The sequence below is a fragment of the Meridianimaribacter sp. CL38 genome, from assembly GCF_004328055.1.
Classification (GTDB): Bacteria; Bacteroidota; Bacteroidia; order Flavobacteriales; family Flavobacteriaceae; genus Gaetbulibacter_B; species Gaetbulibacter_B jejuensis.
Genome location: NZ_QKWS01000002.1, coordinates 115,344 through 173,014, shown reverse-complemented (window position 1 = coordinate 173,014; position 57,671 = coordinate 115,344). Strand labels below are relative to the sequence as shown.

The window sequence follows — 57,671 nt, the reverse complement described above, 5'->3', positions numbered from 1 at the left end:
GGTTGTGTTATAGGAATAATGGCTTCTCCAGGCATAAAAGTGTATAAAGTATATGTTCCGTTTGCATCAGTTTTTACCCAACCTCTATGTTCAATATACTTTTTACCATGTTCTTTTTTAATGTCATACTCTCCTGCTTCATCAGCATGTTCAATATACAACACAACATCTTTTGCAGGTGTAACACCATCACTTAAATAAATGGTTCCTGTAAGTTTAAGTTTGTTGGTTGTAGCGTCAAACCCTGGAATTGTGTCAACATTGTTTAAGTTAACTTCAGTGTAATCGTAAACAGGACTACGCTTTTTATAGTTGGTTGGAATTTCATCTGCAATACTTGCGGTTAACATTGTGTTTTGTGCAAAAGCAGTACTTGCAAATAACGTTAAAAACAAAAGTGTAAATACATTTTTCATGGGACATCATACTTTTAATCCTTTCAAAATTAACGCACTAACACGCTTTAAACATAAAAATCTTATGAACGTAATAATTTTACGATAAAAGGACACCAAAAACCATTAAAGGAAAAAATCACCGCTATAATGCATTGCCGAATTATTGATAATTGCCCTCTCCATCTACTTTTTGAAACTATTTGCACTTCTTTTACACTTTTTTGACATTTAAAAACACTGCTCCTGCTAGTTTTACTGATGAATTTTAAATCACATCATCATGAAACGAATTGTTATTGCATTATTACTAGTGTCATTAAGTATTTCAACCCTTAACGCACAAAACAACTTTACTATAGATACTGAACAGAGTGTCATAAACTGGAATAGTTCTATGTTGTTTAGTTTTGGAGGGCACTACGGAACAGTTAAATTTAAAGAAGGTTATCTAGAAAGTGATAAAGGCTATATTACTGGTGGACGCTTTACAGTTGATATGAATACCATTATCAATACCGATGGAGAGTTTAGTCAAAACTTAGTTGACCATCTAAAGAATGACGATTTTTTTGATGTTGAAGTGTACCCTACTTCTACTCTAGTAATTACCAAAGCAAAGTATATGGACAATGGCAAAATACATATGGATGGAGATCTCACTATCAAAGGAATTACTGAATCCATACGCTTTGAAGCTTTAGTGGAGAACGAGTTTAGCATGATGGGAAATGACAGAAAGCTGGTTACTAAGTTTAAGATTGATCGTACAAAATGGAATATTATGTATGGTGCCAAAAGCATTATAGATATTAAGGATTATGCTATTTCTGATGCTATTGAGTTTGAAGTTGAACTATTTTACTAAATAATTATGCTAAAATCATTTATCCCTATTTTATTTGGTGTTGCTACTACTCTACTAAGTTGTGGTAATACCAATAAGACTGCAACACCTACGGTTACAGTTGAAGCTTCAACTAATGCTGATACTGAAAAGCGTTCTATTTCTGCGGAATTAAAAGCTAATGGTCATTTGCCAATTGAAGAACAAGTAGCGCTTTACCTAAAGCTAAAAGAGGAAAATCCAACAGCTTATAATTTTGATAATGAAGATGAACTAACCATGTATGGTTATGGGTTCTTATGGAATAATCAAACAAATGCAGCTTTAGAGATATTTAAGTTGATTGCATATCAGTTTCCTAATTCGTCCAATGCGTATGATAGTTTAGGAGAAGCTTATATGAAAAAGGGAAATATGGAGTTGTCACTAAAAAATTACGAGAGGTCTTTAGCTATGAATCCTGATAATTTTAATGCTGAAGACCAGATTGAACGCATTAAGTTTCCAAACAAGACACCGATTACGCCACAAGAAAAGTTTGTTAAGGTGTATTCTGTTGAAGATTATAAAGCGGATTTAGACCAACTAGGACACAAACTAATAGAGATTAATCCTAATGCGCTTAAGTTTATTTCTAAAGAAGACTTTTGGGCAACTATCAATCAAAAAAAGGCACTGATAACACCACAAACTACTTATGGTCAGTTTATATGGCATTGTAGTGAAATTATTGCAAGTATCAATTGTTCACATACTACATTGGGAGGATTTTGGCAAGAGAGTGAAATGCTAAAGGATGTTAGCCTTATTTTTCCATTGCAAACACGTTGGGTAAATGATAAGCTCTATGTGGTAGATGCAATGAGCAATTCTGATGTGGTAAAACCAAAAGACGAACTACTGAGTATTAATGGTATAACAGTTTCAAAACTTATTAACGACATCTATAAACACATTGAATCGCAAGGATATACAGAGACTACCAAGAAGCATTTCTTTAATAGTTGGTCTACTGAACTTATTCCGTATGCACTTAGTTTTCCTAAAACGTATACGATTACTATTAAAGGCAATGAGAATCCAATTATACTAAACAAAGCAAAAGATTTTAAGGCACCTTACAGAGATAATTCAATTACACCATGTGAAACTAATTTGTGTTTAGAGTTTTATGATGATACAGCTACTGCACTTATGACCATTAGTTCGTTTAACTATTACCCATGGAATAACCTTCAGGAGTTTAAGGATCTTATAGATTCTAGTTTTAAAAGGATTCAAAGCAGAAACATTGAAAATCTAATTATTGACTTACGTTTAAATGGAGGTGGTTCTGCGGAGTCTAGTATTTACTTATTGAAGCATTTAGTGAAGGCTCCTTTTAAATACTTTGTAAACTCTGTGCATTCCTCAGAACATGAAATTCACCAACCAGTTTCCAATACCTTTAAAGGTAACTTGTATGTTATGATTGACGGAAACGGAAAATCAACAACTGGTCATTTTATGGCTTTAGCAAAAGAATTGAGCTTAGGAACTATAGTAGGAGAAGAATTAGGCTCTAATCAGCTTTGTACAGCAGGACAAACAGTATGTCGATTGAAGAACACAAAACTACAATACTATGTCGCTAATACAGCAAGTAGAGTTGCTGTTAAAACACTACCTGACACAACTGGAGTATTGCCAGATATTACAGTAACACAACCTATTGAAGACTATTTGAATAATATAGATACCGTTAAAAATCATACTCTAAAACTCACCGAAACAAAATGAAACATTTACTAATATGTTTTGTAATTTTGATAACTACACTAGTTAGCGCTCAAGATGAAACGCATCAAAATCTTTTGGTAACAGATAGCACTTGGGCAAAGGAAGTATTTAAGTTTCCTATTGGTTTTGCTCAGGATATTCCATATTCAGGTTTTGAAGAAGCTCAATTTCCAAAAGGATGGGGAACTAAAGATAGTCCTAGATTTTGGTCATATGCTTTTGTTTGGCATATAGAAGGTGAAATTGACATTAATGAGCATACTTTGGAAAATGATTTACAGCTTTATTTTGATGGTTTAATGGCTATGAACATTAATGGAAATATTGAAAATGGTATATTAAAAACTAATGTATTATTGGTTAAAACCAAGACAAGCTATAAAGGGAAACTAAAAACTTTTGACCGTTTAAAAACTAAAGAAATAATAACATTAAATGTCACTGTAGAAGAGCATTACTGTAAAGAAAAGAATACTACTCTACTGCTTTTTAAGTTTTCACCAAAATCGTTTGATGATAGCATCTGGAATGAACTGAATACCATAATTCTTAAAAACAATGTGTGCTATTAATTACACTTGCTTTCTATTGAATCTAGAAAATAGAACAAGTTTCTTTTTGGTATTTATAAAGTACACTCCTGTAAGTAATATTACAGCTGCTAATACTGATTGAACTGTGATCGCTTCATCTAAAAAATACCATCCTAAAAACAACGCAACTATTGGGTTGACATAAGTAGATGTCGCTACTTTTTCAGGAGATACTGCTTTTAGTAAATAATTAAATGAGGTAAACGCAACAATACTTCCAAATAGAATAAGCAATACCATAGATATTTGAACATCAATACTCCAAACATCTGGTGTGGACCACCTTTCCCCAAAAGCTAAACTAGCAATGAAAAGCATAATGCCTCCTGTAAACATTTGATAACCTGTATTGATAAAATAATTGTTTGGTAAATCGGCTTTACCAACAAACAAACTGCCATACGCCCAACTTAGCATACAAGCAAAAATCATAATCATACCTAATATGGAGTTTTCTTGAGCTATAATTTGTTTTTGACTTACTAAAAGGTAAATACCAACAATACCAAGAGCAACACCTATTAATGACATAGGTTGTATTTTTTTGCCTTGTAAAATTCTCATTAGAATAAGAATAACCAAAGGTTGTGCTGATATTTCTAAAGCTGCAAAACCACTATCTACATATTTTAAAGCCCAAACCACTACTCCATTTCCAAAAGTTAGAAACAAAAAGCCAGCTACCATTGTGTTAAGCAGTTGTTTTTTTGTTATTTTTATAGAAATACCCATAGTTTTTGCAATCCCAAAAATTAAGATGCCAGCAACTGTAAATCTAATTGACGCTAGCATAAATGGAGGTAACTCCATTACTGCAATTTTGTTAAGTAAATAGGTAGATCCCCAAATGACGTATATAGAAAAGAACGCCAATACAATGAGTAATTTGCTTTTAGGTTGGCTCATTTAATGTGTTAGGTAACTTTATTTAGTTAAATAGTTATATAATGATTCTTTAATAATGTGTTTCCAGCCTCCAGTAAAATTAGATTTGTCAAAATCTGGATGATCAGGAAACGTTTCAATACCTTCATGCGTTACAGTAATGGTAGTAGATTTTGCATTACCATCTAAATAAAACGTTACAAAGGACTTTCCTACGTAACCTTTATATTCCCAACTATACTGTAGCTTTTTTAGAGGAATAACTTCGGTAATTTCACACAGGTGATTAAATTGCTCACCTGTGTGTCCATAACCTATAAATTCAAATTTAAACCCTTTTTCAGGTAAAAATTCTTCAAGTTCAAAATACCAGTTTTTCATCTGGTCTTTATGTGTTATTGCTTTCCAAACACGTTCAATTGAAGTGTTTACTTTTTGCGAAACAGTAACGATTTTATCTGACATTGAAATTTAAGTTTTAGTCTTCGTTTTCGTAACCACGACCAGGAGTATATGGTGCTCCTGATTTTATGAGTTGCTCTTCAAGTTTTTTAATATCAACATTGTAAATCACTTCTAACTGTTTCTTTATAGCATCAATTTGCTTTTTTGCAATTGCATAGCTTGTTTTGTGAGTTTCAGTAGGTGTTGATGTTGAATACTTTTGCTCGTAACTTATGGTTCCTAATCGGTTTGCAGGACTTAATAACTGGTCAATATCTAACTTAGATTTTACACTGTCTCCATAAAGGTTAGTGCTAATCGCTTCTAAATTCTTTTCTATAGCATTAATTGAAGCGGTTAATTGTGCAAATGGTAATTCTGAACGTTTAACAGCTTTCTTCATGTATCTTATTTTGTTATTCATTTCACTCATCATACTTTGGCAAGTTCCTAAGTCTGATTCCAATTGAGAAATCTGCTTTTGAAAAGCAACTTTAGACGCTCGGTCTTCTGCAGGTAAAATAGTATTATTTAAAGGCTTAACCTTAAAAGTTATAGGGTTAACTAAGCTAGTCATTTCTCCATCTTTATACAGTTGCATGTCAACAGTATAATTACCAGGTTGTACTAAAGTACCTTCGTCTTTATTTGCCCAAGGATTGTAAAAATCGGAACTATTAAAATTAATAGGATCTTGTAGTGTGTATCTCAAATCCCAGTGAAAACGTTGCAATCCTTTGCTTGGAGCTACAAACTCTTTCTTAACTACATTACCCATTTCATCTTTAATAGTGAATACAAGCTGTACTTCCATTTCATCACGTTCAGCTTTTAACTCGCTGTATGTAGGATAAGGTGTGTTGCTTTTTGACTCAATAAGTTTCTTCTCCTTCGCTTTTCTTTGGTCTTCTAAAGATTTGTAATCGTCATTATAATAATAGGTTATCATAACTTCAGGACCTAAGTTTGGAGCGCTAAAAAAGTTATCTCCTTGAAATGCTTTTCCTGGTAAGCCTAAAGGTAAACTCTTTTCCCACATATAAGCATCGCGTATTGGGTAAATGGTAGCAGTTTCAGTTGGTGTGCTATTTTTTACTTCTCTAAGTGACGAATAATCATCTAACACATAAAATCCACGACCAAAAGTACCAAGTACCAAATCGTTTTCACGCTCTTGAATTGCTATATCTCTAACAGCAATAGTAGGTAGTCCGTTAGCTAGTTTTTTCCAACGTTTACCACCATCTGGAGAGAAATATGCTGAAAACTCCGTACCACAAAAAATTAAATTGCTGTTAACATGATCTTCTTCAATAGCATACACGCTACCACGTTCTGGTAAGTTATTGCTTATGCTAAACCATGTTTTTCCTTTGTCATTTGATCTAAATATATAAGGTTTAAAATCGCCATATTTATGATGATTGAATGCTGCATATATAACATTTGCATCATGTCTTGATAAATACACATTGTTAACATAAGACTGTTTTGGCGCTCCAGAGATGTTAGATACTTTTCGCCATGTGCGACCACCATCTTCAGTGATTTGGATTAAACCATCGTCAGTACCAATAGCAATAAGGTTTTCATCAATTGGAGATTCTGAGAAGGCAACAATAGTTCCGTAAGGTGATGTTGAACCATTTTTAGCAACTGCATCTATACTCACCACTCTATCATACACTTTTAATGTATTTCTGTCAATTTGTTGTGTTAAATCATCTCCTAAAACTTCCCAGCTATTTCCGTAATCGTTAGATCTAAACACTTTATTAGCTGCAAAATATACACGACCTTTAGCATGTTTGCTTACTGCTAATGGAGCATCCCAATTCCAACGGTATGCATTTTCGTTTTCACGCTCTTTAGGTTGAATACCAACAATTTCACCACTCTTTTTATCGTATCGTACTAAAAACCCATATTGTGATTGTGCATATACCAAATCAGGATTGTAAGGGTCTATTTGAGATTCAAAACCATCTCCTCCATTAGTGATAAACCAATCAAAGTTTGTAATACCATGATCTGTAACTACTCTTGATGGTCCTCCAAGACTAAAGTTATCTTGGGTTCCACCATACACATTATAAAAAGGTTCAGCATTATCAACTGCTACTTTGTAAAACTGTGTTACAGGAAGATTTTCTTTAAAATCCCAGTTGTTGGCAGCATCAAAGGTTTCGTAAATTCCGCCATCACAACCTACAAGCCAGTGCTTGTTATCGTTAGGGTCAATCCAAATACTATGGTTGTCAACGTGCTTAGTCACTTCACCAACCATATTAAAGGTTTTACCTCCATCTCTTGTTGCACTCATCCAAGTATCCATAGAGTACACTGTGTTCTCATCTATTGGGTCAGCTATAATTTCTTGATAATAGTTTCCGCTTGTTACGTGGTTGGATTGCTTTTCCCAGCTTGCACCTCGATTTGTAGATTTAAAGAATCCGCTTTTACCTTCAGCAGCTTCAACAATAGCATAAATAATTTCAGGGTTTGCAGGAGAAATAGCTAAACCAATACGTCCTAATTCAGTTTTAGGTAATCCGTTTTCAACTTTTTGCCATGTTTTTCCACCATCAGTAGTTTTGTGTAATCCAGATCCTGGGCCACCACCAACATAGGTATAAACATGTCTTCTTCTTTGAAGTGTTGCTGCATAAAGCACATCAGGATCTCTTGGGTCCATTACTAAATCGGTAACACCTGTATGTTCGTCAATAGTAAGCACAGCTTCCCAGTTTTCACCACCATCGGTAGACTTGTATAAACCTCTGTCTCCTCCTTTACTCCAAAGCGGACCAATTGCAGCCACGTAAATAATGTTAGAATCGTCTGGATGCACAATAATTTTACCAATGTGTTCAGAGTTTTTTAATCCCATGTGTTTCCAGCTTTGACCTCCATCAATAGACTTGTAAACACCATCACCATAAGATACAGATCTTTGGTTGTTATTTTCTCCAGTACCAACCCAAATCACATTAGTATTGTTAGGATCAATAGTAACGCAACCTATAGAATAAGACCCTTGACCATCAAAAATTGGTGTGTAATGGTTACCAGCATTAGTAGTTTTCCATACACCACCAGAAGATGAAGCTACGTAGTATTCAAAAGGATTATTAGGATTTACAGCAATATCTGATATTCTACCAGAAGTTAATGAAGGTCCTATATTCCTCCATTTTAATCCACTTATAGTAATTTCGTCAAGTGGCTGTTTGTCTTCTTTTTTGTTTTTTTGGGCATGCGTAAATTGTAAGCCTAAACTCAAGCCTACAATCATTAAAACGGTTGATTTTTTCATGAAGAAAATAACTTTAAATTTTTGGTTAGTGAATTTATAAAAAATAAAAGCGAATACCTGTTTTAATCTTATAAATTTATTAATAGATTTCAGCAATAAGTTTTTAAAAAAATATCAGATGTCTTCGGATACAGTTAAACATTTTCATTATAAGTTATTTAAACCGTATGGTTACCTTAGTCAGTTTATGAGTAATGCAAAACATGAACAGAAGAAAAAGTTTTTAGGAGAACTGTATGATTTTCCTAAAGGTACTATGGCTGTTGGTAGGTTAGATAAAGATTCAGAAGGGTTGTTACTCTTAACTACTGATGGACAAATTAGCTATACAATAACTAGTACAGCTGTTGAAAAAGAATATTACGTACAAGTTGATGGAGATATTACTAACGACGCGCTAGAACAACTTAAAAAGGGTGTCGACTTGAGTCACAAAAAAGACACTTATACTACCAAAACCTGTAAGGCTTATAAACTAATTGAAGTGCCTGATTTTCCTGAAAGAGGTAAAAATATACGTGATGACAGACATGGTAAAACCTCATGGATTTCAATAACTATAACAGAAGGTAAATTTAGACAAGTAAGAAAGATGACTGCTGCAGTTGGTTTTCCTACGCTACGATTAGTTAGAGTTAGAATTGGAGCTATAACGCTTGAAGGACTTAACTATGGAGAAGTTAAGGAAATGAATAGTTTGGTATAAGTTTACTCTTCAGCTTCTTTAGTAACAATAATTGTAGCTTTAACACCTGTAAGTAAGTTCCATTGTTTTGAAGATACTAAATTACCTTTATCATCATAAACCTGAAATTCTGCAGTATTTGGACCAGATTCTCCTTGGTTTAGCGCTAAGAACACGACTTTGTTAAACCCTTCAACAAGAGGAATATTGAAAGATTTATAATTAGAAGTCAATACTAAACTTGGAATAATAATGTCGTCATTAACATAAACTCTTACTCTGTCTCCATCAGGAAACTGGTGGTCTCTACAAATGATGTTTACAAATTTTCCGTTCACCCTAAAATCACCTAAAAAAACATCATCCATTGAAGCAGGTTTTATCGCTTGGTCAACTGCTGTTTTGTTCCAGCGTTTTTCAAAAATGGTTCCAGGATTTAAAAGTTTATTGTCGTCAATCATTGAAAACTCATTTTTCAACTCTTTAACTTCAACTTTACTTTTATACGGAATTCCACTAATGTGATTTTCGCCTTTGGTAATAGATGCTTTCTCGTTTGGTTTTATCTTTAAATCAGGTGGTAATGAATCTTTTTTCTTAGTTTCTTCAGCAGGAATAGGTATTGATTTCTTCTCGTTATCAACTTGTGCATTAAGCTGAAACGAGAACAACATACATAAAGCTATTACTAATTTAAGATTCACTTTGGGCATATGATAAATGGGTTTATCTCTAAAAATCAAAAACTATACCTATTTTCGAAAATAACGACTTTTAATAAGATAAATTTTAAAAAAGAGTTAAAACTTACCATTAAAACTTAAGCGTAGCTTACGGTTGTACTCTTCCATTAGCCAATCTTTATAGTTTTGCGTGCTGTTCATTATACAATATGAGTATTGTTTTATACGGTAAGCAATATCATCTTGAAGTAGCTTGGTTAGTGCTCTAGCTTCAAAAACATCCTCACTGCTTTCAATACACATTTGCGAATGTTGCTCAATAGAACGCTCAATAGCAACAATAGATTTTTGACCTTCCTGAATAACTTCTTTATACACTTGTTTAATGTCAAAGTCAGTCATTTTAGCGCCTTTAAAACGAGCTTTTACTACATCTGGCATGACGTAAACAAAATCTCGCTCGATATCTTCGTCGTTTCTAATATTTTCTAAATATAGGTCTGGATATTTAAAAATGTGTTGCCAATCAACAGGTTGATTCCATGGTCCAAACCTAATGGCATTGTTCCCTAAATCTAAAACCATGAATGTTTTTTTATCTCCAAAAATACGAGAACCACGACCAATCATTTGAAAATAAAGCGTCAACGAACGTGTTGCTCTATTTAAAATTACTGTTTCAACTGAAGGTTCATCAAACCCTGTGGTTAAGATACTTACTGAAGTTAAAATTCCGTCAGGTGTGTTTTTAAACCACTTTAAAATCTCTTTACGTTCTTGCTTAGTATTTGTATTATCTAGGTGTCGAACATTGTAACCAGCTCTTTTAAATACATAATACACTTCTTTAGAAGTATTAATTCCGTTATTAAAGATTAATGTCTTTTTGCCTTTAGACATTTCTTCGTACGCATGCAGCAATTTACTCTGCATGATGGAATTAGTATATAGTGCTTCTGATGATTTTACAGTGTAATCACCATTAATACCAATTTTTAAAGTATTTAAGGCAACATCATAATTATATACTTCAGCATCTGCTAAAAATCCGTTTTTAATAAGTGTCGCAATATCATCACCAACAATAAGTTCTTGATAATTGTCCTTCATTGGCAATTTAATATTAGAACTTAAAGGTGTTGCTGTTACTCCAAGAATAAAGCACTTATCAAAAAACTTAAATAACTTTCTAAAGGAATTGTAATGTGCCTCGTCAATAACTACTAAGCCTATATCTTCAAGCTTTAGCTTGTCATCATTAAGTCTATTGTTTAAAGTTTCTACCATTGCAACAAAACACTTGTACTGGTCTTGGTCTGGTAAATCTTTTACTTTACTGTTAATGATTTTGTTTTTAACATTAAATCCAGAAAGCATTTTAGAGGTTTGCTTACAAAGCTCAATTCGATGTGTAAGTATTACTACTTTTTTGTTGTGATTTTTAATGTAGCGACGCACAATTTCAGAAAACACTACTGTTTTTCCTCCACCAGTTGGCAATTGATACAATAAATTATAGTTATTTGGCGACTTATCCATCACATCAAAAATGCGATTTAAGTCATTTAACTGATAATCGTATAACCGTTTTTTACTCTCTTGTTCTTTTGCTGCTTGTAGCGTCTCAGACATAAATAAATCTCCCTCTTAAAAAATTCGTACAAAACTAAGGCTTTATAAGGTTATAACGCAGTAATCTTTCAACATTTATTAAAAAGATTTTCACAAAATTGGTTTGTATTAAGCTAAGCACCTCTACTCTATTCGTTTGATAGTTATTAGTTTAAACGTTAAAATTTGTTAATTTATTACTTTGTTATACATAGTACTGTAACAAAAATCAAAAATGATCGTCTATTAGGTATAAACATCAATCATTTAAAACAAAATATTATGAGAACTTTAAACACAAATCAATTAAGCGGAACTTTAGAGAACACAAGAAGTAATTCTTGGAACAGTAAAAGACGTTTTAGAAGCTAATTCAAACAGTCTTAATTTCATCAATCAAAACCATCAATCAATCATGAAAACTTTATCAAAAATTATCGACACAACACACAGTAGCGACGACGACTTGGAGACGTTACGATAAAAGAAATCATCAATCAATTAGCGAGTTAGAAAACCAGTATGAATCTTGATCATGCTGGTTTTTCTTTTTAACAAAACTTTATGGTATTGTTTTTGAGAGGACTAGTAAAACTTCTAATCCTTTTATTATGAGAACTTCAAGACACAATTCGCCACAAGTAAATGCTGGTTCTATGGCAGACATCGCATTTTTATTATTAATTTTCTTTTTGGTAACCACAACCATATCAATGGATAAAGGTATTAACCGAAAATTGCCCAAGCCTTGTCCGCCAAACACTGAATGCAGCGAACCCATTAACGAACGAAACATTTTAAGGATTGTTTTAAACAGTAAAGATGAAATATTTATTGAAGATGAGTTGGTTACCTTACCAGAACTAAAAGATATTGCTAAATCATTTTTAGATAATAATGGAGATGATAGTTGTACGTATTGCAACGGAAAAGGACTATCGTTTTTATCTGACAACCCTAAAAAAGCTGTGATTTCTTTGCAGAATGATAAGCTTACCTCTTATAATTTTTACATTTCAGTACAAGATGAACTTACTAAAGCTTATTATGAATTAAGAGAATTGTATACAAAAGATGTATTAGGTAAAACTGCAATAACAGTAACTGATGAAGATATTGCAGCAGTGAAAAAAGCATATCCTTTTATTCTTTCAGAGGCTGTGACGAAATAGAATCTTTTTCTATTTCAACCTGATAGCTAATAGTTACTTTTTTTCGTCCCCATTCTTTGGCAGCTTTTACATCTGTTCCCATGTAAATGTCAATCCTGTTGCGCCAACGACGGTTCATTTTGTCTTTAACAAGATACAATCCGTCAAGACCTTCGATGGTAACAGGTGTATTGTGCTCCAACCCTAAAGCTAACAAATCTCTTGAAACAGCAATGTATTTATAACCTGGTTTTAGGCTATCTCCAAAAGCAGTAATATGTGGATTGGTATTGGTTTGATACTCAAAAGAATTATAAGCTGTAGCTGTTACTTTGAGTGTTTTCCATTCGTGAGTAGCAACTTCTTTTTCGTTGCAAGACAAACAGAAAATCATACAAAAAACACAGAATAACTTAAAAGTATTTTGTTGCATCATAATGACTAAGATACAACAAAAAGGATGTTAATACTCAAGCAACTCTTTTAAAACCGTTTCAAATCTACCTTTAGCTAAGTACTGATCTTCCAATTGCTTTACAAAAGGTATTGGCGTTTCTAAGCTCGCAACTCGTTTAACAGGAGCATCTAAAGCCTCAAAACACTCTTCCATTATCAGCGCTGAAATATCACTTGCTATTCCACCAAATAGCGAATCTTCTTGTAAGATAATGGCTTTTCCTGTTTTTCTAACTGAATTAAATATTGCTTCAGTATCCAATGGTTGTAAAGTTCTTAAATCTAATAAATCTGCTTGTATATCAGGATTTTTATCTAGAGTTTCTAAAGCCCAATGTACTCCTGCGCCATAAGTAATTATGGTTACTGTATTTCCTTCTTTTAGCAATGACGCTTTACCAAATGGTAGTGTGTAATAATCCTTTGGCACATCTTGTTTTATACTTCTGTATAAAGCTTTATGCTCAAAATACAATACAGGATTAGGGTCATTAATTGCTGTAGCTAATAAACCTTTGGCATCATAAGGAAACGCTGGATATACTACTTTTAAACCTGGTGTTTTTGTAAACCAAGCTTCATTGGTTTGCGAGTGGAAAGGACCAGCGGCAACACCAGCGCCACAAGGCATTCTTACAACAACATCGGCATTTTGGTTCCAACGGTAATATGATTTAGCCAAATAATTAACTATTGGGTTAAATCCAGAACTAACAAAATCAGCAAACTACATCTCTACAACTGCTTTCATTCCTGCAATAGACAGTCCCATTCCTGCTTCAACAATTGCCGATTCACAAATAGGCGTATTTCTTACTCTGTCGTTTCCAAACTCTTCTACGAAGCCTTCAGTAATTTTAAAAACACCACCATATTCAGCAATGTCCTGACCCATAATTACTAAATCTTTATGGCGTTGCATAGACTGTTTTAAACCTTCAGAAATAGCATCAATAAATCGCAACTCATTAGTTTTGCTGCTTGGATTAACTTCTTGATAATTAAAAGGTTTAAATAAATCATTTAACTCATTAGTTACGCTTGGAGTAATCTCTTCTTCATCGTAAGCTAACTGTAAGTTTTCGTTTATTTCGTTAAGGATATTATCACGTAAAATAGTATCCTCTTTTTCAGTAAGTATTTTTTGTTCCTTTAAGTAAACTTCAAAATTTCGTACAGGATCTTTTTTAGCCCATTCAGTCATTAATTGCTCAGGAACATACTTTGTACCACTTGCTTCTTCATGACCACGCATTCTAAAGGTTTTAAATTCCACTAAAATTGGTCTTGGTCGTTTTCTTATGCTTTCAGCTAGCTTTGAAATTTTACTATAAACATCAACAACATTATTTCCATCTATAATAAACGACTCCATTCCGTAGCCTTTACCTCTATCTGCTAAATCTTTACAGTTGTATTGCTCGTCTGTTGGAGTTGAAAGTCCGTAGCCATTATTTTCGATACAAAAAATAACAGGCAAGTGCCACACAGAGGCCACGTTTAAAGCTTCGTGGAAATCACCTTCGCTAGTTCCGCCTTCACCAGTAAATACTGCTGTTACTTGGTTTTTGTGTTTCAGTACGCTTGCAAGTGCAATACCATCTGCAACTCCTAGTTGAGGTCCTAAATGCGAAATCATCCCTACAATATTATACTCTTGCGTTCCAAAATGAAACGACCTATCTCTTCCTTTAGTAAAACCATTGGCTTTACCTTGCCATTGGCTAAACAATCTGTTTAAAGGTACTTTTCGGGTTGTAAATACACCTAAATTTCTATGCATTGGTAAAATATACTCTTCTTTGTTAAGAGCCATTGTAACACCAACAGAAATAGCTTCTTGTCCAATTCCTGAAAACCACTTTGAAATTTTACCTTGTCGTAAAAGGATAAGCATTTTTTCTTCTACCATGCGTGGTTTTAGCATGTTAGCGTAAAGTTGTAAAAGTATTTTAGAGTCTAAATTCTTTTTGTCGTAAGTAATATTGCTTTTTGATGAAGTTAGCATTTTGTCATTTTTCATTCGTATTTCAAAAGTAACTAAAAATTGAAAGATTTATATCTAAGCAGGATTTTTTTTAACAACCAATCAAAGAAGTGAAATTTTAGCGATGTTTTCGTTATTTTTGTATTATTACTACTTAAAAATACAAACAATGAATTCAATACCTAGTGTAAATCTCGAAGATTTTATTTCTGGAGATCCTGATAGAAAACAAAAATTTATTAAAGAAATTGGTAAGGCTTATGAAGAAATAGGCTTTGTAGCATTGAAAGGTCATTTTTTAGATGATAAACTAGTTGACAACCTATATAAAGAAGTAAAAAACTTTTTTGACTTACCAGTTGACACTAAACAGAAATATGAAATTCCTGGAATTGGAGGTCAAAGAGGTTACGTATCTTTTGGTAAAGAAAGTGCTAAAGGAAAAAAAGAAGGTGACTTAAAAGAGTTTTGGCATTTTGGACAATATGTTGAAGACAATCCGAAACTTGAAGAAGAATATCCAAGCAATGTGACTGTAGAAGAATTACCTAAATTCAATGAAATAGGTAAAGAAACCTATAGAATGCTTGAAAAAACAGCTAGATATGTTTTAAGAGCGCTTGCACTTCATTTAGATTTAGAAGAAACCTATTTTGACCAATACATTCACAACGGAAATTCTATTTTAAGACCTATCCACTATCCTCCTATTAAAGAAGAGCCAAAAGAAGCTGTTAGAGCTGCTGCTCATGGTGATATTAACCTTATTACGTTATTAATGGGAGCTCAAGGACGAGGACTACAAGTACAAAATCATAAAGGTGAATGGATTGACGCCATTGCAGAACCTGATGAATTAATGATTAATGTTGGAGATATGTTGTCGCGTCACACTAACAACAAATTAAAATCTACTATCCATAGAGTTATCAATCCACCAAAAGAACTTTGGGGAACATCACGTTATTCTATTCCATTTTTTATGCATCCTGTAAGTGAAATGAGATTAGACGTATTGGAGAGTTGTATTGACGAAGACCATCCAAAACTGTATGATGATATCTCAGCAGGTGAATTCCTTCATGAGCGTTTAGTTGAACTAGGTTTAATTAAAAAATAACCAACAACTGCGTACTGAAAATTAATAAATGGATTTACAAGACCAGCTTAAAAACCTTTTTCCAGACCATGTCCCAGAAGCGTCTGATGACACCAATGACGACGCTGATGAACTATGGATGCAGGACGATCCTATAATTTGTAAATACGAAAAGCGAAAAGGTAAACCTATTACTATCTTAGAAGGTTATACAGGAGCTACCGAAGATTTTAAAGCACTTGCAAAAGAACTTAAAACCAAATTGAGTGTTGGTGGAAGTTTTAAAGATGATAAAATCATTATTCAAGGCGACTATAGAGATAAAATAATGCAAATACTTAAAGACAAGGGATTTGCTGTAAAACGTGTAGGCGGATAATTATGGAAACATTGCATATTACAAATGGAGATAGCCTAACCGAAAGGTTATTAGAACTCTCAATACAAGGTGATATTTTAACTTGGGATGAAATGCTTTGCGAAGGTCCAACTACTGAGCGTATTGATGCTAAAGAGTATTTAAAAATCAGAAAAGACTTTTTTAACGATGTGTATAATCTAGATTTTCATGATGAAAAATTCTTTGAAGACATCAACAAGCTTAATAATGCTGATACCTACAAAGAAATTGTCCTTTGGTTTGAATACGATTTATTCTGCCATATCAACCTTGTTGCTGTAATAAGCTTAATCAAACAAAAACAAATTAATCTTCCTGTGTATTTAGTGTGTTCTGGTAGAATTGAAGGCGAAAAAAGCCTTAAAGGATTACCAGAGCTTACACAAAGCCAGCTTTTAAACCACTATAAAAATAAAATAAAGCTTTCTGAAGAGGATTTAGATTTGGCTACAACAGTATGGAAAACCTATTGTGGTAAAGACCATAACCTATTAAAGCCTTATATCACCAAAAAATCATCGTTTAAATATTTAAGCAATTGCTTAAAAGCGCATTTAGAGCGTTTTCCTGATTCAAAAAGTGGCCTAAGTGTTTTAGAGCATAATATTTTAGCTATTGTGAGAGATAACGATATAAAATCGAGACATCATCTTTTAGGTTATACCCTAAATTATCAAGGCTATTTTGGGTTTGGAGATATTCAAATTAACCGATTAATTGATAAACTTTCCATATTCTTCAACGAAGAAGAGCAACATATTTCTTTAAACAGAAAAGGTCATGAAGCCTTATTAAATACTACTAATTATTCATCTGAAATAAACAATAATATTTACTATGGTGGAGTAAATAGATTGGATTTTCAGTTTAGTAAACAACAAAACAAACTTATTAAAACACCAATAAATGCCTATTAAAGCGTCTGAACTTATCTTAAATCCTGATGGTAGTATTTACCATTTAAATTTACGACCAGAACATATTTCTGATACTATTATTACTGTTGGTGATCCTGATAGAGTTGATAGTGTTACCAAACATTTTGACACTATTGAATTTCAAACTAAAAAACGAGAGTTTCACACCCAAACAGGAACTTATAAAAACAAACGTATTACAGTAATTTCAACAGGAATTGGTACTGATAATATTGATATTGTATTTAACGAGCTAGATGCTTTGGTAAATATCGATTTTGATAAACGCGAAGTAAAACAAAAACTTACTTCGTTAAATATTGTTAGAATAGGAACTTCTGGTTCTATCCAAAAAGAAATTCCTACCGATTCGTTTTTAATAAGCGAATATGCAGCAGGTTTTGACAGTTTATTACATTTTTACGAAAGCGAGCATGTACAATATCCTGAAATTTCTGAAGCATTAATACAACATTTAGATTGGTTTAAACATAAATCAAGACCTTACATTGTGTCTTGTGACCAAGCACTTTACAACAAACTAAGCTCATCACAAACAGCACAAGGGTTTACAGCAACCAATGTTGGATTTTATGGACCACAAGGACGTGTGTTAAGGTTGCCTGTTCAAGACCCAAAATTAAATGATAAATTAGCATCGTTTAATTATCAAGGAAAAGCCATTACTAACCTTGAAATGGAAACCGCAGGAATTTACGGTTTAGCAAAATTATTAGGTCATAAAGCATTATCCATGAATGCTATAATAGCAAACAGAGCATCAGGAACGTTTAGTGAAGACCCAAAAGCAATTGTAGACGATTTAATTCTTTACACGCTTAACAAACTTACAGATTGAATATGAAGAACGTAAAAATTGGAGGTGTACCAGAGCATTTTAATCTTGCTTGGTATTTAACTTTAAAAAATGGTGAATACAAAGATGAAGGGATTAACCTACGTTGGAAAGACTATTATGGTGGTACAGGTTCAATGTGTAAAGCACTTCGTAATGGTGATATTGACATGGCAGTTATTTTAACTGAAGGTATTGTTAAAGATATTGTTGAAGGCAATCCAAGTAAAATAGTTCAGGTGTTTGTGCAATCTCCTTTAATTTGGGGAATCCACGTAGCTAATGATTCTAAATACACATCTATTAACGATTTAAAAGGCACAAAAGCAGCAATTAGCAGATATGGTTCTGGGTCGCACTTAATGGCTTATATCAATGCGCAAAATAACGATTGGAATTTAGAAGAAGATCTAAATTTCGAGGTCGTTAAAAATCTTGATGGTGCTGTTGAAGGTTTGGTTGACGGTAAAGCAGATTACTTTATGTGGGAAAAATTTACCACTAAACCCATAGTTGATAAAGGTGTGTTTAGACGTGTAGATAATTGCCCAACACCTTGGCCTTGTTTTGTAATAGCAGTAAGAGATGAATTTATTGAGAATAATCTAGAAGAGTTAAATACCATCTTGGACATTATAAACAACACAACTTCTGATTTTAAGAGCATACCTAGTATTGATAAAACCATTTCTAACAGATACGACCAAAAACTTGAAGACGTACAAGAATGGTTAAATTTAACCGAATGGTCTCAAGAAAACATAGACAAATCAACAATAACTAATGTTCAAAACAAGCTGTTTGAATTGAATATTATCGATAAAAAACTTCAATATCCCGAAATAGTTTACAAATTGTAGTAGGGAAATCGCTACTAAACTTGTTATATAGTTAAAGGTTAAACTTATATTACTTAAGTGTTATTTTTTGGCATTTTTTGTACGTAACTTTCTATATATTAAAATTTTACTTACATTTGCCCATACCCAATCCAAGTTAAATGCTTGACTAAACCGTTGATTCTATGATTATGAAAATTACTTTATTGCTATTTTTTCTAGTTGCTGTTAACTTCTTATTGCTATTCTTTAGCTGCAACAAAACGACTAAAAAAGCACAATCCAAAAGAAAAATTGTTAGAGACTTTAGAGAGCCAAAAGTGGTTACCAAACAATTGGAACAAACCCAACTTGCTCCAACAGGGAGTTAGTTTTACTAAAGTGTTTGTTACCAAACCAATACCCTCTATTTGCGCTTAATGGCGAAGGGTGTCCCGATGTAAGTATATGATGCTTGGTCTTATCAATTAGCGACGCTTTCTTTTTAGCAAATCCTCCCCAAAGTAAAAAAACCACATTCTCTTTTTCTTTACTTATGCTTTGTATTACAGCATCAGTAAATGTTTCCCAACCTTTTTTTTGATGACTTCCTGCTGTATGTGCTTTAACTGTTAAAGTCGCATTTAAAAGCAGCACACCTTGTTTTGCCCAACGTTCAAGATTACCACTTTTAGGATAAGGCGTATTGACATCAGTTTCAATTTCTTTAAAAATATTAACTAATGATGGTGGATGCGGAATACCATCGTTAACCGAAAAACACAATCCGTTAGCTTGTCCTGGACCATGATAAGGGTCTTGACCTATAATAACTACTTTCACTTCGTTAAAAGTACAATGCTCAAATGCAGAAAATATTTGCTTAGCAGGAGGATAACACGTACTTGTAGCGTAAGCATCTTTTACAAAACTAACCAACTCAGTAAAATATGGTTTGTTAAATTCTTCTTGTAAATAAGGTTTCCAGCTTGGGTGTATATTAACGTCCATAATGTATTGCGTGTACCGCAAAAATAAAGCTATCCTACTACTCTACTAAATTTATTTACAGGAAATATAACTACGTTCAGAAACCAAACCGAAAGAATTTAAGATATTTTGAAGCAACCTTTTAAGGTTTATAGAGACTATTAAGAAAACACATTAACTAAAAAATGAAATATTATGAATAAACAAACTATCTATTCAGTATTACTTGTTCTTGTCGTAATTGTAACATCTTGTTCAAATGATGATGATATCGAACCTACAATTGGAAACTTAAAAGATGTAACCGATTGTGAAATAACAATAGAAACAAACACATTAGCATCAATATGTGTAGATGGAACTGATTTTGCTCTACCTAATGAAATCATAAAATTTGTAACAACTTTTTACTCAAAAAATGACAACCCTATTGATACCGAATTTATATGGACAATAGAATCTGGTAATATGGAAATTTTGAACATTGAAAATTCGACTAGCGGCTTAATTGCCAAATCGATTGCTATAATTAAATTTAATACTGACTTTTCAGGAAATGGTGTAATAAAAGGAATGGCTGAAAATAATACTGGAAGCGGATTTGCCACACATAGTATTGAACTGGAGTCTAATTAAAAATAAAGCTATTCTACTACTCTATTAAAAAAACAACTATTAGTTACTAACAGTTTGTGCATTAAATAGCTTCATAAACATATATAATACTTTGATTACTAATATTTAAAACACTAACTTCGTTTAACAATCCATATCTTATAAAGTTAGCACCAATTATGAAAAAAATTCTGCTTACCATAATATTCATTACTATTTCAAGCAAACTTTTGGCTTGTTCTTGTAGAATAGTTCCATTAATGGATAGAATTCCAATGTCTGACTTTATTGCAACTGCAAAAATCCTTAAAATTTCACCTGACAAAGAAAATTCGAACTTACACGATATTCAAATAGAAATAATTGACCTGTATAAAGGACAACAAACGAGCAATTTAAAAATCTATAGTGCTTTAAATAGTAGTTGTGCATTTTATACACCTGAAAATAGTGAATGGTTAATTTTTGCGAGTAAAAATAAAAACGGAAATTTGAGTTTTGGGTATTGTTCTGGCGCAAAACAAATAGATAGAAAATTCAACTCTGAAAAATATCCATACGCGGAAAAGAACTATAAAAAATCAATTGAACTCAAACTTCAAGTACTTGAATATTTAAAAAAGTCTGAACTTCAAACTTCAAACGAATTTGGATTAAGAACATCATTTTCTAACGGTTGCTTAAAGGAATTCAAAGGTTATGAAGTCAAAACGGATAGATTTGCACTTTATGAATTGACTGTTGAGAGTGATTTGTCGATTAGTGAAGTTAAAGCATTAAAAGAATTTGACAATGAAAACCTTAAAAATGACTTGTTGAACTGTGTTAAAGAAAGTGTCAAGATTTATACTCGGAAAAAAGAAACTGATATATCAAATAAAACAAAAATTATAATTGGACTTTACTATTATGCTTCCGAAAGAGGTAACGAAAGTTTTATAGGACAATTTGATTTATAAAATAACTGTTGCTAACAATGGCTATAAGTAATGGCGCTGTCCTCGCCTACTTCTGAAAACACAACTATTAGTTACTAACAATTTGTGCATTAAATAATTTTACAAACTCAGGTAATGTATTGATTACTAACATTTAAAGCTTTAACTTCGCTTAACGGTAGATATAGATTATTAAAATAATCCATTTCTTATAAAGTTGGCAATAATTAGAAAGTAACCGTAAATCCAAAATAAAATGAAAAATTTAACACTTCTTTTAGTGACAATATTTCTTATTTCTTGTAACGAAAAAAACAAGCAAACGGAAATAAAATCGATGGATGAAACCAAAATAGATATTCAAGCCGAATTAGCATCGATTGAGGAAACTCGCGCAGGCTTTCAATTGGCAATTAAAGAAAAACGCTATGCTGATTTAAGGAATTATGGTACTAAAGATATCATATCATTAACACCTATTTGTGGGACTTGGGAAGAATATAAACGTCTACGAAATGAACCTGTGGGCTCTTTTAGTTACGACAGTTTGATTATGAAACCCAAAGAAACAATTATTGTAAGTGATAGTATAGCGTATGACTTTGGAACAAGCTCTGTTTATTACACCAATGAACAAGGTGAACCGATAGAAATTGAGGATACTTTCTTGGCCATACTAAAAAAGGACAAGAGCGATGGAAAATGGAAATTACACAGAGAAGTAGCCACAACTAATAAATTGGAAAAATAACTATTGCCAACAATGTATAACTGCAATTACGGCGGATTCGACTACTTCTGAAAAACACAACTATTAGTTACTAACAATTTGTGCATTAATTAATTTCACAAACGCAGGTAACACCTTGATTACTAAAATTGAAAACTTTAACTTCACTTAACGATAGGTATAGATAATTAAAACAATCCATATCTTATAAAGTTGTGTACAATTAAAACTGCTTATATTTTGATTACTTGGAGGAAATATTTTGAATAAACCTTAAACAATTGCTATTATTGTAAGACAAATCTTAAATTGCCGTATAATGAAAAATCTTTTCCCACTGCTTTTATTTATTTCTTTAATGAGTTATAGTCAAACTCAAATCGGTGAGAATATTGAAGGCGTAGAACCTTCAGAGGGTTTTGGATGGTCCGTTAGTTTGTCTACAGATGGAACTATTGTTGCAATTGGAGCACATAACTATGACGGTAATGGTTTTAATCTAGGTATTACAAGAGTATTTCGCAATGTAAATGGAACTTGGACACAAATTGGGTCGGATATGGAAGGTGAAAACGACGGTGACAGGTCAGGACATTCTGTATATTTATCAGGTAATGGCAATGTCGTAGCCATTGGAGCCAAACTAAATGATGATAATGGAAATTCATCTGGTCATGTTCGAGTTTATGAAAACCAATCAGATAATTGGGTTCAAATTGGACAAGATATTGCTGGTGAGACAGAATGGGATCAATCAGGCCATTCGGTGAGTTTGTCTGATGATGGTTCAATAGTAGCTGTTGGAGCAATTCTTAATGAAGATAATGGTTTTGCCTCTGGCCATGTAAGAGTTTATGAGAATCAATCTGGAAATTGGGTCCAAATTGGACAAGATATTGATGGTGATGATTCTGAGGATGAATTTGGTTGGTCAGTGAGTTTATCGTCCGACGGATCTATTTTAGCCGCAGGAGCACGATCTAATGATGGTAATGGTCTTAATTCAGGACAAGTGCGAATTTATGAATTCCAATCTGGAAATTGGGTGCAAATTGGACAGGATATTTATGGTGATGGTTATTCTAAGGGTACTGGTTATTCATTAAGTCTATCTGCAGACGGCTCTATTATCGCAATAGGAGGCAATGGCAGTTCAGTAACAGAATCTCAAGTACGTGTATTTGAGAATCAATCTGGAAATTGGGTTCAAATTGGACAAAATATTGATAATGGCAGCAACGACAACACCTACACTTGGTCGGGATATTCAGTGAGTATTTCCACTGATGGAACCATTCTGACTATCGGAGCGCCTCTAAACTCAAATGAAAATTTTCAATCAGGACAGGTCAGAGTATATCAATTAGAACAAGGTAATTGGGTCTTAGTTGGACAAGAGATTTATGGAGAATCAGCAGGAGATTTATCGGGAAATGCTGTTAGTTCATCCGCAAATGGTTCAATTATTGCCATAGGATCTTCAGCTTCAAACAATGGTGGTACTGGCAACGACACAGGTCATGTCCGATTGTTTGATATGTCGTCAGGTTTGGCATTGCGAGCAGTAATTGATGATATTCTTGGTAATCTGAATGGAATCGAAGTTTCGGCAGAACAGCTGAATAGCATCGAAGGTGTATCTGGAGCAATAGAAGGAATAAGTTATTCTACTGCTCTTGCCAATGGAACTTATGTTGACCCAACAAATCCAACAGCACAAGAAATACAGGCAGTTATTGATCTTGTTAATGCTGGACTGAGTATCAATGATGATGAATGGTTAGAATTATTGATATATCCAAACCCAGCGAATAAACAGATTAAGTTAGATTTACCTGATAGGTCCCAATTAAAAAAGATTAGTATTTATAACAATAAAGGACAGTTTTTATTCTTTTCAAGAGAAACAACCATCGATGTATCGAATCTTTCAACAGGTATGTATATATTGAAAATTGAATCCCTAAAAGGGACTATAACTAGGAAATTTTTGATAGATTAAGTTATTGTATTGATAAAAGTAATCAAAGTTTAACAGTACACAACAATGGCTATAAGTAATTGCTTGTTCTCGCCTACTTCTGAAAATCGTCAAGGATTTTCAGTTTGGTGTGTACTTGCAAAGTTTAGTGCTAAACCACGCAACTACTCATAGCCGAGACCGTTAAGCGCAACTCCAAAAAATTCCATAGTTCAATTGTATTATGTAAGTTTGTACTCCTTTTAAAAAATTAGGTTTCACTACATATAAATAAGCTTCTTGCTATCGCAGCAAATAGTATGGTTAATATTCATAAAAAGACATTACAAGATTTAGAGTTTCATGTTGTGCTGCAACAGGTTTCAGAGTATTGTATAACCAACTTGGGTAAAACCCAATGTCTTGCAATTACTCCTGTTAGTAATCGTAACACATTAATGCAAGAGCTACACATGACCAATGAATATCTGGCGTCTTTTGAAAACGAAAACAGAATTCCTAATCATGGATTTGAACCCATCACCAGAGAATTACAATTCTTAAACATTGAAGGTTCGGTTTTGGAAACTCTTAGCTTTAAAAAAATTGTATCCATTTCAACCGTTTGTAATGAGATTATCACGTTTTTAAAGAAATTTGAAGAGTATTATCCTACTTTATCCGCTTATGCGTCCCACATTGAAGTTACTAAGGAGCTAATCAATCAAATTAATGTAATTGTTGATCGATTTGGTGATGTAAAAGATAAAGCATCACAAGAGCTCTACACCATTAGGCAATCTATAAACAATGTAAGAGGAAAAATAAACCAAAGTTTTACTAGTGCGCTTAACAGTTACAGTGCTTTGGATTATCTAGATGATATCAGGGAAACCGTTATTGAAAACAAGCGTGTGCTTGCTGTTAAAGCCATGTACCGACGCAAAGTAAAAGGTAGTATTCTTGGTAATAGCAAAACAGGAAGCATTATTTACATGCAACCTGAATCGACGTTTCAACATACCAGAGAGCTCAACAACCTTGAGTTTGAAGAACAAGAAGAAGTTGAAAAAATACTAAAAGCACTTACCGAAGCTACACGACCTTACGTTCAGCTTTTGGAGCAATACCAAACCTTTTTAACTAAAATTGATGTGGTTGCTGCTAAAGCAAAATATGCACAAAGTACCAATGCGTTGTTGCCAAATATCAATACCAATAAAACCTATATTGCTAAAAATGCTTACCATCCACTACTCTATTTATCTAATAAAAAGGAAGGTTTAAAGACTTTTCCGCAATCTATAGAACTGCAACCTGAAAACAGGATTATTGTTATTTCAGGACCAAATGCTGGTGGAAAAAGTATTACTTTAAAAACCATAGGATTGCTTCAGGTTATGCTGCAAAGTGGTATGCTTATTCCTGTTCACGAAAAAAGTGATGTGTGTTTGTTTGATAGAATTCTTACTGATATTGGTGACAATCAATCTATTGAAAACCATTTGAGTACCTATAGCTATCGCTTAAAACAAATGAATTACTTTTTAAGAAAGTGCAATAAAAACACCTTGTTTTTAATTGATGAGTTTGGTACAGGAAGTGATCCTGAGCTTGGTGGAGCTTTAGCTGAAACTTTTTTGGAAGAGTTTTACCATAGAGAAGCCTACGGAATTATTACAACGCACTACTCTAACCTAAAAATTTTGGCAAACGAATTACCGTTTATGCAAAATGCCAATATGCTGTTTGATGAAAAAACTTTGGAACCGATGTTTAAACTGGTTTTAGGTCAAGCAGGAAGTAGTTTTACGTTTGAAGTAGCGCAAAAAAACGGAATTCCGTATAGTTTAATCAACAGAGCAAAAAAGAAAATTGAACGTGGTAAAGTTCGTTTTGACCGAACTATTGCTAAGCTTCAAAAAGAACGTAGTAAGCTTGAAAAGACAGAGCGTTCATTAAAAGAGAACGAACAGAAAAAGCAAAATGAAGCTGATAAGCTAGAAGAAATCAATGCTAGAGTTCAGAAGAAACTAGAGAACTATCAAGAGTTATATGATAGTAACCAACGCTTGATTTATTTAGGTCAAAAGGTAAACGAACTTGCCGAAGGTTATTTTGAAAACAAGCGTAAACGTCAACTTATGGACGAACTTTTTAAGCTTGTACAGATAGAAAATTCTAAGCGCAAGAAGATTTCAGCAAAACAAAAACGTGCTGAAAAGAACAAAGAACAGCAAGTTAAAAAGGAAGTTGAAAAGAAAGTAAATGTTATACGACAAAAGAAAAAAGCAGCTAAGAAAAAGGAAGTTGTAGTTGAAAAACCAAAACCTGTTTTAAAAGTTGGCGATAGAGTTCGTATGGAAGATGGTCGTGCTATTGGTAGTATTGATACTATTGAAAAAGGAAAAGCAACCGTTAACTATGGCATGTTTACAACCAATGTGAGTTTGGACTTATTGGAGTTGGTTGAAGCTAAGAAATAATACTTTCAAATGATTTTGAGTTCAAACGGTTTTAACTCAATTTTTTAAATTCGCTACTGTAAGATATTGTACTTTTGTATTGTGAAATACAACTTACCAAAACATAAACAATTAATTCTTTTTGATGGTGTTTGCAACCTTTGCAATAGTTCCGTTCAATATGTTATTAAACATGATAAACACAATTCGTTTATGTTTACTGCATTGCAAAACAATACAGGACAAGAAATCATAAAGGATTTTAATATAGATACCTCTAAAATAGATTCTATTTTATTGTTTTCACACGAAAAAGGACTGCATTACAAATCTACAGCTGCTTTAAAAATAGCATCTCAATTGGGTTTTCCTAGAAACTTGATGGCTGTGTTTTTAATCGTTCCTGCGTTTATTCGTAATTGGGTTTACGATTTTATTGCCAAAAACCGTTACAAATGGTATGGCAAACAAGAGGCTTGCATGATACCTACTCCAGAGTTACAATCTAAATTTTTAAAATAAAAAAAAGCCCACTTGATTAAGTGGGCTTTTTCTAACAATTAACAACTAATTAAAAACTAATTTAACTCTAAAAATTACTTTAATAATTAAAGGGAATCAATTATAAAAGTTTGATTTATAGCACATTATTTTAATATTGTAAATGTATACGTTACGTGTTAGTGAGCACAAAAATATCGATATAAAGCCTAAAAAAATTGTTCAAAAAAGCATAATTGTAAATAATGTCTATGAACTGCATAACTTTAATTATCTGTTTGTTAACTAACTCAAAATAGGATTATACTCAAAGAAAGAAGCCTTAAACTCAATAGAGGTTTTAATTTTCGTGGTGTGGTAATAGTTTTACTAAACAAAACTAAATCATCTACAATCATGAAAAACATTCTACTATTATTTTTTATAGTTTCAACTCTTGGCTTTGCTAACAAGAAAAATACGTCTTCCACTATTAAAGAAGTCACAGTGTACTTAAATGGAGCACAAATAACACGAACAACTACTGTTAGTGTTCCTGTTGGCACAACCGAATTTGTTTTGGATAATCTCTCTCCTAATATTCAAGAGAGTAGCATTCAAGTTTCTGGACTAAAGCAAGCCTCTGTACTTTCTATCAACTATGGCATCAATTATTTAACCAAAAAAAATTATACCAAAACAATAGATTCATTACAAACCCAAAAAGATGTATTGTACGATAAAATTCAAATAGAAGACCAATTGATTTCTGGGTATAACGAAGAACTTTTTATAATTCAAAATAACCGAAAATTAAGTAGTGATACTGAAACAGTAAGTTTAGAAAAAGTTAAGGCTTTTGCTAATTACTACCGAACTCGTATTACAGAGATTAATGCGCTTGTTTACAAATCTGAAAAACAAAAAAAAGAATACAATGCGTCAATTTTATTAATTCAAAAGCAATTACAAGAGCTTAATGTAGATGATAAAGTGCAAACAGGTGAAATTAGTTTAAAGCTTAACTCAGCAGTAACAGAAAAACTAAATTTGATAATCAAATACAATGTAACAAACGCAGGATGGTTCCCTATTTACGATTTAAAAGCTGAGAAAATTGATGCGCCAATTAACCTGCAATATAAGGCTCATGTGTACCAAGCAACTGGTATTAATTGGGATGATGTAAAACTTACGCTTTCTACCAGTGACCCAACAACAAACAATTTAAAACCAGATGTAAACACTAAATTTTTAAATTTTATAAGTCCTTATAGTAATTATCAAAATCAACGTGCCACAAAAAGTTATAATTACAAGTACAACCCAATGGTAAAGACTATTTCAGGCACCATAACTTCTTCTTCAGATGGTTTACCACTTCCAGGAGTTAGTGTTATTGAACAAGGTACTACAAATGGCACTCAAACTGATTTTGACGGAAACTACACGTTGAGGGTTACAGGAGAAAGCAATACTATTGAATATTCATATGTAGGTATGCAAAGCGAAGTCTTACCAATACATTCAAGCACGATTAATGTTTCAATGCAAGAAGATGTTGCTCAACTTAATGAAGTTGTGGTTGTTGGTTATGGAAGTACAAGAATACGAGGTAATAATTCGGTTAAAAAAGAGAAAGACCCTCTATATATTATTGATGGAGTTCCAATGGACGCAAAAGACTTTAAACAACTAGACCAAAACAGTATTTCAAACATTAGTGTTTTAAAAGATGCAAGTGCTACAAGTATTTACGGTTCTAGATCTGCAAATGGTGTTGTACTAGTTACCACAAAAAGAACAACCAGTAATGGTGATTTTATTGATGAAGGTATTACAAATACACGATTTGAAATTCAAAAAAATTATACAATTACTTCAAATGGTGACATAACAGTTATTGAGATTGACACGTATTCAATTGATGCAACGTATTCTTATTTTGCTGCTCCTGTGATAAACGAAAACGTATTTTTAACTGCAAAAATTGGCAATTGGGAACAGTATAATCTTTTACCTGCTGAAGCCAATGTGTATTTTGAAGGTAGCTATTCAGGAACAACCAACATTAACCCTTACGCTACAACTGACAGTCTTATAGTATCTTTGGGAGTTGATCCTAATGTTGCAATAAAACGTTCCCAAAATAAAGACTTTAAAAAGAACGCTTTTATAGGCAGTAACAAGATTATTACTAAAAATTATGATATTGAATTAAAGAATAACAAACCTACTTCAATTGATATTGTTGTACTTGATAGAATTCCAATAAGCCAAAACAAAGACATTAAAGTAGATGATATTGAAACAGGCACTTCAAGTTATGATGAGGACAAAGGAATTATGGAATGGAAACTAAAATTGTCTTCAAACGAATCTAAAAAACTGAATTTTGGATATACATTGAAATATCCTAAATATAAACGCATTAATATGTGACAAAAAAATAAGCCTCAAAACGAAGCGACATCAGTTTGAGCCTAACTTCAGTTAGTTGGGAACTGCTCAAATTCTTGTGTAAGGCATGTCTAACCTTACACAAGTGTTAGGAAAACTAATAGATGTTTTTGTTTTGAGGCTTTACTTTAAACTTTTTAAAATAAAATCTAGGTTTTTATTAGCAACATCATCGTTAAGATAAGCATCAGTAAAGTGTTTTGACGTATTGGCTAAACCTAATTCTTGAAGTTTTTTTATGGTATCAATATATTCTAAAGACACTTTTCCTGTTAATAATACATCCAAGTCTTTACCAGCTTTAGCGTATTTATATACTTTTTCTAAACCTGTTAAATATAAATGGTCTTTGGTAAAACCTCCTCCTCTATGCACTCGCAAGGTTATTGAAAAGGCTTTGTTTTTGTTGAGTTTATATTGACTGTAAAGTAAATCGAACGTATCAGCAAACGAATAGCCTTTTATTAAGCTATCTACAGCAATAATCCTATATGCTAATTCCTTTAGTCGTGTCAAGGTTAAACATCCTGATTTGTATTCAGAAAACACTGCTAAACCTTCTTGGGTTTCAACATTGTTTGGTAATCCGTTAGAAAACACTTTTAAAGGTTGGTTTAACCCATTAAAAGTGGTTACCATGTGTACTCCAATCTCGTGGTTTGCCAATACTTTTAATTGATTTTTGCTGAACTTATGGTTTTTACGCAATACTAACGTTTGTGTATTGTTAATCACCATTGCAGCTGCTGAAATGTTAGTTGATAGTTTTAAGTTGTATTTAAAATCATAACGCTTTGCGAAGTCTTCAAAATACGCTTTTGCTTCATTAGCATCGTACATAGGAAGCATGTCTTCTTCAAAGTCGGTATCATCAAAACGCAGAATAAATTTAGCGTTGTCAATATCCTTTTCAGTTGGTGTTCCAAAACTTTTTAAGCTGTTGAAATAGAATTTTCTACCTTGGTTAATGGTTTCAATACATTCAATCAAACCAGAATATTCATAAATTATATCTTCGTATAACTGACGAATATCATCATCTTCAATACGCTCTAAACGCTGTGAGTAAAATAAACGATGTAGCTTGTAACCGTTAAACTTTAATTTTGGGTACTTAAAGTTAGGTTCATACTTGTATTTAGAAGCAAAAAACTGTTTTTTTTCACTTTCAATATTCAACGGATTAATATAATTGAGCAACTCTATTTTTTTAACCAAGCGGTTTAGGTTTGCATCAATATCAAAAAGGCTTTGGTATTCTTCAATTAAGGTATCGTCAAGCATCATTTAGAATAAGTATTATAAAACTCAGCAGCATGTTTTGGTAATCTGGTTTTAAGCTCTTGTGCTACTGTCGAAACAACTTCAGGATAAATAATTTGGTCATACTCATCACAATACACCTTAGCTATTTCGGTTGCCAAAACTAAGGTATTTTTAAAGTTATTGGTAATATATTTTAAGAAATATCCATTGCCTTGAAACGTATCGTTGATTTTAGATGTAGATGGGATATTCTTAGGGAATTTAATTTCTGAAAGACTTTGTCTCCAAGCTTCAATAGATGGTCCAAAACGATTATTATCCACATTACTTGTACCCAAATTCCAAGTAGGGACTTCCCTATCCCAACGTTGCCAGTTGTAACTGTGCATGTCGTACACAACACAAACACCAAATTTTTCTTCGAGCTTATTGATAAGCGCATGTACTACTTTGTAAAAAGTAGCATGCTTATTCAAACTTTTAGTTTTTTGGGCTTCTGGAAGTGGTGTTTTCCAAAGTTGTTTTCCCCAAGCAGTTTCAAAAACAGCGTCTTCTGGAGTTCTATTCAAATCATATTCAAATCTAGAGTCGCAACCAGCAATAACAATTGGATGTGAAGCTATCATGTTTTTAGTTTCAGGGTCTTCTTCATACCATCGATCATATTCTGTATGCAAACAATTGTCCCAAAGTTCTTTTCTAAACTGATGTCCATCGTGTACAGCTCCACAAGCGTAATGTACATATTCATCAATTTTTATAGTGAAAGAATAATCTTCAGCTACAGCATGAAAACACTTTTCAAGATTGATATTTTCAATGATTTTTTCTACAGATAAACGTTCCATATTATTCGTCTTCGGTTAAACTTCCCCATTCAGTCCAAGAACCATCATAAATTGATAGGTTTTTATATCCTGATAATTCTGCTCCAAGAGCCAAAACACAAGCTGTAATACCAGAACCACAAGTAAAAGTAGTTTGCTTATGTTCGCTTAAAACAGCCTTGAAAATAGCCTGTAATTGTTCAATATCTTTAAAACAACCATTTTCGAGTAAAGACGTATAAGGTATATTGAAAGAACTAGGAATATTGCCACTTCTTAAACCAACTCTAGGTTCAGGTTCTTCACCACTAAATCTAGCTTGTGAGCGTGCATCAACGATAATATGGTTGTCTTCACCAACTTCGTTAACTACATCGTCAAAAAACTTTATAAATCCTGTATTGTAACTTGCTGTAAAATTTCCAGGTTTGCCTGAATAATCAGCTTTTGTTTCTAGTGGATAATTATGTTTAATCCATTCTGGTAGTCCACCATCTAAAACCGCAATATTATTAAAACCAAAAGCTTTAAACATCCACCAAACTCGAGCGCTTGAGTAAATACCTTTGTCGTCATACACTACAATACAACTATCATTATGTATTCCTAATGCTTGTGCTTGCGCAGTAAATTGCTCTACAGAAGGAAATGTATTAGGAAATGACGCATTAGTGTCGCTAAATTTTTGTTTAATATCAAAAAAACGTGCAGAGACTATCTGTTTTGAAGCATTACTATCAGAATTAGCTTCAGTAACTTTTCCAATAGTAGCATCCAATACAATAAGATTTTCATCCGCTAAATGTTGGTTTAGCCAATGAACAGATACTAAAGGCTTTGGAACGTGTAGCATATACTAAGCGTCTTCTACAGTTTTTCTTAATCGCGAACGACGGTTAAATGCTTCCAGATTATCAAGTACTTTACTCTCAAGGAAATCAATAACCTTTTCTTCAACTTTGGTTTTGTTTTTATATACTTTATTAATGTAAGTTATGCCTCCAGGAGACATCACATTTACTTCAACTAATTTTCCTCCAATAACATCAATACCAACAAAGTATAAACCGTCTTTAACTAGTTTTGGTCCAATTTGTTTGCATAAGGCTTTTTCAGCTTTAGTAAGTGTATGTTTTTGAACGCTTCCACCAGCAGACACATTAGAGCGATGATCGTCAGTTCCAGGAACGCGTTTCATGGCTCCAACAGGTTCTCCATTGAGCATTAAAATTCTAACATCACCTTGATCTGCACCTTCTATATAATCTTGAAGAATGACATAGTTTGAAGTTCCATCAGAATTTGAAATATAGAAATCTAACAATGAATTGATATTGCTCATTGCTGATCTTTCAATAAGAATAACACCAGAACCACCAAATCCATTTAGTGGTTTTAATATCATTTTATCGGCTTTTGATTCCTTGATTTGCTTAATTAAATACCTTTTGTTTTTTGATACGTGTGTATTAGGAATAATGTTGCTATGCGCATCACCAAATGCTGCAGTGTATAACTTGTTATTTGCTTCGCGCATACCTTCTAAAGAGTTAATGATAAACACATCATCTTTAACTGAATCCAAGAAGTTAAGCATTATAGGATCCAAAGGCGGATTCGCTCTAAAAAAGATAGCATCAAAACCAGCGAGTGGCAACATTTCCTCTCGTAATTCGGCTTTTTTATAAAATGCTTTTAATGATGAGGGCACTTTATCCATTCTACCTACAACTGTACAAAAAGCATTAGTAACACTATTTCTAATAGTTAAATTTGCAGGCGAACACAAGGCAACACCATGACCACGTTTTGCACATTCTTTTATTAAAGCTAAGCTTGTATCGTTTTCTGGATCAATATTTTCCCATGGATACATTAAAAAGCAAACATTCATAGTTTTGATTTTGGTAAGTTAGACTATTTTAAAAGTAGCTATTTTATTTAACATGTTCGTAATGGTCGTCCCAATTTTTAGGCTTAGGCTTGTGTAATTTACCTAATGACTTAGCAACCATCATTGAAACAGTAGCGTCTCCTGTTACGTTTACAACTGTTCTACACATATCTAAAGGCCTATCAACAGCAAAAATAAGCGCTAAACCAATAGGTAATAATTCTGCAGGGAAACCAACAGATTCCAATACAATTACTAACATTACCATACCTGCACTTGGTACAGCTGCACTACCTACAGATGCAAGTATTGCAGTAGCGATGATTACTAATTGATTGGTTATAGTTAATCCTTCAGGCCATACAACTTGCATGATAAAAACTGCAGCAATACCTTGATATAAACTAGTTCCATCCATATTTACGGTTGCACCAACAGGCAATACAAAACCTGATACTTCTTTATCTACTCCAATATGTTCTTCAACACGTTCCATAGTAACAGGAAGCGTTGCAGCACTACTACTTGTTGAAAAAGCTAAAAGTTGTGCTGGTGACATCTTGTTCAAAAACCAGATAGGTGATTTTTTAGTGTAAAGTTTTACTAATATCAAATAGAAGACAATCATGATAACTAACCCAACAATTACACATAATGCATAGTTGAGAAGTTTAAGCAAAATTTCGGTATCATCAAACGCAACAATTACATTTGCCATTAAAGCTAAAACAGCATAAGGAGCAAAAAGCATAATTAAATCTACCATTTTCATGACTACTTCGTTGAGTGAGTCAAAAAACCGAACCAAAGGTTTAGCTTTCTTTTCAGGTATAAGTAGTAAACAAATACCTACAAACAACGCAAAGAAAATTACCTGAAGCATTTTAGCTTCACCTAAAGCTGTAAAAATATTACTCGGAAATATATCTACAAGCGCTTGTAAAGGACCTGCATCTTGCTGTGCTGAAGCTTTTGTTAGTTTATCAGTGACACCTGCATCATTTTCGTATTTGAGTTTAATTTTTTCGAGTGTATCGGCAGACATTCCTGCTCCTGGTTTCACCACATTTACAATAGACAAACCAATAACAATGGCTACTACGGTTGTACACAGATAAATAGCAATTGTGCGTAATCCCATAGATTTAATCTTAGAGATATCTTTTAAATCTGATACACCTTTAATTAATGATGCAAGTATTAATGGAACAGCAATAAGTTTTAATAAGTTGATAAAAATAGTTCCAAAAGGCGCAATCCAATCGGTTACAAAATCTTTTCCTCCTGAAATGGAATTCATAATAAATCCGAGAATGACACCTAAAATCATTCCTATTATAATCTTCCAGTGTAATGCTATTTTTTTCATCTTATTCTTCTTTTTTATCAGTAAAATTTACCAATTCACAATTACAACAATAATTGAAAACAGTAAAATATAAAAAGCCAAACCACAAGCCCTTGCCTCAGCTGATTGTTTTATCTTTTTTTCAAACCCAAACTTTTGAAACCTTTCTTCCTCAACTTTGTTAAAAGTATTAGTATCTAACGCACTTTTCTTCGATTGAAATGGGAAAAAGAAAAATGTGAGCCATTCTTCTCTTGTTAAAGGAGTTGTTTTCCTTTTTTCTTTATAATTTTCTTCTAGGTCTTTCAACTTTAATTTCTAATCAAAATCATTATGAGACTCCTGCTTTCGCAGGAGTGTATAATCTGCTAATACTAATGCAGCCATGGCTTCAACAATTGGAATTGCTCTTGGAACTACACAAGGGTCGTGTCTTCCTTTTCCGTGCATTTCTACTATTTCACCTTCACTATTAATGGTGTCTTGATTTTGCATTATAGTTGCAACTGGCTTAAAAGCAACTCTAAAATAGATATCCATCCCATTGCTTATTCCGCCTTGAATTCCTCCAGATAAGTTACTTTTTGTACTTCCATCAGTATTAAATAAATCATTATGCTCACTCCCTTTCATTTTTGTGCCACAAAATCCGCTTCCATACTCAAATCCTTTTACTGCGTTTATGGATAACATGGCTTTACCTAATTCAGCATGTAGTTTATCAAACACAGGCTCTCCCAAGCCAATAGGAACATTTTGAAGCACACAAGTTACAGTGCCACCAATGGTGTCACCTTCTTTTCTTATGGCTTTTATTTTAGTAATCATTTGTTCTGCAACAGCATCGTCAGGGCAACGTACTGTATTGCTTTCGGTTTTACTAAAATCTAAGTCCTGATAAGGTTTTTCTAAATAAATATCACCAACTGAAGATGTGTAAGCATTTATTTTTATGTCTTTTAAAATTTGCTTTGCAATAGCTCCTGCTACTACTCTACTTGCAGTTTCTCTAGCAGAACTACGACCTCCACCACGATAATCTCTTGTGCCATATTTTTGGTCGTAAGTATAATCGGCATGACTTGGTCTGTAAGTATCTTTTATATGCGAATAGTCTTTTGATTTTTGATTGGTGTTGTGAATTGTAAAACCAATAGGAGTTCCTGTAGTTTTACCTTCAAAAATACCTGATAAGAACTCTACAGTGTCAGGTTCTTTACGTTGGGTAACAATGTCTGATTGTCCTGGTTTTCTTCGGTTTAATTCATTTTGAATTGCATCAAAATCTAAAGTTAAACCTGCTGGACAACCATCAATAATACCACCTATTGCTACTCCATGAGACTCACCAAATGTGGTAAGTTTAAATAATTTTCCGAAGGAATTTCCTGCCATATACATTTATTTTACGCTAATGTAAATGTAATATTACAGAAACAAAAATTGAATTTCATAAAGACTGCCTTTAGCTAAGGAAATTTAATAACATTCTCTTAACCATAAACTCACGGTTAATTAATTGGCTCTTAAACATTAAGTAATATATAAATGTGTTATTTGCATTTAAAACCTAGTATTTGCCTTGAAGATTAAACGAAAAGTAGAAGTAGCTGTAATTTCTGATGTACATCTAGGAACTTATGGCTGTCACGCTAAACAATTACTTACCTACCTTAACAGCATTCAGCCTAAAAAGTTAGTGCTAAATGGCGATATTATTGATATATGGCAGTTTAGTAAACGTTATTTTCCTAAGTCGCATTTAAGAGTGATTAAGAAAATAATAGACATGGCTTCAGATGGTGTAGAAGTTATTTACATTACAGGGAACCATGATGAAATGCTACGTAAATTTAGCGATACCAAAATTGGAAAAATTTCTATAGTTGATAAAATTGTATTAGAGCTTGACGGAAAAAAAGCTTGGATTTTTCATGGTGACGTATTTGATGTGTCTATTCAAAACGCAAAATGGTTAGCGAAATTAGGTGGTTATGGTTACGATTTATTAATTCTTCTCAACCGCTTTACTAACTGGTGTTTAGAACGAATGGGTAAAGAAAAATACTCATTATCTAAAAAGATTAAAAACAGCGTTAAACGTGCTGTAAAATACATTAATGATTTTGAAGAGGTAGCTTCAGATTTAGCTATTGAAAACGGTTATGACTATGTTATTTGTGGTCATATTCATCAACCTAAAATGATTATTAAAGAAAATAAACACGGTAAAACCACCTATTTGAATTCTGGTGATTGGGTTGAGAATTTTACCGCTTTAGAATACCAATTTAAACGTTGGAAAATATACAATTATAGTAAAGACAAACTATCTCCATTCTTTGCTGATGAAGATATTAAAGATATGGAAGTAAAAGACTTAATAGCTGCTATAACTATCGTTGACCAACACAGTAAAAAGTAGTTTTTACTTTAATAAAGCTTCTTTTAGTATAGTTACTGGATGTAATGCTTCTCGAGAAGTCCCATCTTTTATTTGATGTCTACAACTAGTTCCATTAGCTGAAATAATCACATCTTTAGACGCTTTTTTTACAGCAGGAAACAAGGTTTGATTGCCAACCTGCATACTCACTTTATAATGCTCTTTTTCATAACCAAAACTTCCTGCCATTCCACAACAACCACTAGGAATAATAGTGACTTTATAGTTTTTAGGAAGATTTAAAACTGTAAAGCTAGAAAGTTGATTTGCCAATGCCTTTTGATGACAATGTCCATGAAACTTTATGGTTTTTGCTTCTAAAGTAAATTGTTTTGGTTTTATGTTACCCAATTCAATTTCTTGTTGGATAAACTCTTCTACTAAAAAGGTGTGTTTTGCAATTGCTTCAGCAGATGTTTTATCGTCCGCTAATTTTATATATTCGTCTTTAAAAGTTAATATAGCTGAAGGTTCAATACCTACTAACGGTGTGCTTCCAGTAATTAATGAATTAAAGCGTTTTATATTTCTATTAGTCAATATTTTAGCTTCCTCTAAAAAACCTTTTGAAATATAGCTTCGTCCACTTTCTAAAGTGTCTATTATAACCACTTTATAATTCAAGGCTTCTAAAAGGATTTTTGCATCAAGAGCGATATGAGACTCTAAGTAATTAATAAATTCATCTACGAAGAGATAAACCGTTTTTATAGGTTTATTAGTAGTATTCGTTTGATGCTGTTGTAGCTTAGAAAACGGCTTGGTAGCTTTTGGCAAACTTCTATTTGCATGAACACCAATGCTCTTTTTAATGATACTTGATGTGAATTTCTGCTGAAATAATGCATTGGATAACTTTGGAAATTGAGCAGCTAGTTTATTGTACTTAGTGGATTGTGCAAAAAAACGGTCTTTAGATTTAAATCCGTTTGCCTTTTGATATTGATACTGAAACTCAGCCTTTAGAGTAGCTACGTCCACACTACTTGGACATTCACTAGCACAGGCTTTACAGCTCAAGCACAAATCGAATACTTCTTTCAATTCATGATGATTAAACTTATTTACTTTATCCGATTGTGTTAAAAACTCACGCAATGCATTAGCTCTAGCTCTTGTGGTGTCTTTTTCGTTTTTAGTAGCACGATAACTTGGACACATTGTTCCTCCAAATTCAGGTAATTTTCTACAATCACCAGAACCATTGCACTTTTCAGCTTCTCGTAAAATGCCTTCTGATGCTGAAAAATCCATTAGTGTTTCAACCATTGGCTCTTTTCTGTCAGGAACATAACGCAGAGATTCGTCCATTGGATACGCATCTACAATTTTTCCAGGATTGAAGATATTATTTGGGTCAAAAGCAGATTTGATACGTTTTAATAATTGGTAATTTTCCTCACCAATCATCATCGGGATAAATTCAGCTCTTACAATACCATCTCCATGTTCTCCACTCATAGAGCCTTTATATTTCTTCACTAATTTTGCTACATCAGTGGTTATTTTTCTAAATAAAATAACATCTTCAGACTTTTTAAGATTTAAAACTGGTCTCAAATGCAATTCTCCTGCTCCAGCATGTGCATAATAAATAGCTTTTTGTTTATAGCCATTCATTATTTGTGTAAACTCACTAATGTAATTTGCTAAATCGGGAAGCGCAACAGCAGTATCTTCAATACATGCAGCTGACTTTTTATCACCAATCATATTACCCAACAAACCTAAACCTGCTTTTCTAAGTTCGTTGGCTTTATCAATAGCGTCATCCATTAGAATAACATTAGCATAACTAAAGCCTGTTAATTCTATAGTTTTTATTAATGCTTCTACTTGTTTTTTAGCTTCATCAATGGTATTTGCTCTAATTTCGCACATTAATATAGCCTCAGGATCACCTTTAATAAACTGCCTGTTAGCTTGTTGAACTTTGTTATGCTTTGTCAAATCCAATATGGTTTTATCTAGCATTTCACAAGTGTACAAATTGTGCTTCATAGTAGCTGCAACTGCATCAAGACAACTGTTTATAGTACTAAAATGTGCAGCTACCATTATACTTTTGGTTGGTGGTAACTCATCAAGTTTTAAGGTGATTTGCGTTGTAAATGCCAAAGTACCTTCGCTACCAGAAAGTAGCTTACACATATTAAAAGGGTGTTCTCCTTCAAAAAGTTCGGTATTTATAAGTTCGTCAATAGCATAACCTGTATTGCGACGATGAATTTCTGGTTTTGGGAAATTAGCTTTTATATTAGCTCTAACAGTTTCAGGCTCTAATGCAGAGAACATACTTTTGTAAATATGACCTTCTAAAGTATTTAATGCCATTTTAGTGTTAAACTCATTTTTGGATAGATCTCCAAAAACCACTTCGCTTCCATCACTCAACACAGTATGTAATTCTACAACTTTATCTCTTGTAACTCCATATTGAATAGAGGTTGTCCCTGATGAATTATTGCCAACCATTCCTCCTATCATACAACGATTGGATGTTGATGTATTAGGTCCAAAAAAGAGTCCGTAGGGTTTTAGATAATTGTTAAGTGCATCTCTAACCACTCCTGGTTGAACAGTAACTGTTTTGTTCTCTTTATCAAGAGAGATAATTTTTGTGAAATACTTAGATACATCAACAACAATACCTTTACCAACACATTGTCCTGCTAATGATGTTCCTGCGGTTCTAGGTATTAATGAGGTGTCATTTGCATTGGCATAAGCAATAAGTGTTTTAATGTCTTGTACTGTTTTTGGGTATGCAACAGCAGAAGGTTTCATGCGATAAACAGAGGCATCAGTAGCATAAATAGACGTTGTTAAATCGTCAAAAAACAACTCACCATCTAGTTGGTCTTTTAGGCTCTTTAGCATATTCTTAACATCTTAATATTTATTTTTATCGTATATATACTATGCATGCTCTTTTTGCTTATATTTATTATTCAACTAAAATAAACATTAAGTAGCTGCGTTAAAACTTTAAAACTTTAAAATTTATGAAAAAATTATTTTTATTAGCCATTGCATTTATTGGCTTTACTACATTATCGAATGCGCAAGATATTTCTCCAAACGCTATAGGTCTTAGACTAGGTGATAGTGACGGTTTTGGAGCAGAAGTTTCTTACCAAAGAGGATTAGGTGATAATAACCGATTAGAGTTTGATTTAGGTTGGCGAAGCGGAAATGGATACGACGGTTTTAAACTTGCTGGTTTATACCAATGGGTTTGGAATATAGATGGTGGCTTTAACTGGTATGCTGGTGCTGGTGGTGGAGTTGGTTCATACAGCTTCGATAACAATGATTTTGATGATGAAACGTTCATCTTTGCTGCTGGTGATATAGGTATTGAATATAACTTTGATATTCCTTTACTATTGTCACTTGACTTTAGACCAGAGTTAGGCTTTGGGGATTTTAGAGACGATGTTGATTTTGATATAGCCTTAGGTATTAGATATCAGTTCTAATAATTAAGAAACTACTTTTATAAAAAAACCACCTTGCAAAAGGTGGTTTTCTTTTTTTACAGTACCATACATTTTTGCAAGGTATCTTTATATATTGCTTCGTATTGCGGAACTATTTTATGAATATCAAACTTAGCTGCTTCTTCTTTAGCATTTTGTTTAAATGTTGCTAAGCGTTCTTCATTACTTAAAATATGAACTGCATTTTTACTCATACTTTCCACATCATTTACATTACTTAAAAACCCTGTAACTCCTTCAATATTTACCTCTGGAATTCCACCTGTATTACTAGAAATAACAGGAACTCCTGACACCATAGCTTCAAGAGCAGCTAATCCAAAACTTTCAGTTATTGAAGGCAGTAAGAACAAATCACTAAAACATAAAATTCTATCAACTTCATTACTATTACCAAAGAAAATAACCTTATCGCTTATTCCTAACTGTTCGCATAATTGTTCAGCAGGTTTACGCTCTGGTCCTTCTCCTACCATCATTAATTTAGCAGGAATTTCCTTTTGAATATTATAAAACACTTTTACAACATCAGTAATTTGCTTTACAGGTCTAAAGTTACTAATGTGGGTAATTATTTTTTCGTCTTCATTAGCCATCATACCTCGTTGACAATCGGTAAACGTGTGCTTGTATTTACCAACATCAATAAAGTTTGGGATGACTTCTATATCATTTTTTATATCAAATAACCTTAAAGTGTCTTCTTTTAAGCTTTCAGAAACCGACGTTACAGCATCAGATTTGTTGATACTAAATGTTACTGCAGGCTTATAAAATGGATGGTTACCAACAAGCGTAATATCTGTTCCGTGAAGCGTTGTTACAATAGGAACATAAATACCTTCTTCTTGCAACATCTTTTTGGCCATGTAAGCTGCATAAGCATGAGGAATCGCATAATGCACATGTAGTATTTCAATACCATGAAGTTTTACCATATCTACCAACTTACTAGATAATGCTAACTCATAAGGTTGATAATGAAACAATGGATATTCAGGTACATTTACTTCATGAAAGTGTACTTTTGTGCTTAATAATTCTAATCGTACTGGTTGACTGTAAGTGATAAAATGTATTTCGTGACCACGTTTAGAAAGTTCTAAACCAAGTTCGGTAGCAACAACTCCACTTCCTCCAAATGTAGGATAACAAACAATTCCTATTTTCATTTTTATTCTATAATCGCTTCGTAAATTAAACGTTGTATTTCTGTTCTAATATTTTCTCTTAAAAGCAAGTTTTTTCCAGCTCTAGGATAGGTTCTATTTGCTAAAAAGATATAAACTATTTCTTCTTCAGGATCTGCCCAAGCATAGGTTCCTGTAAACCCTGAATGTCCAAAACTTTGTAAGGATAAACAACCACAGGTTGGACCTTCTTCTCCTAATTGTGGCTTATCAAAACCAACTCCTCTCCTGTTGTCTCTATGACAATAGTAACATTTATTGAACTTATCTAAAGTTTCTGTTTTAAAGTATCGCTTACCTCCATAAAAGCCTTTTTGCAAAAACATTTGCATGATTTTGGCAACATCATTAGCATTGCTAAAAATTCCTGCATGACCACCTACTCCATTTTGCATTGCTGCTCCCATATCATGGACATAACCATGTACTTCTTGATATCTGTAATAGTCGTCAATTTCAGTAGGAACTATCTGTGAGTTACTAAAAAGTTGTGACGGATTGTATGTAGTATAATTTGCTCCCAATGATTGGTAAAAGTGTTCTTGAACTAATTCATCAAGAGGTTTGTCGTAATAGCTCTCAATATATTTCTTTAAAATATAATATGGTAAATCACTATACCTATACCTTTGTCTTGATAGTAAATCGCTATCCTTTATGATTTTTTGTATAGAATCAGGATAATCGTGACGTAGATAAACTTCTTCAGCTACTTTAATACTAAAGTTAGGACTGTATTTTCTTCGGTAGTATTTAGCATCTGGTTTTTTTGTGACGCTATCTAATGTGGCTGCATAAAATGGAACCCAAGGTTTTAATCTTGCATAATGCGATAGCATTTCTTTTATGGTAATGTCAGATTTATTCGAACTTTTATACTCAGGTAATATTTTAGATAGTTTAGTATCTAACGATACTGCTCCTTTTTCTTCTAACTCCATGAGCAATGGTAGTGTTGCCAAAATTTTGGTTAAAGAAGCTACATCATACAAATCTTCAAATTTTACTTTGTCATCTCCTTCGTATCTATGTTTTCCAAAGTTTTTGTTGTAAACCACTTTCCCTTTTCTGGCAACTAATAGCTGTATACCAGGAGTCATTTGGTTACTAATTGCATAATTAGCCACTGAATCTAGTTTTGATAACTTTTCAGAACTCATACCAACTTGCTCTGGCAAGCCATAACTTAATGATTTTATACTGTTATAAGTAATTCCGTCGCCTACTTTAAAATGAATGCCTGTAGACACAGGTAATGCACCTTTTGCAGCAACAGCTCCAAATACTACTTGAGCAGATTTTTGCTGAGCTATAGTACTGTTTTGGTAACTCACCACAATACCTTCAATGTTTTCAATAGTATGCAAATCGATTAGCGCATAAGGACGTGCGAATACGTCTAAAATAACTTTATTGGTTCTTGCTATTTCGTACAACCAAACCAATTCTTGATCTTTAAACTTATAGTCTTTCCAAGGCGAAGCATTAGACTTGTGTAACCCAACAATTACTGTATTATAGTTTTGAAGTTTAGTAAGTAATTCATCAAGCTTTTCGGCTTTGACATGGTGTACTTTAGTGTACTTTTTTAATTCCTCATAAAACGGAGTACCATCATCATCACCAAAGCTTACATAAGCAATTTTCTTTTCATCAAGCTTTCGTAAAGGCAAGATATCTTCTTTATTACGCACAACCGTTATCGCATTCTCCATAAGGTTTTCATACAGCAAATCATCTTTAAGTCTATTTAAGTCTTCAACCAAATTGTGAATTCCTATAGGAGAATACTTATTTAAACCAACCTTGTATTTTGCCATTAATATTTTTTTTACCGAATGCGATAATCGTTCTTCAGTAATAATACTATCAGTATAAGCAGTAGCAAATAGTTTTATGGCTTGTTCAGGGTTTTCAGACATTAGCATCACATCATTACCTGCTAAAAAGGCTTTTAAATCATTTTCACCTCCTTGAGGCATTTTTGTAGTACTGTTGCCATCTATACCTTTTTCTACATAATCAGCAACACCTTTCATCTCAAGCGCATCAGTAAAAATTAATCCTTTAAACTGAAGTGAGTCTTTTAAAATATCAGTAACAATGTGTTTAGATAATGACGAAGGATAACCTGGTCTTGGTTCTAAACTAGGTACGCTAAGATGTGCAACCATAACACTGCTTAAGCCTTCTTTTATTAGTTTTTTGTAAGGATATAGCTCTATAGAGTCAATTCGTTTTTCATCAAATGTAATCGTAGGTAATGTTTTATGTGAATCGCTTTCGGTATCACCATGACCTGGAAAATGTTTAGCGTTTGCCAATACTCCAGCACTTTGCATTCCCTTCATAAATGCTAAAGCTTTTTCGGTAACGTTATCTCTATCTTCACCAAACGAACGATTACCAATAATTGGGTTTTTTGGATTTGTATTGATATCTACAACTGGCGCAAAATTAAAATGCACTCCAAGACGTTTGTTATGCTCTCCTATTTGATAACCTGTTTTTTCAACTAATGTATTATCTCTAATAGCTCCTAGTGTCATATTCCAAGGAAATGCATAAGTAGAGTCTAAACGCATGCTTAAACCCCATTCTGCATCCATACCAATTAACAACGGAACTTTAGCAGCTGCCTGTAATTCGTTATTAAGTCTAGCTTGACGCACTGGTCCTCCTTTTGAATAAATTAATCCGCCTATGTGTTGGTCTTTAATAAGTTTAACTATTTTGGTTTTTGTCGCTTTATCTTGACTAGAAAACACCTGAACCATAAACAATTGCCCTAACTTTTCTTCCAAAGACATAGCATTGTAAATGCTATCAACCCATTTTTGTTGTGCTTCAACATCTTTATGAAGCAATGGATTTGTTAAATCTTGCTGTGGTAATACTTGCTGTTTCTCTTCTTGAGCACAACTTATAGTAGTAAAAGAGAGGAATATGATAGATATAAGGGAGAAAATGCATCTCATACATTAAAGTTTTTGGTATAATGAATTAAAAACTATGCCAAAATACCATTTTTGCAAAGAAGTTTGAAGGACTTTAAGATAGATTTATAAAGAAGATAATTAACAACTGTTAATCCAACAAGTCAATATGTCTATCGTGATAACCTAATAGGTACAATACACCATCCAAACCAATACTTGAAATTGAACTTTGTGCATTATTTTTCACTTTAGGTTTAGCATGAAACGCTATTCCTAAACCAGCAAGATTTAGCATTGGTAAATCATTGGCTCCATCACCAACAGCAATGGTTTGACTAATATCTATCCCTTCTTTTTCAGCCAATAACTGTAAGTATTCAGCTTTTTTATTACCATCAACTATTTCTCCAAGATAACCACCTGTTAAGACACCATCTTTAATTTCCAATTGGTTTGCAAACACGTAGTCTATGTCTAGCTTTTTTTGAAGGTAATCTCCAAAATATGTAAATCCACCTGAAAGGATTGCTGTTTTAAATCCGTAGTTATGTAGTGTATCAATTAATCGTCGTGCGCCTTTTGTAATCGGTAATCTTTCAGCAACGTCTTGTAGCACTTCTTCACGAAGTCCCTTTAAAAGTTTCATACGTCTTTTAAAGCTTTCATTAAAATCAATTTCACCTTGCATAGCAGATTCTGTAATGGCTTTTACTTCTTCTCCTACACCAGCAAGTTCTGCTAACTCGTCAATAACTTCAGTTTGAATTAAGGTAGAATCCATATCAAAGCACACCAAGCGTCTGTTGCGTCTAAATATATTGTCTTCCTGAAAAGCAATATCAACATCCAGTTCTTTTGAAACCTGTACAAATTTTGCTGTAAGCTCTTGCTTATCATCAATTTTTCCTCGTATTGATAATTGAATTGATGCTCTTGGGTATTCTTCTTCTTTAACTAAAGAGGTTCTCCCTGTTAAACGTTTTATAGAGTCAATGTTTAAATTTTTATCAGAAATGATTTTGGTGACTTCTGAGATTTGTTCTGCTGCTAATCGTTCACCTAGAATAGTCACAATGTAACGGTCTTTACCTTGAAGGTTCACCCAACTTTCGTAATCTTCTAAAGAAATAGGTGTAAACTTAGCAGTGATATTAAGTTCATAAGCTTTAAAAAGTAAGTCTTTTAAAACTGCAGCCGATTTTTTTCCTGTACCTATTTCAAACAAAATACCTAAGGACAAAGTATCATGAATATTAGCTTGACCAATATCTAAAACTTTTGCTCCATATTGTGCTAAAACACCTGTTAAAGCTGAAGTTAAACCTGGTTTATCTTGTCCTGAAATGTTAAGTAAAAAGATGTCGTTTGCCATTTGAACTATGTATCTCGTTAAAAAGAGAAGTAAAAATGACTAAACTATTTGAATTATAAAAGTTTTGGCGTGTAAAAACAAGGTTAATTTTTCAATTTAAAAATCGACTATGCCAACTCTCGCTTGCAGGTACTTCCCAACTGTCTTTAAACTCAGCAATGTTAGTCACTAAATTATTAAATACAATGGTGTTTTTAGACACAGCTTTGTCTTTAGCCATCTTTTTAAAGTCCATAAGTGGCTTGTATGCTATAAACTCTCCTTGTTTGTAAGACACATTCATTTTATCCATTAAATCTACATCGTACTGCTTTTCTAATTGCTGAATAAAATGCACTGAAGCATCAATACTACATCCTGATGCTTGGTTAAAGTTTTGATTTAATGCAATTACTATAAATCGCTTATAAACAATTTTGTATCCTGATTGAAGATTACTTCCGTGAGCAGTCCAGTTTTGAATAAACTGACTTAATTGTTCTTCTAATTGAGCAAGTTCTTCGTCGTTAAATGAACGGTTGGCTTGGTATATCCAAACTCTAGATTCGTTTGGTAATGTATCAAAATCTACTAGCATTTTCTTGTTTTAATTTATTAAAGCTCTTCGCTATTTGCTATGATTTCAACAATATCAAATACTTTAATATCAGATTCGCGTTCTTTAGCTTTAACACCATCGGTCATCATTGTATTACAATACGGACAACCTGTAGCAATTATATTCGGATTTGTTTTAAGCGCGTCTTCAGTACGTAGCACGTTAATGTCTTTATCTCCTTTTTCAGGTTCTTTAAACATTTGAGCTCCTCCAGCACCACAACATAAAGCAGTACTTCGGTTGCGTTTCATTTCTACTAAATCCACACCTAAACTTTTAAGTAGGTTTCTAGGTGCTTCATACACCTCGTTAGCTCTTCCTAAATAGCAAGGGTCATGAAACGTAATACGTTTTCCGTTTAAAGTGGAGTCACTTTTTAGTTTTAAACGACCAGAACTCATCAATTCTTCAATAAATTGAGTATGATGTAATACTTCGTACACACCACCTAATTGAGGATATTCGTTTTTTAAGGTATTGTATGAATGCGGACACGCAGTTACTATGCGTTTTACTTCGTAAGCATTTAGTATTTCAATATTGGTCATTGCCTGCATTTGAAACAAGAACTCATTTCCTGCGCGTTTAGCTACGTCTCCAGTATTACTTTCTTCGGTTCCTAATACTGCAAAATCAACATTAGCTTTATGAAGTACTTTAACAAAAGCTCTTGATATTTTTTTTGCTCTATCGTCATAACTACCAGCAGATCCAACCCAAAATAAAATTTCTGGTTGTTTACCTTCTGCCATATACTCTGCCATTGTAGGCACTTTTAGTTTCTCGCTCATACCCTAATATTATTCTTCGTTAGCCCAATTTAAACGGTCCATTTGGTTATATGGCCAAGGTGCTCCATTGTTTTCAATATTGGTCATCATATTGTTAAGCTCCATTGGAGCAGCACTTTGTTCCATTACTAAATAACGTCTCATTTCTATAATAATCGATAATGGATCGATACTTACAGGACACGCTTCTGTACATGCATTACAAGTTGTACATGCCCAAAGTTCTTCGGTAGAGATATAATCTCCTAAGAGTTGTTTTCCATCATCCTTAAATTCACCTCCATTAGCATCGATATTTTTACCAACTTCTTCTAATCGATCACGAGTATCCATCATGATTTTACGAGGCGATAATTTTTTTCCTGTTTGGTTAGCAGGACATTCGCTTGTGCATCTACCACACTCAGTACATGTATAAGCATTAAGTAGTTGTACCCAGTTTAAATCTTGCACATCACTTGCACCAAACTTTGCAGGAACCTCGTCTTCTGCACCTTCTTCAGGTGCTGCAAATGGATCTGCATTTGGGTCCATCATCATTTTAACTTCGTTAGTAACTGCTTCTAAATTGTTTAATTGTCCTTTTGGATTTACTTTTCCGTAGTAAGTGTTTGGAAATGCAAGTAAAATATGTAAATGCTTTGAATAGTATAAGTAATTAAGGAATACTAAAATTCCTAAAATATGCAGCCACCAAGCACTACGCTCTATAATATGCAATGTAGATTCTGCTAATCCAGAAAACAAAGGCGCTATGTATTGGCTAATCACATTACCTGAATTCATATCTTGAAAATGAACATCGGTAGCATTCATAACCAAAAACAAAGTCATCAATACCATTTCAAAATATAAAATGAAGTTACCATCATTTTTTGGCCAACCTTTCATTTCAGATTTCCAGAAACGTTGTAGCTTAATAACATTTCTTCTAACCCAGAATATTATAACTGATACAAATACTAATGCTGCTAATACTTCAAAAGTGCCTATAAGAACACCATATAATGTTCCCATTTTTGAAAATAAGCGATGCGTTCCAAAAAGTCCGTCGATAATAATTTCAAGTACTTCAATATTGATGATTACAAAGCCTACATATACAATAACGTGAAGTACACCTGCAATTGGACGTTTTACCATTTTGCTTTGTCCTAAAGCAATCATGGTCATGTTTTTCCATCGTTGTGATTTATTATCGCTTACATCAACATCTTGTCCTAATTTGATGTTACGAATAAGTTTTTTGACATTTTTTGCAAAAAATCCTATTCCGAGAATAAGTGCTATAGCAAAAAGTATGTTTGGTATAAATTGCATAGTAGAAATAATCTAATTCATTTGTTCTTCAGTAGGTGCTTGATAAGGAATTTCCTTTTTAGATAAAATACGTCTGTATCGTGCAGGATGTAGTTTTATATCTAATAGTAATAACTCCATTTCTTTTGAAGCGCCTTCTAAATTTTTATATAATGCATCGTCTTTTAATAACTTACCAATTGTGCCTTCACCATTATCTATACTAGCCAACACGCTATTAAGTCCGTTAACGGTTTGTTGTAAATTCTTTAAGGTTGCACCTAAATTGGCATCGGCAACTGAATCGGTTATTTTAGACAAGTTATTGGTTAAGTTTTCAGCATTGGCTAACGTACTGTTTAAACTTTCTTGATTGTCTTTTAATAATTTGTTTATGGTTTCAGACGTGCTTTTGAAAGAAGAAATGGTTTGGTTTAAACCAGCAATACTACCTCTTAAATTTGCTTTAGCTTCTTCATCAAACACATCATTTAAATTAGACAGTAACGAATCTGCACTCACCATCATAGTTTCTATTTTCTCTTGTAAAGGAGTTAAACGCTGATTAACCAATTCAGATAAACCACCTTTAACACTAGACTCTAAATACGAACCACTTTTTGCTATTTCGGCATTATCAAACGCTGGTATAATTGCTACTCCTTTTCCTCCTATTAAACCTAAATCGTATAGTTGAGCTTTACTATTTTTAGAAAATTTAAAATCATTGTCAACAAGTAATTTTACCAATAATTTTCCTGATCCATCATCGGTAAAAGAAATATCTTGAACCTTACCTACACTAAAGCCATTAATGGTTACAGGTGTAGAAGGTGCAAGTCCTTCAACGTTATCATAAACAGTATAATAGGTTCTTGAAGAATCTAAAAGATTTTCACCTTTTAAGTAATTGAATAAATAAATAAACAGAACAATTCCTGATATGACCAGTATAGCTGTTTTAACTTCTCTTGATATTTTCAATGTTCAGTGTGTTTGGTTACACAAAATTAATGATAAATATATAAAGAATGTTTCTAATTAGAGGTACTTTTAATAGCTTCTGAAACATCTATTTTATTTCCGTCTCTATAAGCTACTATAAAGCAGGTAGTATAGCCTTTAGCTTTAGCTTCATTTTGAAGTCTTTGTACTTCGTTATAATCTGAAGTATAACCGTAATAATATTTATACAAGCCATCTTCCTTTTTTCTAGAGATATTATCTAGTCCCTTAAAGTTGTAAGGTTTAGGCTCTAGTTGTCTAGAACTTGCTGCTATTTGAACCTTAAACACAATATTTGGGAAGACTTCTTTAGTGTCTGGTATGGTTTCGTTTTCTATAGGTGGTTGTTTATCTGGTAATTTATCAGAAAAAATACTTTCACCTACATTTAATGATAATTCATCTTTATAACTTAAAATAGCATCTCTAATACCTATAGCCATTGATGATTGACCACCAGAAGAATTTAAAAACTTCCCTTCAGGTTTATAGGTTAAGAAACCAACTTCAACCAACACACTTGGCATATATGTATTGTGTAATACCCAAAGACTTGCTTGTTTTACACCTCTACTTTTTCGAGACAATTTCCCAGAAAAATTATCCTCAATAAGTCTAGCTAGTTTAATACTATTTTCAGTATACACTTCTTGGATGACACCCAAACCTATAGAGGACTCAGGAGAATTTGGGTTAAATCCTTCGTAGTGTGTTTCATAGTTAGCCTCTAAGAAAATTACTTCGTTTTCTTTTTTAGCTATTTCAAAGTTTCGTTGTGTGTTTGCTGCTCCTAAAACAAACGTTTCGGTACCATGAGCACTTGAGTGGTGAGAGTTACAGTGAATAGATACAAACAAATCGGCATCTGCTTTGTTTGCAATAGCAGCTCTTTCATGAAGCTCTAGAAAGACGTCTGTTTTACGTGTATAAATTACTTTTATGTCTTTATGTTTTGATAACTCCTTACCTACTTCTAAAGCAATTTTTAAAGCGATATCTTTTTCTTTATAACCACTTCCTAAATTACCAGGATCATGACCACCATGACCAGCATCTAAAACCACTACAAAATGGTCCTTATCCTTTTGAAATGCGTGTGCAGGTGTTAAATAAACTATAAATAATACGATTATGGAAAATATGTACGTTCTCATATGTGTTTAAACGGCTGACTAACTTGGTTTATTTTAATTTTTAAATTTTGGTCGAATTAACTGTAATCACAAAAAAATATATGTAATTTTGGCAATTCAAAAACCGAGCCATACTTTTACAAAAATACATTTAAAAGCATTGCGTACAAACATCTTTCAAATACTTTTTACCCTAAGTTTTACAGTGTTTATTAACACTTTGGGCTTTTCTCAAGATTTACCAAAATCTACCGAATCCATTACCCCAAAAACTGAAAGAGATACTTTGTCGCTAGTATCGGACTCTTTATTTAGTCAACCTTTAAATTTAAAAGAAAACGACTCCATTACTTCTGATAGTATTCCTAAGAAAAAGGAGTTTTTATCTGGAAAGGTTAACTATAAAGCCAAAGACTACGTATCTATAAACCAAAAGGAAAACAAAATATATCTCTATAATCAAGCAGAAGTGTATTATGAAGATATGGAAATAAAAGCTGGAGTTATTGTAATTGACTACAATAAAAATTTAGTGTATGCTGGCCGATTAAAAGACTCAACAGGATATAGTCAAGCTCCTGTGTTTAAACAAGGTCAAAATGTTGTAGAACCTGATTCTATTATTTTTAATACTGATTCTAAAAAAGCATTAATATTTAATTCCAAGACTGAACAAAGCGGAGGAACTATTATTGCTGACTTAACTAAAAAGGAAAACGACTCAGTATATTTTATACGACGCGGTAAGTTTACCACTTCAGAAAATCTTGACGATCCTGAATATTACTTTTTAATGCGTAAAGCTAAAATTGTACCTGGTAAAAAAGTGGTAACAGGTCTTACCAATATGTTTATTTATGATGTACCACTACCTATTGGTTTGCCTTTTGCTTACTTTCCTATGACTAAAAAGCAAACGTCTGGTGTTATTTTTCCTTCGTTTGGAGAACAGAATGACAGAGGGTATTTTGTGCAAAATGGTGGTTACTATTTTGCTATTAATGATTATGTTGATTTAGCTGTTTTAGGAGATTATTACACTAATGGTAGTTACGGAATGCGAATAGAATCTAACTATGCGTTGCGCTACAAGTTTAGAGGTAACTTGAGTTTTAGGTATGAAAACCTAATTAGTAGCGAACGAGGATTCCCTGATTATTCAAAAACTTCGGTTTACAATATAAGATGGTCACACTCACAAGATGGAAAATCTAGCCCAAATTCGCGTTTTTCGGCTTCTGTAAACTTAGGTAGTAGTAGATATTATCAGCAGTCTATTAATCAGTTAAACTCGTCTAACTTTTTAAATAACACATTATCATCCTCTATTTCATATTCAAAATCTTTTCAAGGCGAGCCACAAGTAAATTTGAATATGACTGCGACACACTCGCAAAACACCAATACACAGCAAATAAACATGACATTACCTACGTTTCAAGGTAGTGTGAGTAGAATTTATCCTTTTGAACCTAAAATTGGAACTAAAAAAGGAATTATAGATAACATCAACTTTCAGTATAATGTAAGAGCTGAAAACAGAATTCAAACTACCGATTCGTTGTTCTTTAAAAAAGAAATGTTTGATGATGCTAAAATGGGTGTACAACACAGTATTCCGTTAACCACAAACTTTAAAGTGTTTAAATACTTTAGTATGAGTGCTAGCACAAATTTTGAAGAAAACTGGACCTTTAATACTGTTAGAAAATACTACGATGCAGCTCTTGAGGAAGAAGTAACTATTCAAAAAAACACCTTTGATAGTTTTAGAACTTATAATTTTAGCACAAGTATTGGTACTACTATTTATGGTATGTACGATTTTACCAAAGAAGGAAAGGATACAAAAATTCAGGCGATACGACATGTTATGCGACCATCAATAAGTTATAGTATTAATCCTGCTTTTGATCAATATTATGATACTTATGAAATTGTTGCTGCAGATGGAACCACATCTAGTGAAGTAGAATACAGCAGATTTGAAGAATCTATTTTTGGATCTCCTAATAAGAACTACGCAAGCTCAATGGGAATATCTCTTTCCAACAACCTTGAAGCTAAAGTAAGAGATAAAGATTCAACAAAAACCGAACCTAAAAAGATAGTATTACTTAACAACCTTAACTTTTCTACATCTTATAATTTTGCAGCAGACTCTATGAAATTGAGTCCTATACGTATGTCTGGTGGTACTCAAATATTCGATAATAAAATGAGTATTAACTTTGGTGCAACGTTTGATCCTTATGCGTTAAACAATAACAATCAAAGAATAGACAAACTCAACATCAATAATGGCGGAAGCTTGTTTAGGTTAACTTCAGCTAGTGTTAACATGAGTTATAGCCTTTCAAACAAGAGTTTTTCAGGAAAAGGTGATGATGATAATTCAGACGATAGAGCTATACAAGAGTCCATAAGAAGTGGAGGTCGTGCCGATGACCTTTTTGGGAAACCCGAAGATTTTGCAGACCAACGTTTAACTGATGATGACAGAGAAGACAGAGATGAAAAACCAAGTGAATTATACAATTATGTCATCCCTTGGAACTTGCGTTTAGCCTATGCTGTAAACTACTCTAACTCTGCAAGACAAAACGAAATATCATCACACTCGTTAATGTTTTCTGGTGATGTAGAAATTTCTCCTAGATGGACTGTTGGTGCATCGTCTGGTTATGACTTTAAAAACAACGGATTTACTTATACGCAATTACGATTTGAAAGAGATTTATTGAGTTGGCGAATGAACTTTAGCTGGATTCCTTTTAGCACAAGAAGTTCATGGAATTTCTTTATTGGAATAAAATCGAGCTTACTTAAAGACCTTAAATACGATAAGCGTAAACAAGCAGACCAACAATTATAATAACTACGTTATGAAAACAATAATCAACACCACCAAAGCTCCTGCTCCTATTGGACCATACAACCAAGCTACACTTGTAGGAAACACTTTATATACTTCAGGGCAAATTGCATTGCATCCAGAAACTATGGAGTTGGTTTTAGATGACATTCAAACCGAAACTAAGCAAGTAATGGAAAACATGAAAGCGGTTTTGGAAGCTGCTGATATGACGTTTGAAAATGTAGTGAAAACCTCAATATTTATTAGTGATATGAATAACTTTTCAAAGATAAATGAGGTGTACGGAACTTACTTTAATGCTGACACTGCTCCTGCAAGAGAAACTGTAGAAGTTGCCAATTTACCTAAGTTTGTAAATGTGGAAATTAGTATGATTGCTGTGAAATAATATGAGGTTCGTTTAAGCAATTAAACCAATATTTTTATATACGTTTTTGTTTACTGGCTTTTAATTACCAGTAAAGAATACTTTTCCTTTTTCGGATAATGTGTATTTATATGTTTTTCCGACTTCTTTTTCCCTTTCTATTAAATCGTGAGTTTCATCTAGTTTTTTAGCTCTCCAACCAATTAGTTGACCTGAATAATCAACCTCTTGAGCTATATCTCTAGCATATAATTCCGTATCTGAGTTCTGTAATTCCTTTAAGATTTTTACTTCTGGAACTGGTAACATTTTGCTTTGGTCTATTTTTGCTATTTGTTCTCTAATATCTTCTGCAAGAGTTTCAATAATTACTTCAGACTGGCATTTATTACATTTATAATTGGTAAACTCTAAAAATTTGAGGTCTTCTATTTCGAATTGTTTTTTACAATCAATATTTGAACAAATAATTCTTCTTGCGTTTGAAAGAAACTCTGTTATTAGCTTATTATAATTAAATGGTCTTTCTATAAAATATTTTCTGTATTTGGAACCTTTTGGTTTACCCCAAAAAATATTTTCTTTTTTACATAGACCATAATTTAAAGAGTAAATTGAGACAGGAGTTCCATCTTTATCACTAAGGTCATTATACTTGCTTATGAAAAAATTTAATTCCAAAGTCTTAAGGAAATTTTCAAATCTTGGGTCGAAATGAAAATGACTTGTAAAAGGCTCTTTTATAGTGTAGATAGAACCTTTTAAATCATTTGTGGTAATTCTACGCTTTATATCTTTTGATTTATTAATGAAAAGATTTAATAAGCTTTTTAACTGAAGAACTGAAATTTTTTCGTCAATTGAAATTAGTGAATGCGTTGTAGTTTCAAAAAAAGAAAATATTTTCTCTTCATAATACCTTCGAGAAGCAGATTCAATATCACTTTTGGTGATTTTATTGTTATAAATTATTCTACTTTGATAACAATAAGAAAGAATATATCCCAAAATTCTTGGGACATTCATCGAGGCGTTAAACAGCATCTCATAATAATTTTCAATAGAATTTTTTGAAGTGTCAAAAAAGGTCTCTACTGTTGTACCTACATATTTATTAAATCTTTTCTCTAGAATTCTTTTGGTGAAATCGATAGCATTCGATTCCATTTTATCTCTGTCAAATTCTGAATATAAGTTGTAAAAATCCAAATTAATTGTGTCGATCTTTCCAGGGTCAATTTTACCATAATAAATTCTATTTGGATAAGCTGCAACCTTGAATTTAATGAATTCGTCAGACCAATTATTTAGTGGAGCAAGAATAACATCAACGAATGTGATAATTGATTCATCATCAATCTCCGAAAAATCATCCAATAAAATATAAAGATGTCTTATGTTTAATATTGATAGAGCCTCTTTTATACCAATAATTATTTCTTTTATTTGGAATACTTTAAGAAAAATATTTGAAAAATTATCTTCATTTTCAGATGTTTTTTTCGAACCTTTTTTCCAATCAATTCCTGAATCAGTCTCAATACTACCTTTAATTCCATCTGCTCCAATTCCTGCTTCACCTTTTACTCCTTTAACTGCTATATTTCGTTCTTTTGAGTTTTCGTTTGTGGTTTTCTGTGTAGTATTTATTTTTTGAAGTATAGGTATTTCTATATCCTCTAAATATTTATTATCTTCTATGTTGTTCTTTAATTCCGCTAATCTTTCTTTTACAGCTTCTACTTGGGTAACTCCAATTAATTCTAATAACTTATCAACTTTTGAGTCAAATTTCTTGGTTACTTCTAGAATTATAGCTGATAAAACATTTTGAATAAATGCTCTTTCCACTAGGTATTTTTCAAGAATTTCTGGCGATAATAGTTGTTCTACCCCATTTATTCTTGCAAGTTTGGTTTGGGAGGATTCATAAATCGTTTTAACATCAAGATAGCAAGGAAGATAACCTTTCATATCACGCAATTCCTGCTCAATTCTTAAAAAAATGGTTGATTTACCCGTTCCTTTTCTACCAATCAAAAAGGTTGTGTTTTGCTTTAAAGATTTTTGTAAAATATAATCATTTGGTAAAAGGTCTGTATAGAGCTCTTTTAAAAGACTTCTTCCTCTAGTGTCAATTAAGTCTGCTCTTCTATATTTTTTTAAAGATTCTACAGCTTCAAAGAATCCATTGGTTTGTTCTTGATTATATTCCATTTCCTTGTTTTATTCAGCTTGCATATAACAACAAGATATGAATTGTTTTAATAATTTATATCGACAGTTAAACGAATTTAGTTTTTTTATTTTTAAAATTCAATCTTAAAACTTCATGACATTAAACTTAATATCAATAGCTATTAATAAATTACTCATAACTCTTTATTTCTTCTTCTAATTCTTTTTTACGTTTTAGTAGTTTCCGCATTCTTGTCCTATCTTGAACTTTCCATATGATGTAACTAATAAAACAAATTGAAGCAAATACAATTACAAAAAAGACTACTAAATCATAATAAGACACATTTAATTCTGCATAAAGTGGTTTGTCTTTTCCATAATTTGGAGCTACAAAAGAGGCTAAAGTTCCAAAAACAATAAATCTGTTTAAATTTCTTTTAAAAAAATCAGCATCTCGCTTTATGCTATCAATCTTATTTTCGGTTGCCAAAAGTGCTTTTTCCTTATAATATTTAGTCATATTAAAAGCTAATCTATTTGTCGATTACAATATTTAACTAATGACTAATATACATTTTATCAATCTAACTTATTGTATAAATTGTTAATAAGTCAACCAAAAACATACACTTGAGTTTTGTATTTTTGATAGTAACCCAATTATATCCATTATGCGCATTGAATATGAAATAAAACTAGGTTTTAAAGATGTTATGATTCGACCAAAACGTTCTACATTAAAGAGTCGTTCACAGGTTAATTTAGAAAGAGAATTTACTTTTTTAAACAGTAAGGTCAACTGGAAAGGCATACCTATTATGGCTGCCAATATGGATACCGTTGGTACTTTTGATATGGCTTTGGCCTTGTCAAAACATAAATTGTTTACCGCAATACACAAGCACTACTCTATTACCGATTGGAATGTGTTTTCATCTAATGCTCCTGAAGGTATTGAAGATTACTTAGCAATTAGTACAGGAACAGGACAACAAGATTCTGAAAAACTAGCTTCAATTTTAAATTTTAATCCGCAGTATAAATTCATTTGCATTGATGTAGCTAATGGTTATT

At 32.8% G+C, this 57,671-nt stretch carries 48 protein-coding genes and 1 pseudogene (2 of these 49 cut by a window edge); 22 read left to right on the top strand and 27 right to left on the bottom strand.

The genetic code is table 11. The features are described from left to right. Positions 1–416 carry the 5' portion of a hypothetical protein gene (locus DMZ43_RS05940; RefSeq protein WP_131506662.1) on the bottom strand. Its footprint begins 226 nt before the window's first position, so 416 of the gene's 642 nt are visible here — the first part of the coding sequence; the start codon lies at positions 414–416; its stop codon lies beyond the left edge, outside the window. A 262-nt stretch (positions 417–678) separates the two neighbouring features. Between DMZ43_RS05940 and DMZ43_RS05935 the strand changes: the two genes are divergently transcribed. From DMZ43_RS05935 to DMZ43_RS05925, 3 genes are read left to right on the top strand one after another with little or no spacing between them, the layout of a single operon-like run. Beyond that, positions 679–1,263, top strand: a complete 585-nt coding sequence (locus DMZ43_RS05935) for a YceI family protein (protein ID WP_131506661.1) — start codon at positions 679–681, stop codon at positions 1,261–1,263. A gap of 6 nt (positions 1,264–1,269) precedes the next feature. Continuing rightward, positions 1,270–3,021, top strand: coding sequence for a S41 family peptidase (locus DMZ43_RS05930; RefSeq protein WP_131506660.1), 1,752 nt, complete (start codon positions 1,270–1,272; stop codon positions 3,019–3,021). Continuing rightward, positions 3,018–3,593 carry a hypothetical protein gene (locus DMZ43_RS05925; protein WP_131506659.1) on the top strand — a complete coding sequence of 192 codons (576 nt, stop codon included), beginning with the start codon at positions 3,018–3,020 and terminating at the stop codon, positions 3,591–3,593. The genes DMZ43_RS05930 and DMZ43_RS05925 overlap by 4 nt, the downstream gene beginning before the upstream one ends. Here the strand turns inward: DMZ43_RS05925 and DMZ43_RS05920 are convergent, their stop codons facing one another. Genes DMZ43_RS05920 through DMZ43_RS05910 form a run of 3 tightly spaced genes read right to left on the bottom strand, consistent with a single transcriptional unit; the run spans position 3,594 to position 8,259 of the window. Next, on the bottom strand, positions 3,594–4,520 hold the full coding sequence (locus DMZ43_RS05920) for an EamA family transporter (RefSeq protein WP_131506658.1): 927 nt from the start codon (positions 4,518–4,520) through the stop codon (positions 3,594–3,596). 18 nt (positions 4,521–4,538) lie between these two features. Continuing rightward, positions 4,539–4,964, bottom strand: a complete 426-nt coding sequence (locus DMZ43_RS05915; RefSeq protein ID WP_129760054.1) for an SRPBCC domain-containing protein — start codon at positions 4,962–4,964, stop codon at positions 4,539–4,541. A 13-nt stretch (positions 4,965–4,977) separates the two neighbouring features. Beyond that, positions 4,978–8,259, bottom strand: a complete 3,282-nt coding sequence (locus DMZ43_RS05910; RefSeq protein WP_131506657.1) for a glycosyl hydrolase — start codon at positions 8,257–8,259, stop codon at positions 4,978–4,980. 118 nt (positions 8,260–8,377) lie between these two features. Between DMZ43_RS05910 and DMZ43_RS05905 the strand changes: the two genes are divergently transcribed. After that, positions 8,378–8,965: a pseudouridine synthase gene (locus DMZ43_RS05905; RefSeq protein ID WP_131506656.1), complete on the top strand. Its 588-nt coding sequence runs from the start codon at positions 8,378–8,380 to the stop codon at positions 8,963–8,965. A gap of 2 nt (positions 8,966–8,967) precedes the next feature. Here DMZ43_RS05905 and DMZ43_RS05900 read toward each other — a convergent pair whose 3' ends face one another. Continuing rightward, positions 8,968–9,657: a hypothetical protein gene (locus tag DMZ43_RS05900; protein ID WP_131506655.1), complete on the bottom strand. Its 690-nt coding sequence runs from the start codon at positions 9,655–9,657 to the stop codon at positions 8,968–8,970. Between the two features lie 87 nt (positions 9,658–9,744). Further along, positions 9,745–11,259 (bottom strand): DEAD/DEAH box helicase, encoded by a 1,515-nt coding sequence (locus DMZ43_RS05895; protein ID WP_131506654.1) that lies wholly within the window; start codon positions 11,257–11,259, stop codon positions 9,745–9,747. 590 nt (positions 11,260–11,849) lie between these two features. Here DMZ43_RS05895 and DMZ43_RS05890 point away from each other — a divergent pair. After that, complete coding sequence (locus DMZ43_RS05890; protein ID WP_131506653.1) at positions 11,850–12,410, top strand: biopolymer transporter ExbD; 561 nt, start codon at positions 11,850–11,852, stop codon at positions 12,408–12,410. On the opposite strand, the gene DMZ43_RS05885 is transcribed toward DMZ43_RS05890, so the two are convergent. Together DMZ43_RS05885 and DMZ43_RS05880 are read right to left on the bottom strand one after the other, a co-directional pair. Continuing rightward, a complete protein-coding gene (locus DMZ43_RS05885; RefSeq protein WP_131507209.1) occupies positions 12,382–12,783 on the bottom strand; it encodes a 3D domain-containing protein in 402 nt (133 codons plus the stop codon). The two genes, DMZ43_RS05890 and DMZ43_RS05885, sit on opposite strands and share 29 nt — an antisense overlap. 69 nt (positions 12,784–12,852) lie before the next feature. After that, positions 12,853–14,853 (bottom strand): annotated as a pseudogene (locus DMZ43_RS05880) (thiamine pyrophosphate-dependent enzyme). 148 nt (positions 14,854–15,001) lie between these two features. On the opposite strand from DMZ43_RS05880, the gene DMZ43_RS05875 reads away from it, so the two are divergent. From DMZ43_RS05875 to DMZ43_RS05855, 5 genes are read left to right on the top strand one after another with little or no spacing between them, the layout of a single operon-like run. Beyond that, complete coding sequence (locus DMZ43_RS05875) at positions 15,002–15,952, top strand: isopenicillin N synthase family oxygenase (RefSeq protein ID WP_131506652.1); 951 nt, start codon at positions 15,002–15,004, stop codon at positions 15,950–15,952. Positions 15,953–15,980: 28 nt separating this feature from the next. Beyond that, the gene (locus DMZ43_RS05870; RefSeq protein WP_131506651.1) at positions 15,981–16,310 is read left to right on the top strand and encodes a translation initiation factor; all 330 of its coding nucleotides are present in this window, start codon (positions 15,981–15,983) and stop codon (positions 16,308–16,310) included. 2 nt (positions 16,311–16,312) lie between these two features. Then, positions 16,313–17,248 carry a DUF1835 domain-containing protein gene (locus tag DMZ43_RS05865; protein WP_238155784.1) on the top strand — a complete coding sequence of 312 codons (936 nt, stop codon included), beginning with the start codon at positions 16,313–16,315 and terminating at the stop codon, positions 17,246–17,248. After that, complete coding sequence (locus DMZ43_RS05860; protein ID WP_131506649.1) at positions 17,238–18,107, top strand: nucleoside phosphorylase; 870 nt, start codon at positions 17,238–17,240, stop codon at positions 18,105–18,107. The genes DMZ43_RS05865 and DMZ43_RS05860 overlap by 11 nt, the downstream gene beginning before the upstream one ends. Positions 18,108–18,109: 2 nt before the next feature. Then, positions 18,110–18,964: a substrate-binding domain-containing protein gene (locus DMZ43_RS05855; protein WP_129760042.1), complete on the top strand. Its 855-nt coding sequence runs from the start codon at positions 18,110–18,112 to the stop codon at positions 18,962–18,964. Between the two features lie 303 nt (positions 18,965–19,267). Here DMZ43_RS05855 and DMZ43_RS05850 read toward each other — a convergent pair whose 3' ends face one another. After that, positions 19,268–19,933 (bottom strand): uracil-DNA glycosylase, encoded by a 666-nt coding sequence (locus DMZ43_RS05850; RefSeq protein WP_131506648.1) that lies wholly within the window; start codon positions 19,931–19,933, stop codon positions 19,268–19,270. 174 nt (positions 19,934–20,107) lie between these two features. Between DMZ43_RS05850 and DMZ43_RS05845 the strand changes: the two genes are divergently transcribed. From DMZ43_RS05845 to DMZ43_RS05815, 7 genes are all read left to right on the top strand, one after another. Further along, positions 20,108–20,548, top strand: coding sequence for a hypothetical protein (locus DMZ43_RS05845; RefSeq protein ID WP_131506647.1), 441 nt, complete (start codon positions 20,108–20,110; stop codon positions 20,546–20,548). 158 nt (positions 20,549–20,706) lie between these two features. Beyond that, positions 20,707–21,486: a hypothetical protein gene (locus tag DMZ43_RS05840; protein WP_131506646.1), complete on the top strand. Its 780-nt coding sequence runs from the start codon at positions 20,707–20,709 to the stop codon at positions 21,484–21,486. Positions 21,487–21,721: 235 nt separating this feature from the next. Further along, the gene (locus DMZ43_RS05835; protein WP_036119663.1) at positions 21,722–22,216 is read left to right on the top strand and encodes a hypothetical protein; all 495 of its coding nucleotides are present in this window, start codon (positions 21,722–21,724) and stop codon (positions 22,214–22,216) included. A gap of 298 nt (positions 22,217–22,514) precedes the next feature. Next, positions 22,515–24,197, top strand: coding sequence for a T9SS type A sorting domain-containing protein (locus tag DMZ43_RS05830; RefSeq protein WP_131506645.1), 1,683 nt, complete (start codon positions 22,515–22,517; stop codon positions 24,195–24,197). 278 nt (positions 24,198–24,475) lie between these two features. Beyond that, positions 24,476–26,641: a DNA mismatch repair protein MutS gene (locus DMZ43_RS05825; RefSeq protein ID WP_131506644.1), complete on the top strand. Its 2,166-nt coding sequence runs from the start codon at positions 24,476–24,478 to the stop codon at positions 26,639–26,641. Between the two features lie 81 nt (positions 26,642–26,722). Next, positions 26,723–27,142: a thiol-disulfide oxidoreductase DCC family protein gene (locus DMZ43_RS05820; RefSeq protein ID WP_131506643.1), complete on the top strand. Its 420-nt coding sequence runs from the start codon at positions 26,723–26,725 to the stop codon at positions 27,140–27,142. Positions 27,143–27,517: 375 nt separating this feature from the next. Further along, complete coding sequence (locus DMZ43_RS05815) at positions 27,518–29,542, top strand: DUF4139 domain-containing protein (RefSeq protein ID WP_131506642.1); 2,025 nt, start codon at positions 27,518–27,520, stop codon at positions 29,540–29,542. Between the two features lie 141 nt (positions 29,543–29,683). Here the strand turns inward: DMZ43_RS05815 and DMZ43_RS05810 are convergent, their stop codons facing one another. Genes DMZ43_RS05810 through aroC form a run of 7 tightly spaced genes read right to left on the bottom strand, consistent with a single transcriptional unit; the run spans position 29,684 to position 36,290 of the window. Continuing rightward, positions 29,684–30,844 carry a flavohemoglobin expression-modulating QEGLA motif protein gene (locus tag DMZ43_RS05810; RefSeq protein WP_131506641.1) on the bottom strand — a complete coding sequence of 387 codons (1,161 nt, stop codon included), beginning with the start codon at positions 30,842–30,844 and terminating at the stop codon, positions 29,684–29,686. Then, positions 30,844–31,674, bottom strand: a complete 831-nt coding sequence (locus DMZ43_RS05805) for an N-formylglutamate amidohydrolase (protein WP_131506640.1) — start codon at positions 31,672–31,674, stop codon at positions 30,844–30,846. Before DMZ43_RS05805 ends, DMZ43_RS05810 begins: the two co-directional genes overlap by 1 nt. Position 31,675: 1 nt before the next feature. After that, a complete protein-coding gene (locus DMZ43_RS05800) occupies positions 31,676–32,506 on the bottom strand; it encodes a sulfurtransferase (RefSeq protein ID WP_131506639.1) in 831 nt (276 codons plus the stop codon). Between the two features lie 3 nt (positions 32,507–32,509). After that, on the bottom strand, positions 32,510–33,547 hold the full coding sequence (gene gshB, locus DMZ43_RS05795) for a glutathione synthase (protein WP_129760030.1): 1,038 nt from the start codon (positions 33,545–33,547) through the stop codon (positions 32,510–32,512). A gap of 43 nt (positions 33,548–33,590) precedes the next feature. Beyond that, on the bottom strand, positions 33,591–34,916 hold the full coding sequence (locus DMZ43_RS05790) for a dicarboxylate/amino acid:cation symporter (protein ID WP_131506638.1): 1,326 nt from the start codon (positions 34,914–34,916) through the stop codon (positions 33,591–33,593). Positions 34,917–34,943: 27 nt separating this feature from the next. Further along, positions 34,944–35,204: a hypothetical protein gene (locus DMZ43_RS05785; protein ID WP_131506637.1), complete on the bottom strand. Its 261-nt coding sequence runs from the start codon at positions 35,202–35,204 to the stop codon at positions 34,944–34,946. Positions 35,205–35,213: 9 nt separating this feature from the next. Further along, positions 35,214–36,290 carry a chorismate synthase gene (gene aroC / locus DMZ43_RS05780; protein ID WP_131506636.1) on the bottom strand — a complete coding sequence of 359 codons (1,077 nt, stop codon included), beginning with the start codon at positions 36,288–36,290 and terminating at the stop codon, positions 35,214–35,216. Between the two features lie 187 nt (positions 36,291–36,477). Here aroC and DMZ43_RS05775 point away from each other — a divergent pair, with 187 nt between their 5' ends. Next, entirely contained in the window at positions 36,478–37,320 is an 843-nt protein-coding gene (locus tag DMZ43_RS05775; protein ID WP_129760027.1) for a UDP-2,3-diacylglucosamine diphosphatase, read from the top strand. A gap of 3 nt (positions 37,321–37,323) precedes the next feature. Here the strand turns inward: DMZ43_RS05775 and DMZ43_RS05770 are convergent, their stop codons facing one another. Beyond that, positions 37,324–40,221 carry an FAD-binding and (Fe-S)-binding domain-containing protein gene (locus DMZ43_RS05770; RefSeq protein WP_131506635.1) on the bottom strand — a complete coding sequence of 966 codons (2,898 nt, stop codon included), beginning with the start codon at positions 40,219–40,221 and terminating at the stop codon, positions 37,324–37,326. Between the two features lie 125 nt (positions 40,222–40,346). Between DMZ43_RS05770 and DMZ43_RS05765 the strand changes: the two genes are divergently transcribed. Continuing rightward, the gene (locus DMZ43_RS05765) at positions 40,347–40,823 is read left to right on the top strand and encodes a hypothetical protein (RefSeq protein WP_129760025.1); all 477 of its coding nucleotides are present in this window, start codon (positions 40,347–40,349) and stop codon (positions 40,821–40,823) included. Between the two features lie 56 nt (positions 40,824–40,879). Here DMZ43_RS05765 and bshA read toward each other — a convergent pair whose 3' ends face one another. From bshA to DMZ43_RS05725, 8 genes are all read right to left on the bottom strand, one after another. After that, entirely contained in the window at positions 40,880–42,016 is a 1,137-nt protein-coding gene (gene bshA, locus DMZ43_RS05760) for an N-acetyl-alpha-D-glucosaminyl L-malate synthase BshA (protein ID WP_131506634.1), read from the bottom strand. A gap of 2 nt (positions 42,017–42,018) precedes the next feature. Further along, entirely contained in the window at positions 42,019–45,012 is a 2,994-nt protein-coding gene (locus tag DMZ43_RS05755; RefSeq protein WP_131506633.1) for a glycoside hydrolase family 3 N-terminal domain-containing protein, read from the bottom strand. Between the two features lie 109 nt (positions 45,013–45,121). Then, a complete protein-coding gene (serB, locus tag DMZ43_RS05750) occupies positions 45,122–46,345 on the bottom strand; it encodes a phosphoserine phosphatase SerB (RefSeq protein ID WP_131506632.1) in 1,224 nt (407 codons plus the stop codon). Positions 46,346–46,436: 91 nt separating this feature from the next. Further along, on the bottom strand, positions 46,437–46,922 hold the full coding sequence (locus DMZ43_RS05745) for an ABC transporter ATPase (protein WP_131506631.1): 486 nt from the start codon (positions 46,920–46,922) through the stop codon (positions 46,437–46,439). Between the two features lie 17 nt (positions 46,923–46,939). Continuing rightward, a complete protein-coding gene (locus tag DMZ43_RS05740; protein WP_129760019.1) occupies positions 46,940–47,734 on the bottom strand; it encodes a (Fe-S)-binding protein in 795 nt (264 codons plus the stop codon). Positions 47,735–47,743: 9 nt separating this feature from the next. Further along, on the bottom strand, positions 47,744–49,054 hold the full coding sequence (locus tag DMZ43_RS05735) for a (Fe-S)-binding protein (RefSeq protein ID WP_131506630.1): 1,311 nt from the start codon (positions 49,052–49,054) through the stop codon (positions 47,744–47,746). A gap of 12 nt (positions 49,055–49,066) precedes the next feature. Beyond that, on the bottom strand, positions 49,067–50,017 hold the full coding sequence (locus tag DMZ43_RS05730) for an MlaD family protein (protein ID WP_129760017.1): 951 nt from the start codon (positions 50,015–50,017) through the stop codon (positions 49,067–49,069). Positions 50,018–50,070: 53 nt separating this feature from the next. Beyond that, entirely contained in the window at positions 50,071–51,192 is a 1,122-nt protein-coding gene (locus DMZ43_RS05725; protein ID WP_131506629.1) for an N-acetylmuramoyl-L-alanine amidase, read from the bottom strand. 88 nt (positions 51,193–51,280) lie between these two features. On the opposite strand from DMZ43_RS05725, the gene DMZ43_RS05720 reads away from it, so the two are divergent. Together DMZ43_RS05720 and DMZ43_RS05715 are read left to right on the top strand one after the other, a co-directional pair. Further along, the gene (locus DMZ43_RS05720) at positions 51,281–54,046 is read left to right on the top strand and encodes a putative LPS assembly protein LptD (protein WP_131506628.1); all 2,766 of its coding nucleotides are present in this window, start codon (positions 51,281–51,283) and stop codon (positions 54,044–54,046) included. Between the two features lie 10 nt (positions 54,047–54,056). Further along, entirely contained in the window at positions 54,057–54,437 is a 381-nt protein-coding gene (locus tag DMZ43_RS05715; RefSeq protein WP_131506627.1) for a RidA family protein, read from the top strand. Positions 54,438–54,497: 60 nt separating this feature from the next. On the opposite strand, the gene DMZ43_RS05710 is transcribed toward DMZ43_RS05715, so the two are convergent. After that, entirely contained in the window at positions 54,498–56,633 is a 2,136-nt protein-coding gene (locus tag DMZ43_RS05710; protein WP_131506626.1) for a winged helix-turn-helix domain-containing protein, read from the bottom strand. A 151-nt stretch (positions 56,634–56,784) separates the two neighbouring features. Further along, positions 56,785–57,117, bottom strand: a complete 333-nt coding sequence (locus DMZ43_RS05705; protein WP_131506625.1) for a hypothetical protein — start codon at positions 57,115–57,117, stop codon at positions 56,785–56,787. A 151-nt stretch (positions 57,118–57,268) separates the two neighbouring features. Between DMZ43_RS05705 and guaC the strand changes: the two genes are divergently transcribed. Beyond that, positions 57,269–57,671: the 5' end (the start) of a GMP reductase gene (gene guaC / locus DMZ43_RS05700; protein WP_129760011.1), read on the top strand. Its footprint extends 638 nt past the window's final position; the window shows 403 of its 1,041 coding nt (coding positions 1–403); it begins with the start codon at positions 57,269–57,271; its stop codon lies beyond the right edge, outside the window.

Bases quoted from the DNA above. Each gene is read 5' to 3' on its own strand.
- DMZ43_RS05935 (WP_131506661.1), top strand. From the start codon at position 679: ATGAAACGAATTGTTATTGCATTATTACTAGTGTCATTAAGTATTTCA.
- DMZ43_RS05930 (WP_131506660.1), top strand. From the start codon at position 1,270: ATGCTAAAATCATTTATCCCTATTTTATTTGGTGTTGCTACTACTCTA.
- DMZ43_RS05925 (WP_131506659.1), top strand. From the start codon at position 3,018: ATGAAACATTTACTAATATGTTTTGTAATTTTGATAACTACACTAGTT.
- DMZ43_RS05920 (WP_131506658.1), bottom strand. From the start codon at position 4,520: ATGAGCCAACCTAAAAGCAAATTACTCATTGTATTGGCGTTCTTTTCT.
- DMZ43_RS05915 (WP_129760054.1), bottom strand. From the start codon at position 4,964: ATGTCAGATAAAATCGTTACTGTTTCGCAAAAAGTAAACACTTCAATT.
- DMZ43_RS05910 (WP_131506657.1), bottom strand. From the start codon at position 8,259: ATGAAAAAATCAACCGTTTTAATGATTGTAGGCTTGAGTTTAGGCTTA.
- DMZ43_RS05905 (WP_131506656.1), top strand. From the start codon at position 8,378: ATGTCTTCGGATACAGTTAAACATTTTCATTATAAGTTATTTAAACCG.
- DMZ43_RS05900 (WP_131506655.1), bottom strand. From the start codon at position 9,657: ATGCCCAAAGTGAATCTTAAATTAGTAATAGCTTTATGTATGTTGTTC.
- DMZ43_RS05895 (WP_131506654.1), bottom strand. From the start codon at position 11,259: ATGTCTGAGACGCTACAAGCAGCAAAAGAACAAGAGAGTAAAAAACGG.
- DMZ43_RS05890 (WP_131506653.1), top strand. From the start codon at position 11,850: ATGAGAACTTCAAGACACAATTCGCCACAAGTAAATGCTGGTTCTATG.
- DMZ43_RS05885 (WP_131507209.1), bottom strand. From the start codon at position 12,783: ATGATTTTCTGTTTGTCTTGCAACGAAAAAGAAGTTGCTACTCACGAA.
- DMZ43_RS05875 (WP_131506652.1), top strand. From the start codon at position 15,002: ATGAATTCAATACCTAGTGTAAATCTCGAAGATTTTATTTCTGGAGAT.
- DMZ43_RS05870 (WP_131506651.1), top strand. From the start codon at position 15,981: ATGGATTTACAAGACCAGCTTAAAAACCTTTTTCCAGACCATGTCCCA.
- DMZ43_RS05865 (WP_238155784.1), top strand. From the start codon at position 16,313: ATGGAAACATTGCATATTACAAATGGAGATAGCCTAACCGAAAGGTTA.
- DMZ43_RS05860 (WP_131506649.1), top strand. From the start codon at position 17,238: ATGCCTATTAAAGCGTCTGAACTTATCTTAAATCCTGATGGTAGTATT.
- DMZ43_RS05855 (WP_129760042.1), top strand. From the start codon at position 18,110: ATGAAGAACGTAAAAATTGGAGGTGTACCAGAGCATTTTAATCTTGCT.
- DMZ43_RS05850 (WP_131506648.1), bottom strand. From the start codon at position 19,933: ATGGACGTTAATATACACCCAAGCTGGAAACCTTATTTACAAGAAGAA.
- DMZ43_RS05845 (WP_131506647.1), top strand. From the start codon at position 20,108: ATGAATAAACAAACTATCTATTCAGTATTACTTGTTCTTGTCGTAATT.
- DMZ43_RS05840 (WP_131506646.1), top strand. From the start codon at position 20,707: ATGAAAAAAATTCTGCTTACCATAATATTCATTACTATTTCAAGCAAA.
- DMZ43_RS05835 (WP_036119663.1), top strand. From the start codon at position 21,722: ATGAAAAATTTAACACTTCTTTTAGTGACAATATTTCTTATTTCTTGT.
- DMZ43_RS05830 (WP_131506645.1), top strand. From the start codon at position 22,515: ATGAAAAATCTTTTCCCACTGCTTTTATTTATTTCTTTAATGAGTTAT.
- DMZ43_RS05825 (WP_131506644.1), top strand. From the start codon at position 24,476: ATGGTTAATATTCATAAAAAGACATTACAAGATTTAGAGTTTCATGTT.
- DMZ43_RS05815 (WP_131506642.1), top strand. From the start codon at position 27,518: ATGAAAAACATTCTACTATTATTTTTTATAGTTTCAACTCTTGGCTTT.
- DMZ43_RS05810 (WP_131506641.1), bottom strand. From the start codon at position 30,844: ATGCTTGACGATACCTTAATTGAAGAATACCAAAGCCTTTTTGATATT.
- DMZ43_RS05805 (WP_131506640.1), bottom strand. From the start codon at position 31,674: ATGGAACGTTTATCTGTAGAAAAAATCATTGAAAATATCAATCTTGAA.
- DMZ43_RS05800 (WP_131506639.1), bottom strand. From the start codon at position 32,506: ATGCTACACGTTCCAAAGCCTTTAGTATCTGTTCATTGGCTAAACCAA.
- gshB (WP_129760030.1), bottom strand. From the start codon at position 33,547: ATGAATGTTTGCTTTTTAATGTATCCATGGGAAAATATTGATCCAGAA.
- DMZ43_RS05790 (WP_131506638.1), bottom strand. From the start codon at position 34,916: ATGAAAAAAATAGCATTACACTGGAAGATTATAATAGGAATGATTTTA.
- aroC (WP_131506636.1), bottom strand. From the start codon at position 36,290: ATGGCAGGAAATTCCTTCGGAAAATTATTTAAACTTACCACATTTGGT.
- DMZ43_RS05770 (WP_131506635.1), bottom strand. From the start codon at position 40,221: ATGCTAAAGAGCCTAAAAGACCAACTAGATGGTGAGTTGTTTTTTGAC.
- DMZ43_RS05765 (WP_129760025.1), top strand. From the start codon at position 40,347: ATGAAAAAATTATTTTTATTAGCCATTGCATTTATTGGCTTTACTACA.
- bshA (WP_131506634.1), bottom strand. From the start codon at position 42,016: ATGAAAATAGGAATTGTTTGTTATCCTACATTTGGAGGAAGTGGAGTT.
- DMZ43_RS05755 (WP_131506633.1), bottom strand. From the start codon at position 45,012: ATGAGATGCATTTTCTCCCTTATATCTATCATATTCCTCTCTTTTACT.
- serB (WP_131506632.1), bottom strand. From the start codon at position 46,345: ATGGCAAACGACATCTTTTTACTTAACATTTCAGGACAAGATAAACCA.
- DMZ43_RS05745 (WP_131506631.1), bottom strand. From the start codon at position 46,922: ATGCTAGTAGATTTTGATACATTACCAAACGAATCTAGAGTTTGGATA.
- DMZ43_RS05740 (WP_129760019.1), bottom strand. From the start codon at position 47,734: ATGAGCGAGAAACTAAAAGTGCCTACAATGGCAGAGTATATGGCAGAA.
- DMZ43_RS05735 (WP_131506630.1), bottom strand. From the start codon at position 49,054: ATGCAATTTATACCAAACATACTTTTTGCTATAGCACTTATTCTCGGA.
- DMZ43_RS05725 (WP_131506629.1), bottom strand. From the start codon at position 51,192: ATGAGAACGTACATATTTTCCATAATCGTATTATTTATAGTTTATTTA.
- DMZ43_RS05715 (WP_131506627.1), top strand. From the start codon at position 54,057: ATGAAAACAATAATCAACACCACCAAAGCTCCTGCTCCTATTGGACCA.
- DMZ43_RS05710 (WP_131506626.1), bottom strand. From the start codon at position 56,633: ATGGAATATAATCAAGAACAAACCAATGGATTCTTTGAAGCTGTAGAA.
- DMZ43_RS05705 (WP_131506625.1), bottom strand. From the start codon at position 57,117: ATGACTAAATATTATAAGGAAAAAGCACTTTTGGCAACCGAAAATAAG.